The sequence below is a fragment of the Koromonas soli genome, from assembly GCF_059726265.1.
The window spans coordinates 2,299,426-2,357,096 of record NZ_AP040872.1; the positions used below are offsets into that span (position 1 = coordinate 2,299,426).

General features: G+C 56.5%; 47 protein-coding genes (2 of these 47 only partly in view). 20 read left to right on the plus strand and 27 right to left on the minus strand.

Going from position 1 to position 57,671, the window contains the following annotated elements; all coding sequences use genetic code 11:
• The 12 genes from AC6IY8_RS09980 to AC6IY8_RS10035 all read right to left on the minus strand — a co-directional run.
• Positions 1-1,435 carry the 5' portion of a c-type cytochrome gene (locus tag AC6IY8_RS09980; protein ID WP_497774291.1) on the minus strand. It extends 635 nt beyond the left edge of the window, so only the first 1,435 of its 2,070 coding nucleotides appear in the window; the start codon lies at positions 1,433-1,435; its stop codon lies off the left edge, out of view.
• 1 nt (position 1,436) lies between these two features.
• Positions 1,437-2,141 carry a hypothetical protein gene (locus AC6IY8_RS09985; protein ID WP_497774293.1) on the minus strand — a complete coding sequence of 235 codons (705 nt, stop codon included), beginning with the start codon at positions 2,139-2,141 and terminating at the stop codon, positions 1,437-1,439.
• Positions 2,138-2,896: a cytochrome b N-terminal domain-containing protein gene (locus AC6IY8_RS09990; protein WP_497774294.1), complete on the minus strand. Its 759-nt coding sequence runs from the start codon at positions 2,894-2,896 to the stop codon at positions 2,138-2,140. Before AC6IY8_RS09990 ends, AC6IY8_RS09985 begins: the two co-directional genes overlap by 4 nt.
• A 3-nt stretch (positions 2,897-2,899) precedes the next feature.
• Complete coding sequence (locus AC6IY8_RS09995) at positions 2,900-3,391, minus strand: QcrA and Rieske domain-containing protein (RefSeq protein WP_497774295.1); 492 nt, start codon at positions 3,389-3,391, stop codon at positions 2,900-2,902.
• A gap of 29 nt (positions 3,392-3,420) precedes the next feature.
• The gene (locus AC6IY8_RS10000; RefSeq protein WP_497774296.1) at positions 3,421-5,364 is read right to left on the minus strand and encodes an FAD-dependent oxidoreductase; all 1,944 of its coding nucleotides are present in this window, start codon (positions 5,362-5,364) and stop codon (positions 3,421-3,423) included.
• A 51-nt stretch (positions 5,365-5,415) separates the two neighbouring features.
• Entirely contained in the window at positions 5,416-6,000 is a 585-nt protein-coding gene (locus AC6IY8_RS10005) for a carboxypeptidase regulatory-like domain-containing protein (protein ID WP_497774297.1), read from the minus strand.
• A gap of 41 nt (positions 6,001-6,041) precedes the next feature.
• Positions 6,042-7,622 carry a hypothetical protein gene (locus AC6IY8_RS10010; protein ID WP_497774298.1) on the minus strand — a complete coding sequence of 527 codons (1,581 nt, stop codon included), beginning with the start codon at positions 7,620-7,622 and terminating at the stop codon, positions 6,042-6,044.
• A 286-nt stretch (positions 7,623-7,908) separates the two neighbouring features.
• Positions 7,909-8,325 (minus strand): hypothetical protein, encoded by a 417-nt coding sequence (locus AC6IY8_RS10015; protein WP_497774299.1) that lies wholly within the window; start codon positions 8,323-8,325, stop codon positions 7,909-7,911.
• Positions 8,326-8,334: 9 nt separating this feature from the next.
• Entirely contained in the window at positions 8,335-10,479 is a 2,145-nt protein-coding gene (locus AC6IY8_RS10020) for an amylo-alpha-1,6-glucosidase (protein WP_497774300.1), read from the minus strand.
• 75 nt (positions 10,480-10,554) lie between these two features.
• Positions 10,555-10,830 carry a GMC family oxidoreductase gene (locus AC6IY8_RS10025; protein ID WP_497774301.1) on the minus strand — a complete coding sequence of 92 codons (276 nt, stop codon included), beginning with the start codon at positions 10,828-10,830 and terminating at the stop codon, positions 10,555-10,557.
• Positions 10,743-11,099 carry a hypothetical protein gene (locus AC6IY8_RS10030; RefSeq protein WP_497778657.1) on the minus strand — a complete coding sequence of 119 codons (357 nt, stop codon included), beginning with the start codon at positions 11,097-11,099 and terminating at the stop codon, positions 10,743-10,745. Before AC6IY8_RS10030 ends, AC6IY8_RS10025 begins: the two co-directional genes overlap by 88 nt.
• Positions 11,068-11,397: a hypothetical protein gene (locus AC6IY8_RS10035; RefSeq protein ID WP_497774302.1), complete on the minus strand. Its 330-nt coding sequence runs from the start codon at positions 11,395-11,397 to the stop codon at positions 11,068-11,070. The genes AC6IY8_RS10030 and AC6IY8_RS10035 overlap by 32 nt, the downstream gene beginning before the upstream one ends.
• A gap of 349 nt (positions 11,398-11,746) precedes the next feature.
• Between AC6IY8_RS10035 and AC6IY8_RS10040 the strand changes: the two genes are divergently transcribed.
• The 4 genes from AC6IY8_RS10040 (at position 11,747) to AC6IY8_RS10055 (ending at position 15,616) form a co-directional block, all read left to right on the plus strand.
• On the plus strand, positions 11,747-12,781 hold the full coding sequence (locus AC6IY8_RS10040) for an SDR family oxidoreductase (protein ID WP_497774303.1): 1,035 nt from the start codon (positions 11,747-11,749) through the stop codon (positions 12,779-12,781).
• Entirely contained in the window at positions 12,778-13,245 is a 468-nt protein-coding gene (locus AC6IY8_RS10045) for a vitamin K epoxide reductase family protein (RefSeq protein ID WP_497774304.1), read from the plus strand. The genes AC6IY8_RS10040 and AC6IY8_RS10045 overlap by 4 nt, the downstream gene beginning before the upstream one ends.
• A gap of 152 nt (positions 13,246-13,397) precedes the next feature.
• Entirely contained in the window at positions 13,398-14,384 is a 987-nt protein-coding gene (locus tag AC6IY8_RS10050; RefSeq protein WP_497774305.1) for an ATP-binding protein, read from the plus strand.
• Between the two features lie 251 nt (positions 14,385-14,635).
• On the plus strand, positions 14,636-15,616 hold the full coding sequence (locus AC6IY8_RS10055) for a DUF362 domain-containing protein (protein ID WP_497774306.1): 981 nt from the start codon (positions 14,636-14,638) through the stop codon (positions 15,614-15,616).
• A 62-nt stretch (positions 15,617-15,678) separates the two neighbouring features.
• Here AC6IY8_RS10055 and AC6IY8_RS10060 read toward each other — a convergent pair whose 3' ends face one another.
• The 3 genes from AC6IY8_RS10060 to AC6IY8_RS10070 form a co-directional block, all read right to left on the minus strand.
• Positions 15,679-18,936: a DUF3857 domain-containing protein gene (locus tag AC6IY8_RS10060; protein ID WP_497774307.1), complete on the minus strand. Its 3,258-nt coding sequence runs from the start codon at positions 18,934-18,936 to the stop codon at positions 15,679-15,681.
• Positions 18,937-19,162: 226 nt separating this feature from the next.
• Positions 19,163-20,212, minus strand: coding sequence for a UV DNA damage repair endonuclease UvsE (uvsE, locus tag AC6IY8_RS10065; RefSeq protein WP_497774308.1), 1,050 nt, complete (start codon positions 20,210-20,212; stop codon positions 19,163-19,165).
• Positions 20,213-20,408: 196 nt separating this feature from the next.
• A complete protein-coding gene (locus AC6IY8_RS10070; protein WP_497774309.1) occupies positions 20,409-23,516 on the minus strand; it encodes an Ig-like domain-containing protein in 3,108 nt (1,035 codons plus the stop codon).
• A gap of 445 nt (positions 23,517-23,961) precedes the next feature.
• On the opposite strand from AC6IY8_RS10070, the gene AC6IY8_RS10075 reads away from it, so the two are divergent.
• The 5 genes from AC6IY8_RS10075 to AC6IY8_RS10095 are packed head-to-tail and all read left to right on the plus strand — an operon-like array spanning position 23,962 to position 28,309.
• On the plus strand, positions 23,962-25,662 hold the full coding sequence (locus tag AC6IY8_RS10075) for a nitrite/sulfite reductase (RefSeq protein ID WP_497774311.1): 1,701 nt from the start codon (positions 23,962-23,964) through the stop codon (positions 25,660-25,662).
• A complete protein-coding gene (locus tag AC6IY8_RS10080; protein ID WP_497774312.1) occupies positions 25,662-26,279 on the plus strand; it encodes a precorrin-2 dehydrogenase/sirohydrochlorin ferrochelatase family protein in 618 nt (205 codons plus the stop codon). The genes AC6IY8_RS10075 and AC6IY8_RS10080 overlap by 1 nt, the downstream gene beginning before the upstream one ends.
• The gene (gene cobA / locus AC6IY8_RS10085) at positions 26,272-27,045 is read left to right on the plus strand and encodes a uroporphyrinogen-III C-methyltransferase (RefSeq protein WP_497774313.1); all 774 of its coding nucleotides are present in this window, start codon (positions 26,272-26,274) and stop codon (positions 27,043-27,045) included. Before AC6IY8_RS10080 ends, cobA begins: the two co-directional genes overlap by 8 nt.
• 26 nt (positions 27,046-27,071) lie before the next feature.
• Positions 27,072-27,200 carry a hypothetical protein gene (locus tag AC6IY8_RS10090; protein WP_497774314.1) on the plus strand — a complete coding sequence of 43 codons (129 nt, stop codon included), beginning with the start codon at positions 27,072-27,074 and terminating at the stop codon, positions 27,198-27,200.
• A 23-nt stretch (positions 27,201-27,223) separates the two neighbouring features.
• Positions 27,224-28,309: a YeiH family protein gene (locus AC6IY8_RS10095; protein WP_497774315.1), complete on the plus strand. Its 1,086-nt coding sequence runs from the start codon at positions 27,224-27,226 to the stop codon at positions 28,307-28,309.
• 57 nt (positions 28,310-28,366) lie between these two features.
• Here the strand turns inward: AC6IY8_RS10095 and AC6IY8_RS10100 are convergent, their stop codons facing one another.
• Positions 28,367-29,353, minus strand: a complete 987-nt coding sequence (locus tag AC6IY8_RS10100) for a 3-hydroxyacyl-CoA dehydrogenase NAD-binding domain-containing protein (protein ID WP_497774316.1) — start codon at positions 29,351-29,353, stop codon at positions 28,367-28,369.
• Between the two features lie 236 nt (positions 29,354-29,589).
• Here AC6IY8_RS10100 and AC6IY8_RS10105 point away from each other — a divergent pair, with 236 nt between their 5' ends.
• Both AC6IY8_RS10105 and AC6IY8_RS10110 read left to right on the plus strand, forming a co-directional pair.
• The gene (locus AC6IY8_RS10105; protein ID WP_497774317.1) at positions 29,590-29,934 is read left to right on the plus strand and encodes a response regulator; all 345 of its coding nucleotides are present in this window, start codon (positions 29,590-29,592) and stop codon (positions 29,932-29,934) included.
• Positions 29,935-30,006: 72 nt separating this feature from the next.
• On the plus strand, positions 30,007-32,628 hold the full coding sequence (locus AC6IY8_RS10110; protein ID WP_497774318.1) for a PAS domain S-box protein: 2,622 nt from the start codon (positions 30,007-30,009) through the stop codon (positions 32,626-32,628).
• Between the two features lie 19 nt (positions 32,629-32,647).
• Here the strand turns inward: AC6IY8_RS10110 and AC6IY8_RS10115 are convergent, their stop codons facing one another.
• Positions 32,648-33,010, minus strand: coding sequence for a hypothetical protein (locus AC6IY8_RS10115; protein WP_497774320.1), 363 nt, complete (start codon positions 33,008-33,010; stop codon positions 32,648-32,650).
• A gap of 150 nt (positions 33,011-33,160) precedes the next feature.
• On the opposite strand from AC6IY8_RS10115, the gene AC6IY8_RS10120 reads away from it, so the two are divergent.
• The 3 genes from AC6IY8_RS10120 to AC6IY8_RS10130 all read left to right on the plus strand — a co-directional run bounded on the left by AC6IY8_RS10120 (position 33,161) and on the right by AC6IY8_RS10130 (position 37,012).
• Positions 33,161-34,384, plus strand: a complete 1,224-nt coding sequence (locus AC6IY8_RS10120) for a DUF763 domain-containing protein (RefSeq protein WP_497774321.1) — start codon at positions 33,161-33,163, stop codon at positions 34,382-34,384.
• A 61-nt stretch (positions 34,385-34,445) separates the two neighbouring features.
• Positions 34,446-35,831 (plus strand): nicotinate phosphoribosyltransferase, encoded by a 1,386-nt coding sequence (locus AC6IY8_RS10125; RefSeq protein ID WP_497774322.1) that lies wholly within the window; start codon positions 34,446-34,448, stop codon positions 35,829-35,831.
• 86 nt (positions 35,832-35,917) lie between these two features.
• Positions 35,918-37,012: an NAD(P)H-dependent flavin oxidoreductase gene (locus tag AC6IY8_RS10130; RefSeq protein ID WP_497774323.1), complete on the plus strand. Its 1,095-nt coding sequence runs from the start codon at positions 35,918-35,920 to the stop codon at positions 37,010-37,012.
• A gap of 60 nt (positions 37,013-37,072) precedes the next feature.
• Here the strand turns inward: AC6IY8_RS10130 and AC6IY8_RS10135 are convergent, their stop codons facing one another.
• Complete coding sequence (locus tag AC6IY8_RS10135; RefSeq protein WP_497778622.1) at positions 37,073-37,951, minus strand: aldo/keto reductase; 879 nt, start codon at positions 37,949-37,951, stop codon at positions 37,073-37,075.
• 176 nt (positions 37,952-38,127) lie between these two features.
• Entirely contained in the window at positions 38,128-39,438 is a 1,311-nt protein-coding gene (locus AC6IY8_RS10140; RefSeq protein WP_497774324.1) for a M23 family metallopeptidase, read from the minus strand.
• A gap of 277 nt (positions 39,439-39,715) precedes the next feature.
• On the opposite strand from AC6IY8_RS10140, the gene AC6IY8_RS10145 reads away from it, so the two are divergent.
• Positions 39,716-40,975 (plus strand): L-lactate MFS transporter, encoded by a 1,260-nt coding sequence (locus AC6IY8_RS10145; protein WP_497774325.1) that lies wholly within the window; start codon positions 39,716-39,718, stop codon positions 40,973-40,975.
• A gap of 52 nt (positions 40,976-41,027) precedes the next feature.
• Here AC6IY8_RS10145 and AC6IY8_RS10150 read toward each other — a convergent pair whose 3' ends face one another.
• Complete coding sequence (locus AC6IY8_RS10150; protein WP_497774326.1) at positions 41,028-42,245, minus strand: glycosyltransferase; 1,218 nt, start codon at positions 42,243-42,245, stop codon at positions 41,028-41,030.
• Between the two features lie 192 nt (positions 42,246-42,437).
• Here AC6IY8_RS10150 and AC6IY8_RS10155 point away from each other — a divergent pair, with 192 nt between their 5' ends.
• The 5 genes from AC6IY8_RS10155 to AC6IY8_RS10175 all read left to right on the plus strand — a co-directional run bounded on the left by AC6IY8_RS10155 (position 42,438) and on the right by AC6IY8_RS10175 (position 47,827).
• Positions 42,438-43,994 carry a lipopolysaccharide biosynthesis protein gene (locus AC6IY8_RS10155; protein ID WP_497774327.1) on the plus strand — a complete coding sequence of 519 codons (1,557 nt, stop codon included), beginning with the start codon at positions 42,438-42,440 and terminating at the stop codon, positions 43,992-43,994.
• A 26-nt stretch (positions 43,995-44,020) separates the two neighbouring features.
• On the plus strand, positions 44,021-44,623 hold the full coding sequence (locus AC6IY8_RS10160; RefSeq protein ID WP_497774328.1) for a class I SAM-dependent methyltransferase: 603 nt from the start codon (positions 44,021-44,023) through the stop codon (positions 44,621-44,623).
• Complete coding sequence (locus tag AC6IY8_RS10165; protein WP_497774329.1) at positions 44,620-45,540, plus strand: glycosyltransferase family 2 protein; 921 nt, start codon at positions 44,620-44,622, stop codon at positions 45,538-45,540. The genes AC6IY8_RS10160 and AC6IY8_RS10165 overlap by 4 nt, the downstream gene beginning before the upstream one ends.
• A gap of 71 nt (positions 45,541-45,611) precedes the next feature.
• On the plus strand, positions 45,612-46,478 hold the full coding sequence (locus AC6IY8_RS10170) for a glycosyltransferase family 2 protein (RefSeq protein ID WP_497774330.1): 867 nt from the start codon (positions 45,612-45,614) through the stop codon (positions 46,476-46,478).
• Positions 46,479-46,501: 23 nt separating this feature from the next.
• Positions 46,502-47,827, plus strand: a complete 1,326-nt coding sequence (locus AC6IY8_RS10175) for a hypothetical protein (protein ID WP_497774331.1) — start codon at positions 46,502-46,504, stop codon at positions 47,825-47,827.
• 13 nt (positions 47,828-47,840) lie between these two features.
• Here AC6IY8_RS10175 and AC6IY8_RS10180 read toward each other — a convergent pair whose 3' ends face one another.
• The 7 genes from AC6IY8_RS10180 to AC6IY8_RS10210 all read right to left on the minus strand — a co-directional run.
• The gene (locus AC6IY8_RS10180; RefSeq protein WP_497774332.1) at positions 47,841-48,851 is read right to left on the minus strand and encodes a glycosyltransferase family 4 protein; all 1,011 of its coding nucleotides are present in this window, start codon (positions 48,849-48,851) and stop codon (positions 47,841-47,843) included.
• Positions 48,852-48,855: 4 nt separating this feature from the next.
• Positions 48,856-50,079, minus strand: coding sequence for a Wzz/FepE/Etk N-terminal domain-containing protein (locus AC6IY8_RS10185; protein ID WP_497774333.1), 1,224 nt, complete (start codon positions 50,077-50,079; stop codon positions 48,856-48,858).
• Between the two features lie 11 nt (positions 50,080-50,090).
• Positions 50,091-52,403 (minus strand): SLBB domain-containing protein, encoded by a 2,313-nt coding sequence (locus tag AC6IY8_RS10190; RefSeq protein WP_497774334.1) that lies wholly within the window; start codon positions 52,401-52,403, stop codon positions 50,091-50,093.
• Positions 52,404-52,720: 317 nt separating this feature from the next.
• Positions 52,721-53,623 carry a dTDP-4-dehydrorhamnose reductase gene (gene rfbD / locus AC6IY8_RS10195; RefSeq protein ID WP_497774335.1) on the minus strand — a complete coding sequence of 301 codons (903 nt, stop codon included), beginning with the start codon at positions 53,621-53,623 and terminating at the stop codon, positions 52,721-52,723.
• Between the two features lie 9 nt (positions 53,624-53,632).
• Positions 53,633-54,175 (minus strand): dTDP-4-dehydrorhamnose 3,5-epimerase, encoded by a 543-nt coding sequence (gene rfbC, locus AC6IY8_RS10200; RefSeq protein ID WP_497774336.1) that lies wholly within the window; start codon positions 54,173-54,175, stop codon positions 53,633-53,635.
• 39 nt (positions 54,176-54,214) lie between these two features.
• Positions 54,215-56,632, minus strand: a complete 2,418-nt coding sequence (locus tag AC6IY8_RS10205; protein ID WP_497774337.1) for a capsule assembly Wzi family protein — start codon at positions 56,630-56,632, stop codon at positions 54,215-54,217.
• A 135-nt stretch (positions 56,633-56,767) separates the two neighbouring features.
• Positions 56,768-57,671, minus strand: the 3' portion of a protein-coding gene (locus tag AC6IY8_RS10210) for an exopolysaccharide biosynthesis polyprenyl glycosylphosphotransferase (RefSeq protein ID WP_497774338.1). Its footprint extends 470 nt past the window's final position; only the last 904 of its 1,374 coding nucleotides appear in the window; its start codon lies off the right edge, out of view — the gene reads right to left on this strand; the stop codon is at positions 56,768-56,770.

A 57,671-nucleotide genomic window follows, 5' to 3' on the forward strand; every position in this document is an offset into this window, starting at 1 on the left:
TGGACCGTTCGGTGAGCGCAAGCAGCGAGGTAGTCAGCGCATCGATTTGGGCTGGAGCAAGCGTGAACTTGGGCATCTTGAGCCCGGGCCCGAAGCCCCGAGGATTTGCGATCTTGGAGGTGATGTAGTCGGGCAGGGTGTGCTCGACGCCTTTAGGGAAGGCCAATTGGGCAAACGGTTTGCTGCCAATACGGCTGAGGTCGGGAGCAAAGTTCTCCGGCTTCTTCACCCCATTGATCTGATGACAGGAAGCACAACCAAATTCAACGACCAGCGATCGCCCATGATCGATCTGCTTTTGCGTTGCGGGTTCCAGATGGACATTCGATAGCAGGTCGCTGTCAGTCTTTGACTGCAGGAAGCCTACAAGCAGACCAATCTGCTGATCGTTGAAGCGATAGTGCGGCATCTTCGTGGAGGGGAAGTAGCCAGCAGGATCGTGAATCCACGTCACCAGCCACTCCGGGTTCACTTTGCTTCCTATCCTTGTCAGTTCAGGTCCAACATCGCCGCCGACGAGGTTGCCAGCCGCATTCTGCATAGCGTGGCAGGAGGCGCAGAACGATTCGCCATAGAGGCTGGCTCCGGCCTGGATTTCATTTGCGTCCGTCGATGCGGGCCGCGGTGCCTTGTTTGCGAGAGTGGAAGCGTAGCGGCTCGGAGTGCTCTGCGCGATCAGAAATGCCGAGATGTCGCGGGTGTCGTCATCGCTAAACCCGAAATTCGGCATGGTCGCCGAGGCCGCGTAAGCCTGCGGATTTTTAACCCAGGCGAAGATCCATTCACGGGAACTCTTCTCGGCAATATGACCCAGGTCGGGTGGATCGTCGGTGGGAGTCATTACGGTGCCATCGGCGAGTTTGACGTTGTGGCAATGGAGACAGCCTTCACGAGCCAGCAGGCTCCTGCCTTCGTTCAACTTGGGAGTGCCACGCAATGGAGAAAGATGGCATTGACCGCAGGAGGCGTCCAGGTAACGTGCGGGCAACAGCGGTTCTTCCCAGGCATCCGTACTGTGGTGGGCTTCGTGCGCTGTGGTGGCCGTCCCCTGCCCGCGATGGCAAATGACACAGCCGAACTCGGTGAGGTTGTGCGGCATGGGCGGATGGCGGCGGAACGGCTGCTGGCTGACGTCGGAGAGCGTGGTCTCTTTCAGCGCAAGATGACAAGTAGTGCAGCGGTCCACAACCGCTAGCTCGGGACGCCATATCTGCTGGATTCCGAACTCGGCGTGGCGCTGCAGCGTCACGGCATCGGCACGCGTGCGAATCAGCCCGCGATAGCTGTTCTGGTAATGCCGCCACTCGCTGAAATGGTTCTTGGCAGGGGCAACCGCCAGCGATAAGAGAAGAACCACGCTCATGGTGCCGAAGGCCCGAGCGCTGTTGCCAAACAAAGTGTTCCAGAGTCTGTCCGATCCCTTCCCGTTGGCCACCTTAGCTCCTCCAAGGCAACACCCACGCCCATCCCGGGCCGCGGAAGAATGTGCCGACGGCAGTAAGAATCACCAGTTCCATCAGAAACCACGTCATGATCCAAAAAGAAAGCGGCTTGGAAGCTAGCCAGCTACGAAAACCGGCCGGCGTATTCGGCGGCGTTTGCGACGCAACCAGCAGCAAAACCGCAATCAGCAGGGTCGCCGGGAGGGCGACATAAACTTCGAAAGCGATGAGGAAGATCAGCAGCGCGGCAACCACGGCGCTGCAGATCATCAATCTGCGGCGCCTGTCTTTGGTAAAAATCCCCTCGGCTTCGATATTGATGTTGAAGTAAGGAATCACAATGAGCGCCATCACCACGAGCCCAGGAACGAGTACGCCCGCAACCACCGGAGGAAAGTAGTGCAGCAGCTCTTGCAATCCTAGAAAATACCAAGGCGCTTTCGCCGGATTGGGCGTGTGCATCGGATCGGCCAATTGTTCAAGTGGTGCATTCCAGATCAGTGCCAGCCACACCATAAAGACCACTAGTACTTCGACTGCCACCGCCGCATGAAGCAACGTCTCCGGGAAAGTCATCACGTAATCTTCATCCCGGTATTTCACCGCTGGTGAAGTTCGCCGAGTAACAAACGCCACGCGCACCGGGGTCTTCCGGTAATCCGAGTCCATTCCCGCGTTGAAGTCTTTGGGGCCGTTCATGGCTTCGGCCTTCCTTCCGCCGACTTGTCAGGCGCGTAAAGACCGCCATCCTTACGGATGCGCCAGAAATGGATCGCGATGAGGAGGATCGTCGCCAACGGCAGGATCATGCAGTGCAAAACATAGAACCGCAGCAGCGCGTTGGCATTGACTGAGTGTCCGCCCAGCATCAGGAAACGAATCTCCTGTCCGATCACTGGCACCGACGAGGCGATGTTGCTCCCAACCGTTACCGCCCAATAGGAGAGCTGATCCCACGGCAGCAGGTATCCGGTGTAGCTGAGCAGCAGCGTCATCAGCAAGAGCACCACGCCAATGACCCAGTTAAATTCTCGCGGGGGGCGGTAGGCGCCGCGATAGAAGACCTTGAACATGTGCGCGAACACCAGTAACACCATCGCATGCGCCGACCAGCGATGCAGGTTACGCAGAAATACGCCGGAGGAAACAACAAACTGCAGATCCTTCATATCGGCGTACGCCTGGGGAACCGACGGATGATAGTACAGCATCAGCAGAATGCCGGTGATCACCAGAACCAGGAATGTGCCGAACGTCAGCGCGCCAAGGTACCAGGTGGCACTAAACTCCAGCATCCGGCGGCGCGATTTTACGGAGAACAGGTGTAGAAATACATTGCTCTGGACAGCCTGCGCGCGGTGCAGATTGCTGGCGCCTTCGCCGCTGCGAAAGATGGATCGCCACACCCGGTTCTGGTGAAGCTCTTCGAGGTAATGCTGAATATTGTTTGCCATGTCCTACACCCGCACGAGTTGTTTTGCTGCGGTCGGGACTGACCGGTCCACCATCAGCTCGCCATCATCGTTGAGCCACATACGCAGCCACGGAAGCGGCTTGGGTGCTGGCCCCGCGATCTTGACCCCATCCCGGTTGAATTTGCTGCCGTGGCACGGGCAGGCGATGATCCCCAGCTCGGACTTGAAGCCCGTCAGGCAGCCCAGGTGCGTACATGTGGCGGACAACGCAAAGTACCCATCGGGGTCGTGGACGACGTAGATCGCCGTTTCAGGATCGAGCGTCACCGAACCCGGCGGATAACGATCGGGCTTGCCAGCATTCACAATCGGCGAGGGCTCATAGAGCACATTTGGCGAAAGAAACTCGTAGGCAAATATGCCTGTACCAGCAGCCGCAATGAGAATAGAGGTCATCCCGACCCTCACAAAGAACCGCCGGCGATCCAGATCGGTTGCGCTCTGCTCTCCCGGCACTACGTTGTTGTCGGCCATTTCCGGCCTCCTGGTCAAACTCGTTGCGCTTACGCTTTTGGCGCCGGACCGATCGCACCCACCGGAATCAACCCAGACGATTCCACGGCTACCATGCTGTAGGCTTCCATCGTGATCGTTCCCACCGGACACCGCATCGCACATAGTCCGCAACGAATGCAGCGTGTCTCATCCTTGATCATTGCCGTGCCGGCAATGTTGCCAAGTTCCTCTGGAGAAACATCGGTCAGTTCCACATCGAACATCTCGGGATTTGCCCGAATCGATTGCAGCACGTCAGCCCCAAACGAGATCCGCTCCAGCGCGACCAACTCGAAACATTGCTCCGGACATACGTCCACGCAGCCGCCGCACAGAATGCACTCTGATCCATCTAGCGGATTGCCTTCCATAACGGTGTTGATCCAGCACTTCAGGCAGCGCTGGGCTTCCCGTATTGCCGATTCCTCGTCATACCCGATCTCGACCTCGGTAACGCCCGTGCGACGGTCCAGGGGCAACATCGGAATTGGCTCGCGCATGATGTCAACGAAGTTCTCAAACATGCGATGGCGGTCGAGCACTTCGACCTCGATCAGCGGGTCTTGATGCTTGTGTCCACGCAGGAACTCGTCAATGCCCACAGCCGCGCGCTTGCCGTCGGCCACGCTGTCGATGATGAGGCGCGGGCCGAAGACACAGTCACCACCGGCGAATATGCCCGGTACCGACGTCATCAGACTGTCCCGGTTGACCTGAATGAGTCCGCGCGCCGAAATTTGCACGCCATCTTCCGGCTTAAGAAAGTCCAGATTAGGTGCCTGTCCAATGGCGAGGATGATAGTGTCGCAATCAAACTGCGTTTCACTGCCGGCATGAAATGACGGATTGAAGCGCCTGTCGACGTCAAAGACGGACTTCGTCTTCAAACACTCAAGACCGACGACTTTCCCATTGCTTCCCACCACGCGTTTCGGTCCAAAGCCCGCATGCAGGATGATGCCCTCGGTCTCGGCCTCTTCAATTTCTTCCAGCGCTGCCGGCATCTCAAAACGCGGCTCGAGGCACACGATGTCAACCTCGCGCGCACCCATGCGCAGCGCCGAAAGCGAAATGTCCACCATCTCGTGAGTGGCAACCGCCTGAATGTTCGCGTCCGGGGGCGCTACGTCGGCCCCCTGCTGCTTGAGCACTTCGCGGGCCGCCGAACGCGCCACGTCCATTGCCACATTGCCGCCGCCAATCACGATTACCCGTTTGCCGATGGTGAACTTGTATCCAAGATTTACGTTGAGCAGGAAATCGATGCCCTTGTGAACGCCATCGAGGTCCACGCCGGGAATACTCAAGTCGCGACTGCGGTGGGCGCCCACAGCGATCAGCACCGCGTCAAAGCCCTGGTGCCGCAGCTCGCTCACCGTGAAGTCGCGACCGGCCGCACAGTTCAGCTTCAGTTCGATATCTCCGGTCTCCAGAATCTCGCGAACCTGGGCTTCAACGACGCCGCGCGGCAGGCGGTACTCGGGTATTCCAAGGTAGAGCATGCCGCCGGCTACCGGTGACGACTCAAACAGCGTGACTTTATAACCCATCAACGCAAGGTCGTGGGCCGCCGAGAGTCCAACGGGGCCAGCGCCGACGACGGCGACCTGGAACGGAAGTTTCTCGATGTAGGCCGGTTTCACGTCGATAGGATGACGTGATTCCGGCCCGTAGCGCTCGGTAAGAAACCGCTTTAGAGCTCGAATCGAGATCGGCTTATCGATCTCGCCGCGACGGCAGGCCGTCTCGCAAGGATGTGCGCAAACCCTGCCACATATGCTCGCCAGCGGATTGGGATCGCGCGCGAATCGGTAGGCTTCCTCAAACCGACCCTCGGCAATTAGACCCACATAGCGCCCTGCGTTAGTATGCGCAGGGCAAGCCATCATGCAGGGAAAGTTCGTATGCAGCCAATCCGGATCTACTCTTTTCTTTCGGAAGCGATTTAACATTGCTCCACTATTCAGTCGAGGAGACAGCGACGAACTCGCAGCCCCTCTGTTCTATTTCGAAAGGGTGAAATCGGCACTTGCTCCGCCGCCCGTCACCGAAACCGGTTTCGACTGAGGTTTGGCTCCCTCATGCCACGCCGTCGCCGTGTAGCTGCCATCCGGAACCCCAGTAATGGTGAAGTTGCCGGACGCATCGCTCTCGGCGTAATAGGGTGTCGGAGTCACGATGATGTAGCCCGCCATCTCTGGGTGGACATTGCACAGCAGCGTCACCACGCCGGGCTGGTCAAACTTGAATGGTCTCTTCTCGCCCTTGGGCCAGGTGCCCATGTTATGCCCCAGCTTTTTGTTTCCCGAGATCGAAGGCCAGAAGACGTTGTGCTGTACGTTATCGCTGTTCAGGAACTCCACTGTGGACCCGACTGGGACCACGAGAAGGTGTGGCTGAAACATCAAGCCCTTCTGATCCATCACGGCACTCTTGACCGCGGGAGGGAAGGTCTTGCCGGGAACTGCATCAATCCAGACGACCGACACGCCCGACGCGCCGCTCACTTTGCCCTTCACATCTCCGGCGTACATCGCCACCGATGCGGCCATCACGACAACCGCCAACCACGCGATATTTCGCTGCATAGTACTCCATCTCCCTTTCTTTCTTTCCGTGCATGGTGAAATTAATAAACGTATTCCAAAGCCGCTATTGCAGAGTTCGTCCTGAATGTCGTGGGTACCCCCGTGGCCGGATTGGCGAATACGAATTGCGGCTGGAACTGATACTCAAACGAAGCCTTGATGTTGGCGTGGATCAGGAACTGCACGCCCGGCGTAAACCGGTTACGCGTGGACCGGAACGGTCCTGCGTTGTTCCCGTTGATCCGGTCGGCGGTCGAATTGACCGCGTCCCAGCGCATGAGGGCCATCAGCCAGGGCATTGCCAAGTAGTCGGCCTGGACGAAGCCGCCGTCAAAGGTGGCCGGAGTGCCGCGTACAAAGCCGACTGCCGTCGTTGCAGGGACACCGCCAACAATGGCAACTGGAAGACCCGACGCATCAACCGGCACCACATTGTGGTCGTGGCCGTACATAAATAGCCCATACAGGTTGAATGCGTTGTGGTAATGGAAATCGAAGTCGCCGCCAACGCGATAGAAAGGCTCCCGGGCCGTAAACAAAGTGGGGCCGGCAGATGCTGCCAGAATGCGCTGTACCGAGCGGCCATAGAAGTAAAAGGTTCCAAACCGAATAGAAGTGTGATCACGCGGTCCCAAGGGACCGGCGGCCTGAATGGCATGGCGGCTCGCCGCATCGCGCTCCAGATTGAAGCGGTAGGAAAGTCTTCCATAGATGTCTTTGAAATTTGAGTCGGAGGTGAAGGCAACGCCATTGGCCGGAGATACATTTGACGCGGTTGTTGCGTTCGGCGCGGATGTATTCTGATTTATAACAGCCAGGGAGTAGTGATAACCGCCGTACTGGTGGCCGCCGCTGACCTCCACGCCTTGCGCAGCAGCGTCAATGGTGAAGGTGTTATTAACGAACTGCCTGGGACTCACGCCGACGTTGGCTTCCCCGTAGATGTCATAGCCGCTGATGTTGTAGGTGCGGGCCTGCGTAAACGGAAGGTCAAGCTCAAACTGACCGACCCTCAGGTTCAGAGAATCCTTCGGCAGTTTCACAAATCGCCCAAGGTTGACAAATTTCAGATAGCCGTCGCCGAGCCCGCCATTACTGTTTGCGCCGGCCACACTGATATCGTCATCCACCCAGAACGCGATATCGCTGCCGAAATCGCCGGCGGTGAAAATGCTGAACAACCCGCTCGCGAAATCGGTTCGCGGTATAAACGGCGCCGTCGTGACATCTGACGTGGTTGCCAGGTTGTTGCGGTTCTTTCCCATCACTTGGAAGAAGCTGTTCATGCGCAGACCGATCGGCGGCAACCCAGGTATAGTGCCCGGCCAGATGGCGGACTTCGGCCAGAGCTCTTTCTGCGCCGGAGAGCCGAGCATCACCGGCGGGCTCTTCAGAAAATCCGCATCATCTTTAGGAAATTTGAAACCCGCATCCTTGAAGGCCTTTCCGAAGTCGTTCAGCTTGGGGAAGTCACTGTGGCAGGTTGTGCAGGAGGTTCCATACTTACGCGAAAATGCCGGAATGGCATTTGCTTTCCGTGGCAGTAGGAGAATCAGGCCCGACACCAACATTGCACCTGCCACCAGCAGGAAAACCGCTTGTTTGCCGAATCCAGAATTCATCTCCACCTCCGTGCAATTCTGATGGCCGCGAACTATAGCAGAAATTGTGAATTTCAGAGCTGCACATGCTTCAGGAGTAAAGGCGATTGCCACCGGGCAGGGCGAATCCAGGGACTCCCACTTGGCATTATGTCCAGACCGGCAAACTGTGCGGCAACTTGGCCTCCGATTTGCGCCCACGCGGAGAGCAGTTCCGAAGTTGCGCTCGCCGTGGCACCCAGCGGCGGCGTACAAAAGCGCAGCATCACCGTTTACGACGAGACTGAGTATGCCGGTCGCCCATCTCCTAAATGGCGCGAACCCCCTCGATAGCCAGCGCGCCGTTGAATTGGCTGATTTCTGCCTCCATGGCGGAGATGGCCATGGCTGCAATGCCCTTACGTCCTAGATTGCGGACGGTGCCGAGCAAGGATAGCCAGAGTGAAGGAATGTCGAATGTGTTGCGGCCGACAACGACTTCATTGATCAGCGTCTTGGCGAAAGAACCTGTTGTAGTGTCCGCATAGCTGTATCCGAAGCCAGTCTTCTCTGCAGCCTGCAATTCAACAACAACCAGAGTGGTTTTGTTCCAGCTAAATGTGCCGTCAGCTTCCGGAGAATCTGTGGGAATCGTGTAGCAGGATACCTGGCCAGAGCGGACGGTTTCTTTGGCAGGCGTTACGGACGATTGAGTTGGGCCGGTATTCGTCTTCAGTAGTCGCATCGCTTGTCTCTAGTCTTCGTCCTGAATTTCAATATGGACCCGGCCAGATGCCTTGAGTACGCGCGCCTTGATCTGGTTTGGACTTTTGCGTTCAAACCGCAGATCAATGCTGTCACTCCCGAGCCGCAATTTTCGCAGTTCGAGTTTGTTGATGAAGCCAGGCAGAACGGGATGTTTGATGGTCAAGTGCCTGTCGAACGCACAGGCGTCGAGTCCAAGCAGTGTCGTCAGCATGAATGGCACCGCTCCTGACGCCCAGGCCTGTGGATGGCAAGCTACCGGATAGCTCACGGGCCTCCCGTACTGCCCTCGCGAGAAGCCACAGAACACTTCAGGTAATCGGTAATGAGCGAAACTATGAGCAGCTTGAACGATTCCGGTGAAAATGAGGCACGCAGCCTGGTCTTCATCGTATCGGCGGAGCCCGGCAACAATGATGGAATTGTCGTGCGGCCATATTGTGCCGAGATGGTAGCCGATTGGGTTGTAACGCTTTTCGTCGGCTGACAAGGTGCGCACACCCCATCCGCTGAACATGTCAGGCTTCATCAATCTCGCGGCGATCTTGTGTGCCTTCGCCTCGTCCACAATGCCCGACCACAATGCCTGTCCCGGGTTGGAGGAAATCACGGCTGCGGGGCGGCCATCTTTTTGTAATGCTAGTGCCAGGTAGCTTTTGTTCTTGATCCAGAAGTCGCGATTGAAGCGTGTGCGTAAATCTGCAGCTTCCGCTTCGAGGCGAGTAGCAGTGTCGTGGTCGCTCACTCGCCGGCACAATGACGCAATACCGAGTTTGGCGAGAAATGCATAGCCTTGCACCTCGACCAAAGAAATCGGCGGCTTGGCTAGAGAGCCGTCCGCGTTCATGATGGAAACACCGGAGTCTTTCCATCCCTGATTGCCAAGACCTTGTTTCGATTTCGACTGATATGCCAGATATCCATTTCCTGCGATGTCGGCGTACGTGTCCATCCACTGTAATGCGCGTTCGATATTGGCGCGGAGCTCGTGAAACAATTGTAATGAGCCCGACCATTTTGCAGATTCGGCGATGAGAATGAGAAACAACGGCGTGGAGTCGACAGCTCCGTAATATGGGGTCTGCGGAATTTCATTGAGATGGGCAAGCTCGCCGCGCCTCAGCTCGTGCATTATTTTTCCCGGCTGCTCGTCGCGCCATTCATCTTCATGCTGTCCCTGATACCGCGCCAGCAGACGCAACGTTTGCGTGGCAATCTGCGGTCGGTATGCCAACATCTGTAGTGCTGCGGTCATGCTGTCACGGCCAAACAAGGTGCCGTACCAGGGAAGGCCCGCACTGAAGAACTCTTGTTCGTGAAGGTTACTGCGTAAAACGCGGAGATCTCGGATTGAGCGGTTAACAACTTCATTGAGAAGATCGGAGTCACTTTCAATTTCGGTATGCTGCCCGAGCCACTCGTCGGCATTGCACTCGAGCGCTGACGACAGCGTTTGAGAATCTTTGTTGGCCGCAGGTTTCTTTGAACTTTGAGTGCCGTCGGACTCCTCCACAGAGATAGCGACCGATAACTGATGGCGCTCTCCGGATTTCAGTTCCAGCCGAAGCATCGCACTGGGGCCTTCCACGTGGCGCGGCCGTTCCGAAAACCCGAGCTGCACTGTTCTCCGGATGCCGTCAGCGCCGTTGTAGCTGAAATAGAGAACGCTGCCATGCCACTTCGGAGCCAAGCCTTTGCCTACCCGCTTCGGCTTCATGCCGCGAACTTCGAAAACATCATCGAACTGGGCGCTGAATGAAAATTCCAAGGGAACATCGATGCTCTCTGGAGAGTAGTTGGTGAAACAGAAAACATCCCTCAGAGAAAGTGTTTGAGCGTCGATGATGCGATCCCACGCTACCCCGAGCGACTGCTTCTGCAAGGTACTATTCTTGAGCTTGATGTCGGGATTGGTCATTTCGAAGTTCGCCATGTAACCGAGTTCAGATGAAGCGACAAGCGTATTCAATTTCTGTCCGCCCACTCGCAGTTGGTAACCGTCAAGAAAGCGGCAGTCGTGGTAGTAGAGGCCGAACCCGTCGCGATTATCGACTGGGAGCTCGCCGTCGGGATCGCTGACAAGAAACACGTCGTCATCTTTGATGATGATGGCCCGCGCGATGCTATGCGGCACTTCCGACATTTGGGTTGAAGACCGTTTTAACTTGATGCTTGACGTGTGCTGGCTCATGCGAGGGTGCCCGAACATTTACGTGATTCGGGGAACGCCTTTCCCCCATGTCTCGGGCGGAGCTAGATTGCGACGCAGAGGCGGGCGCTCCATGTTGCGTCGGTTTGATGTGAAAATTTCGTCTCGCTGTGAGATGAGATAGTCGGCCATTCTCGCTGCAAGCGCCTGAATAGTCAAACCGGGGTTAGCCGAACCCTGTGTCGGCATCACGCTTCCATCGCAGACGAAGAGGTTGGGAATGTCGTGCGTGCGTCCGTATTTATCCACGACCGAACTTCTGGGATCGTTGCCCATTGGCGCAGCACCCACCAGATGGGCGTAGCGGGATGCACGACATCCTGCGCACCTGCTGCCCACATAATCTCGATGACCTTATTTCTTCCGAACTCCGTTAACTTCTTATCGTTCTCGTGCAGACTGAAGGTCACCTTGGCAACGGGGATTCCGAAGCGGTCTTTTTCTTTCGCAAGCTGGACGCGATTGTCTGGCCAGGGAAGGATTTCTCCGAGCAAAGCGATTGCAGCCCAGTGGTTAGCTCTCAACTCGTTTTTGCGCAGTCTCAAGAAAGCTGCGTTCCTCTTTGTGCTTCAGCAAGGGCAATAGCTCTTGCAACACTGTCTTGCAGTCACCCACAAGCCCGACATCGGCAGGGTGTCGAAGACCAATCCGGGTGTTATCAATGTCGATCTGCACGCACTTTGCCTTACCCGGCTTGGGATAAAACTCCATATAGGGGAAGGAACTGCCCGCGATCAGGACCGTATCACACTCCTCCATTGCATCCTGCGATGGCGCGGTGCCCAACAGCCCAAGCCCGCCTGTGGTGTAAGGACTGCGATCCGGAATCACAGCTTTGCCCAATAGCGCCTTTGATTAAGCGCTCAACTATTAAGATCAGCGACCATTTTCGGCATCTATTTACTTCCGTAATCCTAAAGCCTCAACGCGGCCGGCGAACCTACTGATTAGTATTAGTCAACGCAAGCTTGATTTTGACGTCTGGAAATCAAGCAGCTCGACACTTACTCTTCCCTGTTCTTCGTTATGTTTTCGTTATGATGTAGCGGCACATCCGAAAGTCGCCTCATTAAACTTCCACTCATTTCTACCCATTTCTCTTCAGCATGGAAATTTGAACCAACATCCGAAGGGGCCTTCACATCCGACGTAAGCATTCCGTCTTTGGTCGGTGAGCTTTCTTGGAGGGGTTGTGAAGAGAGAAGTGGTGGCGATAACCGGGGCATCAGCCGGAGTGGGTCGAGCGACTGTTCAGGAATTTGCCCGGCATGGTGCAAGGATCGGTTTGATTGCACGCGGAAGAGCCGGTCTGGAAGGTGCGAAGCTCGATGTCGAACGGCTAGGCGGGAAAGCCATGGTTTTGCCCACTGACGTTGCTGATTCTGAGCAGGTGGAATCTGCTGCGGAACAAATTGAGAAGCAGTTCGGCCCGATCGACGTTTGGGTCAATAACGCGATGGCATCGGTGTTTTCGCCCGTTAAAGAAATGAAAGCCGAGGAGTATCGCCGTGTTACCGATGTGACATATCTCGGATTTGTCTACGGGACGCTGTCCGCTCTGAAGAGAATGCTACCGCGAGATCGCGGCACGATTGTGCAGGTCGGCTCGGCTCTTACCCATCGCAGCATTCCTTTGCAATCTGCATATTGTGCCGCGAAACACGCGATGGTAGGGTTCACCGATTCACTGCGATGTGAACTCATCCACGATAATAGCCGGGTGCGCGTAACGGTCGTGCAGATGGCCGCACTGAACACTCCCCAGTTTGGCTGGGTGGAGAGCAGGCTGAAACACAAAGCCCAGCCGGTGCCTCCTATCTATCAACCAGAGGTGGCCGCGCGGGCAATCTATTGGGCGGCACACCACGGCCGCCGGGAAGTGTGGGTGGGAGCTCCCACGCTGGAAGCCATGATTGGACAAAAGTTCTTTCCCGGCATGCTCGATCATTACTTGGGGCGTACGGGGTACAAAGCACAACAAACGTCCGAGCTCGAGGATCCGTCCAGAGCTGACAATCTCTGGGCGCCGGTGGATGACAGACGCGATTACGGAGCTCACGGAACATTTGATCATCTCGCACACACTTCCAGCGCTGAGCTCTGGTTCAGTCTGCACCGGAGCAAGCTGATCATGGGGAGCGTAGCCGCGGTAAGCATGTTGCTGGGCGCGATGCGGGGGGCTCGCAGTCGTGCAACCCAGCATGAACGCATGGAGCGTGTGGCTTGAGCCGGGCCGTGTACAGACGAAAACATTTTCAATGGATCGGCTATAGCAGCTTTGCGGCAATGGGTGTGTTGGCGATCATTGCTGCTTATCAGCTTGGGGCTCTGGCGCACCTGCCTGATCCGCCCGGCGAACTGTTTGATTCTGAGCGCGTTGTGTCCGCAAAACAGTCACGTGTTTTCGGCATCCCTGATGCTCTGGTCGGGATTGCCAGCTATGCCGTGACGTTCGCGCTCGCAAGGGCGACTGTCCGCAATTCTCACTCACGTGTTTTGCACGGAGCATTGAGATTTAAAGTTTGGATCGATGTTTCTGAAGCCGTTTTCAAAGCGGCGGGACAGTGGCCGCGCTACCACGCGCTGTGTTCCTGGTGCTTGGCCGTGACCGCAGCGAGTGTTTGTAATCTGATATCGTTCACTGGAAATAATGCCTATATTCACCAACACGCGGCAGAGTTGGAAGGTTGAGGCAGCGCAGGATACCCTGCGGGTCAGAGCCTCCCGACCTGAATGCTCTTCTCCAACGTAAGCAGTTACCGGTCTTCAGCGCTGAAAAGAGCTCGCATCAACTTCCTGAGCCATGTTGCATTCACCCACGCTCAAGCAGTACCGTGGAGCGCGTGGCCCCGATTCGATTTCCGCGTCTGTTCGGCACAGGAGGGCGCCGCGCGATCGAGTCCATCGTGCCGCGCCGAACGTTTGATGATGTAATCTTGTCGCCCGCAACCCGGCGGGCTCTTGACGCTGCACTCGCGCAAGTCACACAGCACGATCTCATCTTCAACCGCTGGGGCCTCGGTGAGCGACATCCAACCGGTCTTGCTCTCGCCTTTAACTTCGCTGGCCCTCCCGGAACAGGCAAGACAATCTGCGCGGAAGCCATAGCGCATTCGCTCAGTCGTCCGCTTCTGCTAGTTCGCTATGCCGAACTCGAATCGATGTGGATGGGCGAGACGCCGAAGAATGTCGCCGCAATATTCCGCAAGGCGCGCGATGAACAGGCTGTGCTGCTGTTCGATGAGGCTGATGCCATCGCCGCGCGTCGCTCAACATCGGCCGATCTCGGGATTCAGCGCGAATCCAATACCACCGTCAGCGCGCTCTTGCAGGAACTCGAGTGGTACAACGGCGTAGTGATCTTTGCGACCAACCTGGCCGCGAACTTCGATCCAGCATTTGAGCGGCGCATTCGCACCCACGTCCTGTTTGAGATGCCCGGGGAGGCCGAACGCACGCAAATCTGGCGCGTGCAGCTGCATCCTTCGCGGACGCCGCTTGCAGACGACGTCGACTTCGAGTCGTTGGGACGTCGATTCGCCGTAAGTGGTGGCGACATCCGAAATGCCGTGCTGAAAGCGGCGCTCGCCGCTGCGGCTGAACCCATTCCCGACACGTTGAAACGCATCCGTCAACACCATTTCGAGACGAGCATCGAGGAAGTAATCGCAGGCAAGCGAGTGATGCAACAATCCCTGTTTACCGACCCGGGAGAGAATTCCGCGAGCGGAACGACCGCGTTCTCCTCGTCGCGACTGCTTGCGCATGCCATCTCAATAATCGCGCTCACTATCGCGCTGATTGCACTCGCGGTTGCTCTCCTGAAGTAGCCTCGACACTCCCCTCGACCATCATCTGCTGTTTTCTTGCCTATTCGGAAATAACGCAGTTGGAGCACATCGTGACGCCATGCGCATACAAAATGGCGCGCTTTGCATATCACTTCTCATACACAGGCGAGTAGAGTTAAACAAGGTAAGTTCGCGAATCTCAGGCGTGCGTGGATAGACGAGCGATATTTAAGTCGCTCGCTACTGTCCTTGGGATTAGTTCGTCTTCATTCGATTCATAGGAGAAAGTGATGGGCAACAAAATAGAACGTCGCACTTTTCTGAAGGGAGGCGCGTTGACTCTGGGGTGTGCAGCCCTGGGTGATCTCGATCAACTGAGCGCCACCGTTTCCAACCCGAAGAGCAAGGCGCAAGTGTTCTTCACTCAAGACATCAGTAGCACTGGCTTGCTGAAGGCGTATTCGCGGGTTAACAAAACTGTCAGCGGCAAGGTCGCCATAAAGATACATACGGGTGAGCCGCACGGGCCAAATATCCTTCCTCGAGAGATGGTCAAGGCGCTCCAGCAGACGATTTCAAATAGCAGCCTCGTGGAGACCAACACTCTGTACAAAGGCAAGCGGTACACCACCGCTGACCATCGCGAAACCCTCAAGGCAAACGGTTGGGACTTCTGCCCAGTGGACATCATGGACGAGGACGGCGCTGTGATGATTCCCGTCAATGGCGGCAAGCACTTCAAGGAAATGTCTGTCGGCAAACACATGCTTAACTACGACTCAATGGTGGTGCTGACGCATTTCAAAGGTCATCTCATGGGCGGGTTCGGCGGGTCGCTGAAGAACATCGCGATTGGCTGCGCCGATGGACAAATAGGAAAGAAGATGGTCCACGCTGCTCCCGACAACGAGGACTTTGCAAAGTGGCTGAAAGGTGAAGCCTTCATGGAAAACATGGTGGAGTCAGCCAAAGCCACGATCGATCATTTTGGTGAAAAGATCGTCTATATCAACGTGCTAAGAAACATGTCAGTTGACTGTGATTGCGCAGGTGTCGCGGCTGCTCCGCCCAAGGCGCATGACCTCGGAATTCTGGCCTCTACCGATATTCTGGCGATTGACCAGGCTTCCATCGACATGGTGTACAAACTCCCCGAGGCGGAACTCCACGATCTCAAGGAACGAATCGAATCCCGCCGGGGTCTTCGTCAGTTGTCATATTTGAAAGAGATGAACATGGGGAATAACTCTTACGAACTGATCACGCTTTGATCTACTGTGCGAGCGCACTCCAGCCAGCCCTGAACAGGAATAGCAGGGATGCGCTCGCGTCATTACTCTGACCCCGAGAATGAGACGTTCCGAGTCCCAGTCATAATCCAACTGATGGGCATCATGACTGCGGAGCATGACGAGTATGCATCGCAATGCACCGTCAGCTTGCGTGCAAGTGAAGCCTTGCTTCCTGACGGAAACTCGACCTTGAACTTCGCGGCAGCCAGCCTTTCGCGCACCGATTCCATACCCGTACTTCCACTCAGGAATCGCACGACCTTCGTGCTTCCGGGCGTAAACGTGACCTCGAAGTCCGCGGAGCCATGCGGTCCCTGGCCGCCGAGCTTAGCCTCCCTCATACGACTCAGTTCCTCTGCGGGGGTCATCGGCCATTGGCCATTCGGCAGTCGCTTCAAAGAGTAGGTCGCCTCGCTTACCTTCTTCCCGGTCAGCTTGAAGTACCGATCCGAGATCTTCTTCTGTGTCGCGTTGTAGGCATTAGCCCCGGTTTGGGATGGCGGGCGCCCGAATGAAATTGAGGCTCCACTGGTTGCAAAAGCAAGCTCGTATGTATGCGCTGCCTCTTTCGACCTCCCCAGCTTCTCGTACAATTCTCCGAGATGCGCGCCGATCTCCTGGTCTTGCTCTAGAACCCAGGCTGCATGCAGGTATTCCTCTGCCCGTTTGTTATCCCCAAGCTTGAAGTAAACCCATCCCGCGGTGTCCCATAGCGCCGAATACTGGGCCGTGCGCGCAAAACTCTGTCCATCATCGGAATTGGCGTGTGCATCCAATTCTGCCAGTGCTCTTTCGATATATTGTTTCGCCAACTCCAGTTCGACATTCGCATCCGTCAATTCAAAGGCGACATCATTCAACATCATGTAATCGACACTTGTCGATTTAAGTGCGCAATCGGCAGCAAGCCGGAGTTGCTCGACTCCCTTTGACTTGTCTGCAGTCTTCAAGTAAGCGTTGGCGAGCGCAGAATGCAGACGTGCATTCTGCGGCGATGCCGTCAAAGCAGTTTCCAGCGTCGCAATCGCTTCAGCGGTTTTGTCCTGCTTCCTGAGCAATGCGCTCAGCTGAAGGGCGGCCTTCTCGTCCTTCGGGTTCACCTTGACTGCTTTCTTCAGTTCCTGGATTGCGTCGTCGGGCCGGTTCATTGCCATAGCCGCGCTCGCTATGGCCAGCATGGTTTTTGTGTCGTCTGGATCAAGCTCCTGTTCCTTGCGAAACTCCGCAATCGCGTCAGGCAGTCGCCCCTGGAACATCAGCAGTAAGGCGATGTTGAAATGAGCGCCGCGATATGTGGGGTCCTCGCGCAGAATTCCCTGGAAGATCTCTTTCGCGTGCTCCTTGTCACCCGCCATGGCCTCACGCCCTTCGTCGAATCTCTCATCCAGCGTTCCTGCCGAGCCGCTCGAATTCGCGATTTTCAATCCATTCAGCTTGAACATGCTCGATTCGTCATCTGAAATGGTCTTGGCCAATTTCTTGAAGCCATCCCAGTCGGTGACCTGTACTTCTTTCTTCTTCAACACAAAGCGCCGGGTGCTTGCGTACACTCCATTCGCACATGTGTTGTTGCTGTGATATTCGGCGTAGGGTTCAACGAGGTTCAAATCCTTTGCCGGAGTAAGCGAACCCCCAGCCGGCAACTGAATCTCTGAGTGATATACGATCTCGCCGACAGAGCCAAGAGGATAGGGCTCCTTGGGTTTCTGCTCGTCCTTCCCTACCGCGAGTCCTTCGAATCCGAATACAGGCATTGGTGCTCCGATTTTCCGGTGCTCCCAGTCTCCATAGTCTTTGCGCAGGTAGTCGTAGGAGATGCTTAGCGGCGTCGAGAGGTCCTCGATCGGACTGACAACGACGTTGCTGATATCACCACTAAACCCAAGCCGATATGAAAATACCTGCAGGAAGTCCTTCCAGTTTGCCTGGGGCGTTTGCCGCAGCAGAAATCTCAGAAGCACTTCCGAATCGCCATGATATTTCTGCTCGACATGACCTTTCAGTACACCGTCATCACCCAGCTGAGCCTTGATCGTGAACTGCTGAGTCTGCGAGAAGGGACTCTCCGCCGGTGTAGTCAGCAATGTCGGCTCTTTCCCGGTCGGCATCACCAAAGCTTGCGTGTCTCGCAATCCCTGCACCAACAATCCATAAGCCGCCACCTCTGGAGTCGTGTCAAGCCACACCAACTTATCTCCCTGAGGCAAGACCGTGATGACATGGTTGAACTGCGACATTGAGGGTACTTCCGGATCGAACTTCCTCGAATCATGAATCAGCGCGGGCCACGCATCGAAACCTGCCGCTTTCAGCAACGCCGCAAAGAGCGTGTGCTTATCCTTGCAATCCCCATATTCATTGCTCAGCACATCTTCTGCCGCATGCGGCTGGAAGCGTCCCGTTCCAAAGTCCAGCCCTACATAGTGGATTCGCAAAGAAACAAAGTTGTAAATCGCGTGGAGTTTTTCTTCGTCGGTGGAAAGGCCTTTTGTCAACTCTTTCGCCTTTGCCGCTAGTGTAGGAGTAACTGCGATCTGCTCTTGCTGCAGGTCAAGATACCAGCGCCCAATCTCAGCCCAGTTCGAAAACGTCGAAACCTCAATTGCTGGGACCGAAGCTTTCTGTTGTGGCACCGCGAGAACAGTCGGGTCGTTCTGCTTGCGTTTCAGGTTCGCAAATTTCCAAGTGTAGATCTTTCTCGCGCCGTCTTCCCTCACCTCTGGCTGTTTGTCTGGGCTCTTCACTTTGAGATGCTTCGAACGTGGCACGTTCAGCACAATGCGTCCGTCCAGCAAAATCTCATCCTCGCTGAATGCCTGTTCGTACCAGAATTGTCCGGGGATATCGGACCGCAGTACGCGAACGCGCATCTTGTACTCGAGCACATCGCCCACGCCAAGGCCCTTCACCGCGACATGCTTCTCGTGGATGTCGCTATACATGGGAGCTGTGCGAGTGACCTCGGCAGGCATGTCCTGAATGTTGTAGTCCGGTGTTTTTATGACCGTGCCATCGGGCTTCAGCACGCGCACATAATCCACATCCAGCACTTCATTAGCGCTGGTGTAGGTGAACTTGAGAACGGCGAATGTCTTCACACCTGCATCGCCCTGCATCCTTACCGCGGCATCCACCTCGCGCGTGCTGGTGCCATCGTCAGCAAGAGTGACCGCGGTATACACGTGCTGGATAACGTATGCCTCCTGCGAGTAATCGGGCGATGTGTCCTTCGCCGTTTGTGCCACACCTAAACCGACCATGCCCAGAAGAAACGAAAGGAGGATGTATTTTGCGTGCATAGAGTCTGTACCTACCCTGTGAGAAAGCCATCGTCGCCATTTCTCACCGTGATCTCAGGCCGCCCAGGAGAGGGCGAGGATCAATTCTGGATACGATAGCAGAGCAGGATAGTCCCGAGTACGAAATTTGTACCCTAGATTCGAGCAAATGTGCGGCAGAGGGCCTGTTTTTGCGCCCTTGAGGCGGCAGCCGGACAGAACTCTCTTCCACAAGTCGGCGCCCGCATCAGGCGTCCGATTGCTTTTCGAGTTCCATCGTCTCCTGCTGATCGCGTTCGAAGACTGCGGCCTCTTCCGGGTAAAGTCCGAAACGCGCAGCCACATCCGGAGCATATCGCAGCAGGTCTGTGCGTAGTCGAACCAATGCAAGGTCCTTCGACTTGCTCTCCAGCATCACGTCAAACTCCAGCGACCCGGCTTGCCGCATAAATGAAACGAATTCGAAAGGATTTGCGAAATCGGCATGTCCGGTCCAGATCGGAGCGACATAGACGATCTCTTTCTTCTCCGTCTGCTTGTTTCGCCGCTCCACCTCGCGCATCTCCGTACGCGGCGATGAAAAGTGGATCTTCGGGCGCACACCGCTCGGCCACGTGGCGAGCATCTTCCTGAGCGTGGGGATCAGCTCCAGCCCTTCGGGATTCAGACACCAGAAGTGCTGATAATCGAAGATAAGACGCACTCCTGTTTGTTCGTGTATCCAAAGCACGTCAGCAGCGCTGTAGCGCAGATCATCATTCTCCAGCACCAGGCGGCGACGAACGCGTTCGGACAAACGTTTGTTCCAGGTTTCAACCCAACGAATGCGTCCACTCTCGCGGTCGCCGTACATTCCACCGACATGAATGACGAGCACCGCCTCCGGACCAGCCTTCATCAGATCCAGCATTTCCGCCTGCGACTCCAGGTCCCAGATGCTTTTGCGAACGAGTTGTTCGTCAGGGCTGTTCAGAATGACATACTGCGATGGATGAAATGACAGGCGCGCATTCATAGATCGCGCAGCCGCACCGAACTGCTGCAGGATGTTCTTGCTGTCTTTCACCATGGAGTGAAACTGCGGCATCTCGGGATGAGTCGCGTATGGCGCGATATCCGAAGATATACGGTACATCGAGATGTGGTGCTTACCAAGGTACTTAAGCACGTCGTGCAGATAACCAAGAGAGAACCGGAGATGCGGATTGTTCTGCCATCTCCGGCTGTCGTGAGTCTTCATCCCAGGTTGGCCCATCACCTTCACAGGAAAGCCCAGACGAAGCGGTGTCGTGCTCATGCCGCCTCCCGGCGTCTTATGGAGGTAAAAGACTTACTGCGATGCTTCTGAACAATGGTCACCAGTGTGAGGATGCGATACATACAGCCGATGCCGCATGCGAAAACGAAAGCTATCCTGCGATGAAACTGTTGTGCACCTCACGCTATTTGCAGGCCGGGACGAGATCTACTCCGCCCCGACCTGGCCAGCGTTTTTACTTCAACCCATACACGTCCACCCGGCCACGCGGATTCGTGGTGCTCACCGTGTCTTGTCCTGTGCCGACGTACACCTTTCCGTTGGCCACAATCGGAGACGTGAACTTGATTCCCAATCCGGCTTGATCGGCCGAGTTCTGGTTGCTGTTATAGAGTTCCACTCCAAGGTTCGAAGCATCGTAGGCTCGCAACACTGCGTGTGTCGGCCCACCTGCGTCCGGGTCCTGCAGCGGTAGTCCATGGTCGATGATCCACACAATGCCATTCGCCGTACCATTAGCCGAGATGAACGGAGTTGTCCCATAGCTGTTCGGCGCGATGCTATCCGGAGTCACCGAACTCGGCGTCAACTTTCCTGAGGAGTAAGTGAAGCGCCGCACCGGGCCTTTTACAGTGGAAACCGAAGGCGTCACTCCCAGGTAAGCCGAGCCGTTGAAGAACGCGGCTGTTCCGTAGATCTGGTACCCGGTAACCTGCCCGCTTAGCACGTTGCCTTTGTTATCCGTGCAAGTGGTCGTGTAAGCAGCAGAGATATCCTGCTCAAACCAGAGCCACTGCGCTGCGCCTGCATCGTTCGCCTGCGAACCACCAAGAGCATCTGTGTTGACCAGGAAGAGTTTCCCCTGTTTGCCGCCCACCAGGGCTCGTGAAGCACCCGGAATCAGTAGCAGACCTCCGGCCGCAAGGTCCGAGTCCCTGCATTGCAGGAACGCCCAGTCGTATGGTGTGAAGTGGTCAAGCAGTTTCACTTGCGCATTGAACTTCAGCACCGAATCGCCGAACGACGTGCTGTTGTTGTACGGACCATTTCCCGTCGTGATGTAAACGTTTCCATTGCTGTCTGCCGCGGGACCGCCGCCGCCCATCCATATGCCGCCAGCGCCTCCGTAGGTTCCATAGCCGTCAATGTCCGGGCTGGTATTGAACACGCCGGTTTGTGCGAGCGACTGCGCATCGTACGAGAGCAGCCAGCCAGAGTGGCATCCGGAGAATCCGAAGATCACCGAGCCCTGCACCAGCAGCAACCCCGTGCGCTGGACGCATGCTGTCGTCAGCGTTATCACTCCATTTACCGAGTCCGAATTCGTTCCCGGCACACTAGCGTGAATCTGCACTGGCCCGCCAAATTTCTCCGCACCTGTCGTGATGTCGAGCGCATGCAGACGGAAGAACGATGCTGTCGAGTTCTTCTGCGCCGAAACTACGTACATGGTGTTCGACCCGCGATCGATCACCGGCGTTGAGGTGATGCCCTGGTACGGCTTTATCGTGCCCGTGCCTGGTGTTTCACCGGACTGAAGCAGCGATTTGCGCCACAGTGGCGCGCCGGTGCCGTAGGTGTCAGCATCGAACGCGTACACACTGTCATACTCCGTTGCCACGAAGACTACGTTATGCTGCGCACCATTCACCGTCAGGTTTGAAACATACAGCGGCTGCGCGTAAACGTAGCCATCCACTAGATACGAGAACAGCTTTCCGAACGTAGCGGCTCTTACGTTCGCCGTGGTCAGCGCTGTCTCCGTCGGATTCAACCCGGTACGCAGGTTGTCGTAGTGCCAAGTCGTCACGTTGGCAGTGCCGGTTCCTCCGCCGCTACCGCCTGAGACGGTGAAGGTCTCACTCTTCTTGATCCACGCGCCGTTGTAGAACTGCACTGTCAGGTTGTGTGTGCCTGCGGCTACGTTAACCGAAGTATTCACGCTTGATGCTGTGGTCTGGTATTGCAGGACGCTGTCGATGTACACCAATGTCTTGCTGATCGACGTAGTTGAGTTATCGGCCGCTGAAATCAGAACCGGGCTTGAGACCGTCGCCCCCGCTCCCGGCGAGCAGATAGTGACCGACGGTGCCGGAGAGGTCGGCGTGCATGAAACGGTGCCGCCCGTCACCGTCACCTGAGCCGTTGCCAAAGACGCAGAACTGGCCTGGCTTGTTGCTTTCACCGTGTGCGTGCCCGACGTCGATGGGGCAGTGTACAGGCCGGCGGAAGTGATCGTCCCAACCGTGCTGCTTCCACCTGGAATTCCATCCACGCTCCAGTTCACTGCCGTATTGGTAGTGCCGCTCACGGTTGCGGTGAACTGCTGCGTAGCACCTGCCGCCACTGATGCCGTAGTCGGCGAGATGCTGACAGTGATGGGCGATCCGGAACTCACGGTGAACGCTTCGCTCTTCTTGATCCAGGTTCCGTTGTAGAACTGCACGGTAAGATTGTGGCTTCCCGTCGCGACCGCGAGCGAAGTGTTGATCGTGCTGCTCGTAGTCTGGTACTGCAACACGCTGTCGATATAGACGAGGAACTTTTGAATCGGTGTAGAAGAAACACCTACTGCCGTGATCTGCACCGGACTCGTCACTGTAGATCCCGCGGCTGGGCTACAGATGGTGATCGAAGGAGATGTGCCTGAAGGCGAACAGCTGCCCCCACCACCAGTGCTAGTGACCGTGACAACTGCAGTATCGCTCTTTGAAGTGTCCGCGACGCTCGTGGCAACTACGTTGTGCGTGCCGTTAGTGGCCGGAGCGGTATAAAGCCCTGAAGAGGTGATCGTGCCCACCGTGCTGTTCCCTCCCGCGACTCCATCCACGGCCCAGGTCACAGCGGTGTTTGTCGTGTTGAGTACGGTCGCCGCGAATTGTTCCTGTGCACCCGGAGCGAGTGTCACGCTCGAGGGACTCACCGCAACCGATACTGGCGACGTGCCAGATCCCGAAACAGTGATGATGACGGTGCTCTTAAAAACCGCGCCGCTGCTGTCCCAGGCATTCACCGTTAGGTTGTGTTGCCCAGCGGCGAGCGAGATCGGCGGAGACGTGAGCTGGTTTGTCGTCACCTTATAAACCGCGAGATTGTCCACATACAGGATCATCGCCGTCACGGGATGTGAGTTGTCCGTCGTTCCTGCTATTACAGTCACGGGCGATGTGACCGTGGCCCCGTTCGCAGGCGAGCAGATGGTGACGGAGGGAGATGTGGGATTGAGAGTGCAGGGAGCCGCTGCCGACACGCCAGACGCGACTATAAGAAAGGTGAACAACTCGACGAGAACTGTGATCAGCGTCCGTCGTGGTGAACTGCAAAGAGCGGAATAGCGGCTCATAAAAGCTACCTCGGGCCCGTAATCTCCCACATGGATGCCACCTCAAGGGACAGAGGAGGCCAGCACTCTACGGCTGTTTCTAAACTTTCATAATTCTTCGCATTCCCAGCGCTATCCACGCACAAACGCCAGCAAAGCAGCGGCCCTGTGGTGATTTATTGAAACTTTCTTTCTCCGAAATGAGTCTCTTGTTTCATAAGCTTCTGCAGGTCGGATTGCCCTGAGCAGGTTGTGAGAGCTTGACGGGAGTTGGGCAATCCTGTAAGAAACAAATATGGCCTCGATGTTCCTCAGCCCCGCAATGTGTATGTGCTGCGCTTGTTGTTGCGGCATGACATCTGCTGGCGCAAAGGGGATCGAGGTAGTGCAGTAGCCTAACCAAGATCAAGTTTCCAAAACCACCCGCCAGCATTTAACGGCGGGTGGTTTTTTATTTGGGGTTCAAGTGAGCGAAGTAAAAGAGACGAAGGCTCAGCGGGTAGAGCGGCTGAAGCGCGAAAAGAACGCATGGGAGCGCATGGACGAGATTCGTCGTTTTGCGCGCGAGGGACACGAATCCATCACGCCCGAGTGGATGGGCACCTACTTTCGCTCATGGGGCGTGTACACGCAGGGAGACGGTGTTGGCGCTATTGGCGGAGCCGGTGGCGAAGGCAAGTCAGTTCCCTACTTCATGGTACGCATCCGCATTCCCAACGGAATTCTCACGAGCACGCAGCTTCGCACTCTGGCCAATCTGTCTCAGAGATATGCACGCGGACTTGCCGACATCACAGTTCGTCAGAACGTGCAGTTTCACTGGGTGCGCATCGAAGACGTGCCCGATCTTCTCCAGTCTCTCGATGCTGCGGGACTCTCCACCATGGGCGCCTGCGGAGACGTTACACGCAATATCACCGGATGCCCTCTGGCAGGCGTCGATGGACACGAAGTCTTCGACGCTTCCCCGCTCGCTCTGGAGTTGAATCGCTTCTTCGTCGGTAACGGCGATTACTACAATCTTCCACGCAAATTCAAAATCTCCATTACAGGCTGCCGCGAGTGGTGCACCTATCCTGAAATCAACGATGTCGGCTTGACCGCCGCGATTCGCAAACGCGCCTCCGGTGACGAGCGCGGATTTCATCTTCGCATCGGTGGAGGACTTTCCACTCAGCCTCACCTTGCATTGAAGCTCGATGCGTTCATCCCCGAAGCGAAGGTCACCGAAACGGTTCGCACCGTCGCCGAAATCTTCCGCGACGCTGACGTTCTCCGACAGAGCCGCGAACAAGCCCGCCTCAAGTTCCTCTTCCTCAAGCATGACTGGAACGAGACGACCTTTCTCGATGAACTCCACCGGCGATTGGGATACAAATTCGATCGCGCCGAGCAGGAAGAATTCCCGACCGGTGTCTTCCGCGATCATGTCGGCATTCATCCGCAGAAACAGTCGGGCCTCAGCTATGTGGGCGCATCGATTCTTCGCGGCCGCACCAGCGCCGATCAACTGCATGCGGCGGCCGACCTCGCAGACCGCCTCGGTGGCGGCGAGGTGCGAACGACGACGATGCAAAACCTCATCTTCGTCAACGTGCCAAACGCAAACGCCGCCGAACTCGCACGCGAATTGAACGCGCTCGGAATGCAGGTTGAGCCCTCTGTCTTCTGGCGCGGAGCCGTCGCCTGCACCGGCACTGAATTCTGCAAGCTAGCCATCACCGAAACAAAGTCGTTCGCCCGCTGGGTTGTCGAAGAGCTCGAGGGACGCGTCCCTGGCTTCGACGAGCAGTTGCGCCTGAACATCACCGGCTGCCCCAACAGTTGCGGACAGCACTGGATCTCCGACCTCGGACTCGAGGGCAAGAAACTCAAAGTCGATGGCAAGCTTCAGGACGCTTACTACTTCTGCGTCGGCGGAAGCGTTGGCCGCGAGCAGGCCATCGCGCGTCCTGTTGGATATCGCGCACTTGCCACCGAAGTTCCTGGTGCTATCGAGCGGCTGCTGAAGACCTATGTCGGACAGCGCACCGATGGTGAAAACCTTCGGCAGTTCTTTGGCCGCCACAGCAACGAAGAGATCCGCACATTCCTCGCCGGCGCGCCTTCCCAGAATATCGAGCGCGACCTGCCCAACGGAAAAGTCCCGCACGGAGTGGAGGGTTGATGGCTACCCTGTTCCCAATCTTCCTCAAGTTGCATGGGCGCAAGTGCCTCGTTGTCGGAGGAGGCCGCATCGCCGAGCAGAAACTGCACTCGCTCATCACCTCCGGCGCGTCGATCACACTCGTCGCTCCGCAGGTGAACGAGGCGATTCGCGAGCGTATTGTTCGCGGCGAAATCACGTGGAAAGCTCGCGCATTCGAACCCGCAGACCTGAGCGGAAACATGCTGGTGATTGCCGCCACCGGCGAGCCACACATTAACGAGCAGATATTTCGCGCCGCTGACATCCTGGGCATTCTCTGCAATGCCGTCGATGAGCCGGAGCGTTGCCATTTCTACTACGGTGCCATCGTGCAGCGCGGCGATCTGCAGATTGCAATCTCCACCAACGGCAAGAGTCCCGCGCTGGCACAACGCATCCGCCGAGAACTGGAAGATCGCTACGACGAGTCGTATGCGAGTTGGTTGCGCTGGCTCGGAGAAGTTCGCAATCTCTACATCCGCCTTCGCGTCGCCACCGAGCTTCGCGTGCGCGCCCTGCACCAGATTGCTTCGCGCCCGGTGTACGAGCGTTTCCGCGCATCACGCCAGCATTCGGGGGAGGTGCGCCATGGGTAAGGTTTTCCTGGTGGGCGCCGGACCCGGCGATCCCGATCTGCTCACCGTGAAGGCCCTGCGCCTCATTCAGACCGCCAGCGTGGTTCTGCACGATGGGCTCGTGTCCGAGGCAATCCTGAACCTGATCGGCCCTCAGGCCGAACGTATCGACATCGGAAAGCGCTTCGGACGCAAGCTGCTGTCGCAGGCGGAAATCAACTCTCTGCTCATCACACACGCAGAAAATTCAGCTCGTGTCGTCCGTCTCAAGGGTGGCGATCCCTCTGTCTTTGGCCGCGCCGGAGAAGAGATCGACGCCTTGGTTGAAGCTGGCATCGAGTTCGAAATCGTTCCCGGCATCACCACCGCGCTCGCTGCTGCTGCCGCTGCCCGAAGCTCTCTCACCGATCGTCGCTTTGCTTCGAGCCTCGTGCTTGTAACAGCACATCGTGGAGATGAAAACGGTGCCGCCGAATGGGATCGCCTCGTGAACTCCGGCTCCACACTCGCCATCTACATGCCGGGCTCAGACTATCGCACGCTCACCACTCAACTCACTTCAGCGGGACTCGACCCGCAAACGCCTTGTGCTGTTGTCTCGCGTGCTTCACTTCCAGATCAGCAAGTGTTGTTCACCACAGTCAACCGGTTGGCCCACTGCAATGCGTTGCCAGCTCCCGCACACGTTCTCGTGGGACGTTGCCTCAACGCGGTGGAACAGGTGGATCTCGCCACTGCAACTCTCGCAAGTTTGCAATCCGATTCTGCTCAAGGGTTCAGAGATTAGGTTTCAGAGATTAGAAGGAGTTTGAAATGTCAGAAGAAAATCAGGCAGTTCCCGTTCCCCGCTTCCAGCTGTCGCTCGATGTGTGGGCTGTGCTGTTCGCCTTTACCTTAGCCCTGCTCGTGCGCGTTGGCGCCATCAAGCAGATCCCCTGGTAAGCCATCGACGAGAGGAAATCACCATGTCCACCAACGTTGCTGTTCAGAACATCGAGATTCAAAATCCCTTTGCGCGTGTGCTGCGATACATCCCCGGAGTGCTTCTGCTCACGGCCATTGGCTACGCAGGCAAGATCATCGAACAGAGCATCACACGCTACGCCAAAGCGCACCACCTCGTCATACCCAACGTGGAGTATGTGCTCTGGGCAATTGCCATTGGACTGGTGATCTCCAACACGCTCACGATTCCGAAAATCTTCGAAGCCGGTGTTTCCACCTATGAGTTCTGGCTCAAGGCAGGCATCGTGCTCCTCGGGTCTCGCTTTGTCTTTGCCGATATCGCCAAGCTAGGAGGCATCAGCCTCGGACTCGTAGTTGTCGAGATCGCCGGTTCGCTCGCGCTCATGACTGCGCTCGGGCGCATCTTCAAGCTCCGCCCCAAGTTGACGACGCTTCTCGCCGTCGGCTCTTCTGTCTGCGGCGTTTCGGCCATCATCGCCACCAAGGGCGCCATCGACGCCGATGACGAAGACTCGTCCTTCGCCATCGCTGCTATTCTCGCGCTTGGAGCCATCGCACTCGTCGCCTTCCCGCTCATCGGACACGCGCTGCACATGAGCAACAACGCCTACGGCTTGTGGGCTGGGTTGGCCGTCGATAACACTGCGGAAGCAACCGCCGCAGGCGCGCTCTTTTCCGATGCTGCCGGCAAAGTTGCCGTGCTAACCAAGACCTGCCGCAACGCGATGATCGGCTTCGTGGTGCTCGCCTACGCCGTCTATTGGGCCAAGCGTGGACAGGCTGCCACGGTCACAAACAAAGGTCGTTTCCTGTGGGAGAAGTTTCCCAAGTTCGTTCTTGGATTCATCGCGATCTCGGTACTGGTGAGCCTTCACACCTTCAGCAAAGATCAGGTCTCCGTGCTCGCAAATCTCTCCCGCTGGGCCTTCCTGCTGACCTTCGCCGGGGTAGGATTGCGCACCAACTTCCACCAGATGTCGAAGCAGGGATTGCGCCCGTTCATCGTCGGAGCCGTCGGCGAAGTCTTCATCGCGCTGTTAACACTCGGTCTGGTCGTCGCCGCCAACGCCTTCTGGGGACTGTGATCAGGTAACGCTTGCAGTAGGCCGGACGTAGTATTCAGACGCGTCCGGCCCACATTTTTATTTCGCCGCTGCCATTGCCTTCATCACTCCAGCATGGCTTTGCAAAATCCCCAACTGCTTGCGATCGCGTTCGGCGGCCATAGCCGGATTTGGCATCGGTCCGTATGCGGCATCTGCCTGCCGTGCCAACTCCGCTGTGCTTTCAGGAGTAATGTGCGCATCGCCTAACTCTCGGAACAATCCCTCGAACATCGGTCCAAGATGGGTGAGGAAATGCGCGATGCCGCCGGGGCCGCCGCCAAGATGAATTCCCTTGAACGGTCCCACCGTGGCCCAGCGCAGTCCAAGCGAGTTGGTTACAAGCGTGTCGAGTTCTTCGACGGAAACCACACCCTCCTGCACGAGATACATGCTCTCTCTCAGCACCGCTGCCTGCAGTCGGTTGCCGACAAATCCATTGATCTCGCGATGCAGCACGACGGGCGCCTTCCCCAGCGCGCGATAGAAGGTAACGGCTTCCTGCACAGATTCAGAATCCGTATTCTCGCCGGGAACGATTTCCACCAATGGCATGATGTGCGGAGGATTGAACGGATGTCCCACCATCATGCGTGCAGGATTCTTCATCTCGCGCGCAATCTCAGTCGCACGCAAGCTCGACGTGGATGAGAACAGCAGAGCGTTCGGTTTCACCCACTGCTCAAGCTTGGCAAAGAACTCGCGCTTAAACTCAATCTTTTCCGGACCCGACTCCTGCACCAGATCGGCATCCCGGGTCGCTGCCTCGAGATCATGCTCGACACGCACACGCTTCTCATATCCTTCGGTCGAGTATCCCAACTGACGCAAAGCCGGAGCGGCATTCGCCAGAAAGTCGCGCACTGCCTGCTCAAGGTCTTCGCGCGGATCGTAAACGCGTACATTCAATCCATTCGCAAGAAATAGTGCTGTCCAGGAAAGTCCGATCAACCCAGCGCCGGTAACGGCCACCTGCTGATAACGTCTCAGAACTTCGGATGCATTGTTGAAGCTTGTTGTGTTCATGCTGCGCGCCCCCTCGCTGGTCTCAATTCGTGGTGCCAGCGTACCGGAATTGTTTGTTGCAAGCTTGGTATTTCTTTACCTAGAAGCGTTCGCCCCCAGCGCGGCGCAGTTCGCACTACCCAATAATTTTGTGATCTTCATCACTCGCCATTTGTTCACCAATCACTGTTCGCCTCAAAACGGCATGCCACCGTTATTGTGCTGTTCGAGTCAGTTCAGCTCAGCTACTATGGCCTATGATTCTTTGCATTGACGACGAGCGTCTTGGATTGCAGGTGCGCAAGATGTTACTGCAACGACAGGGCTACGAAGTGTTGACCGCTCAGAGCGGCCCCGAAGGGCTGGAGATTTTTCGCTCCAAGCCAATCAGAGCCGTTGTGCTCGACTATTCCATGCCCGGTATGAATGGAGACGAGGTCGCTGCGGAGATGAAACGGCTCAAGCCCTGGGTCCGAATCCTGCTGCTGTCCGCTTACGTTGATGTCCCCGAGCAGGCACTGCAGTGGATAGACAAACGCGCTGTTAAAGGTATTTCACCAACCGACTTTCTCGACGATCTCCAACAGCTTCTGGCTACATAAGTACCTTTGGGAGCCTGACACCAGAGGTAAGTCCTCAGCTTGCAAGTTTCTTTCTGCGTGGTGGTCTGCCGGATGTTAAAGCTGACGAATTTTTCCAGTAGGCGCAGTGTTCGATTTCTGACAGCCGTGATCGCCGTCGCTCTTGCATCCTTGCTGCGTCGAGCGGTGGTGCAGTATTTCCCTCTACCGGTCTTTATCATCTTTTATCCCGCCACGATGCTGGTGGCCTTACTGGCTGGTTTCTGGCCCGGAGTCACGGCAACACTTCTGTCTTGTGCAGTCGCCGAGCTCTTCATCTTCCAACCTGGACATTTTGGCAGTGCTCGCGTCGCCGATCTCGCGTCCATGTTTGTCTTCTGCTTCATGGGCTTGGTCGTCAGCGAGGTAGCACGGCGCTGCCGCCGATATGAGCACCAGCTCGCCGCAGCGAAACAGGCCGAGACCTTACAGGCAGCAGAAACTAAGCTCAAGCAAAGCGAATCGCAATTTGAGACCCTCGCCAACGCCATTCCACAACTGTGCTGGATGGCAAATGCCGATGGGTGGATCTTCTGGTACAACCAGCGCTGGTACGACTACACCGGCACTACTCCCGAGCAGATGTGCGGATGGGGCTGGCAAGAGGTCCATGACCCGCAAGTGCTGCCCGACGTGATGGAGAAGTGGAAGTCGTCCATCGCCACCGGCGAGCCGTTTGACATGACCTTTCCACTGCGTGGGGCCGATGGTATCTTCCGCCCCTTTCTGACCCGTGTCATGCCGCTGCAAGATAGCGAGGGGAAGGTCGCACGCTGGTTCGGCACCAACACAGATGTCAGCAGGCAGAGAGAAACCGAAAAGGAGCTGTGGACTAGCCGGGCCGGGCTGCGTGCGAGCGAGGCGAAGCTTCAGGGCATCATCGACTCCGCCATGGACGCCGTAATCTCTGTCGATGATCAGCAGCGTATCGTGCTGTTCAACCATGCGGCTGAAGTTGCATTCCGCTGTTCCGCCGCCGAAGCACTTGGCACCACGCTCGACCGTTTCATCCCCGCATCGTCACGCGCCGCGCATCGTGAGCACATCCAACGGTTCGGCACCGATGGACGCACGCAACGATCAATGCAGTCTCCTGCCAACCTCATGGCAGCGCGCGCGGATGGTTCGGAGTTCCCGATCGAAGCTACAATCTCTCAACTTGAGACCGATCACCAGAAAATCTACACGGTAATTCTTCGCGACATCACCTTGCGAAAACGGACTGAGGCGCGCCTGCGCCGGTTTTACGAAACCGACTTGTTCGCCATCCTTTACTGGCGCATTGACGGCGGCGTAATCGATGTCAACGACCGTTTCCTCAGCATGACGGGCTATACCCGCGAAGACCTGCATGCCGGACGCCTTAACTGGGCGAACATGACGCCGCCCGAATATTACGAAGCAGACGAAGATGCGCGACGCCAGGTTCGCGAGACCGGCATGCATCTGCCTTACGAGAAAGAGTTCATTCGCAAAGATGGAAAGCGAGTGTGGGGACTCTTCTCTGCCGTAGCCTGGGAAGACAATCGCGATGAAGGTGTCTCGTTCATTCTCGACATCACCGCACGCAAGCAGGCTCAGGAAGCTCTGCGCGCCAGCGAAGAACGCTGGTCCACCACGCTCGCCAGCATCGGCGACGCCGTAATCTCAACCGACGCACATGGCAACGTTCAGTTTATGAACGCAGCCGCTGAATCTCTAACCGGCTGGCCTCTGGACGAAGTGTTAGGCCAACCTCTGGAGAGCTGCTTCAGCATCATTCAGGAAGAAACAAGAGTCCAGCCAGAAAGCCCGGTCGCCCGAGTGATCCGATCTGGGCGCGTAGTAGGTCTGGCAAATCACACGATGCTGATTCAGCGAAACGGAAACGAAATTCCGATTGAGGACTCAGCTGCGCCTATTCGAAATCGCGAGGGTGCACTCGTCGGAGTGGTGCTCGTATTCCATGACGTAACCGAACAGCGCCGGGCGGAAAAAGCGGTGCGGGATAGTGATCGTCTTGCCACTACCGGACGCCTCGCCGCTACCATTGCTCATGAGATACATAATCCGCTGGATGCTATTAACGGATTGCTATACCTGATCAGGCAGGACACTCGCGAAGACTCTACCCGCGAATTGGTCGCCATGGCCAGCCAGGAACTGGCGCGAGTAACGCAGATGACTCAGCAGATGCTCGCCTTCCAGCGCGAGGCCGCCAAGCCCATCCCCGTCCGCATTGGCGACATTCTTGGCAGCGTCGTTGGACTCTATGAGCGAAAGATCAAGCACACAAAAATCCGGCTTGAACAGCAGGTCGAGTGCGAACAGAAAATCCTCGCTCTGCCGGGAGAACTGCGGCAGATGTTCGCGAATCTTGTGGGCAATGCAATCGAAGCCGTGGGCCCGCGCCGTGGCACAATCACACTCCGCGCCTACGAATCACGCGACCATCGCAGCGAAAAACTGGGAGTGCGCGTGGTGGTGGCTGACGATGGTCCCGGAATTCCGCCAGAGGTACGCAACAAGATCTTCGAGCCGTTCTTTACCACCAAGGGCGAAAGTGGAACGGGGCTCGGTCTTTGGATCACCGCAGATATTCTGCGCAAATACGAAGGAACGATGCACCTGCGCAGCAGAACCAATGGAGGCAAGTCAGGAACTTGCTTCTCTGTATTCATCCCCTTCGAGCGCTGATCAGCAAATAGCAGGGACGCTAAGCATCGCCATTATCAATGGCGATGATCAATTGAGTGAGCGGTGCGGTGTCCTTCAACATGCCCGGAATGCCTGCGGCCTCGTTGCATCCAGTGCAGCCCAAGCAGCGCATGATGAGGACCGTTCCCGGACGAAGTGCATCAACTTCTTGAACAATGTTTTCACGCTCGGGCTCCGACCAGGAATTCTTGCAGACGATGACACCCTTCACGTCCATGGACTTCAGAACGACCTTAACCATCGCTAGGCTGGTGGCCGCGACCAGTTCGATCCCATTCATATGCAGTTCTGATTGCGTCGCGCACAACTGCGCGGTTCGCCGGGTGATTGCGAGTACCTTCGTCTGTCCTGAGTCGATCATCTACTCACATTTTCTCCTGCTAAGTACGTTCTGCGCCACAGGGAAAATGCCCTATTGCCCTCGTTTTTTCTCTGAACCAGGCAGATCGGAAGTTGTGAACTAAGCCGCAAAGGTGTTTTCCTGGGCGGCGTTTGCCATCAAAATGGATATATGAAACGTTCCGGCACAGCCGATCTTCCCCTGCACGGAGGCCGCGTACCGGCCTGGCTCGGCGAAAGAATGACGAAGCTCGGAACCTTGATCGTTGAGCACATCGTGGCTTCTTACGGGCCCTCGGAAGTGCTCACGCGCATGAGCGATCCATTCTGGTTTCAAGCGCTCGGCTGTGTAATGGGAATGGACTGGCACTCCTCTGGCATCACGACCTCAGTGATGGGAGCACTCAAGCGCGGGCTCAATCCGCGAGTGGCAGACATAGGACTCTACGTTTGCGGAGGTCGCGGTCGCCACTCTCGGCGCACACCTGACGAGCTGCGGTCCTATTCCGAAAGCGTGGGATTGGATGGCGAAGCGTTGGCGCGTACCAGCCGTCTTACCGCACGCATCGACAACAACGCGATTGCTGATGGATTTCAGCTGTACCTGCACTCCTTCATCATCAGCAGTACAGGAGAGTGGGCCGTCGTGCAGCAGGGCATGAATGCCGACACGCATCTCGCGCGGCGTTACCACTGGCATTCTTCTGAGGTAAGGGACTTCACCTCGAACCCGCACGCCGCGATACTTGGCCAGCCGCAGGGCATCATCTTGAACCTAGTGGATTCCCGTGCTGCACAAGCACAGAACGCATTGCTGCAGATCGTGGAGGAACCGGTGGATGCTTCGCTCGCAGAGGTTCGCAAACTGACGATGCCTGCGCATCATGACGTTCGAGCCGAGGATGTAGATCTCAAGCGGCTCGGAGCGGTGCTGGCCGTAGCTCACGAGCAGGAGCTCCGCGATTTTGCATCACTTCTCCTGACGCCGGGATTGGGGCCGCGCACACTGCAGTCGCTGGCGCTGGTAGCCGAAATGGTGCATGGCGCGCCTAGCCGGTTTTCCGATCCTGCGAGGTTCTCATTTGCACACGGCGGCAAGGATGGGCATCCCTTCCCCGTGCCATTGAAGACCTATGACGAATCGATTTCAGTGTTGCGCAACGCGCTCGATAAAGCGCGGCTGGACCACTCCGAAAAGCGCGATGGATTCCGACGGCTCGATCGACTAACACGTGCGGTTGAAGAGCAGCGCGAACCGTTGGCGGACTTTGCGGCTGCCATCGCCCATGAACACGAAATATCCGCCTCGCTCGACGGCCGCACGGTCTTCGACCGAGACCCGAAACCCGGGAAACGGCCGCAACGCGCGTCTTTGCGGCAACTTTCTCTGTTTTGAAAACCGTCTCTTGCAAACGAACATTGTGCATGCGCCTGAACGGTTATAAAGTTGTCGAATCGTGATCATCAATCTCGCCCGGCGCGCACACAACCACAACTGGGAGCTGGACCCGATTACGCGGTCGCTCCTCGACACCGACTTTTACAAGCTGCTGATGCTGCAGTTCATCTGGAAGCACTTTCCGAAGACGCATGCGACGTTCGTCCTCAGCAGCCGCCCTGCAAGCGTGCAATTGCCTGAATTGATAGATGTCGATGAATTGCGTGAGCAACTGGAACATACGCGGCAACTGCGCTTCCATAAGTCCGAACTGATCTGGCTTGCGGGAAATACCTTCTACGGGAAGAGAGGGATTTTCGAACCTGATTTCCTGGAGTGGCTTGAGTACGACTTCCGGCTCTCGGACTACGAGCTATCGGTGGAAGATGGCAGGCTCACGCTGAGGTTCAGCGGACTGTGGACGGACACGTCCATGTGGGAGATATACGCGCTCGCTTCCGTAAGCGAGTTGCGGACTCGCGCCAGTCTCAAGCGCCTTAGCGAATTTGAACTCGACATCCTGTACGCGCGAGCAAAAACAAAGCTTTGGGAAAAGATGGCTCGGTTGCGTGGCGCGCCCGGGCTGCGTCTGAGCGATTTTGGGACACGACGTCGCCACAGCTTCTTGTGGCAGGAGTATGTTGTGAAAGCGATGAGCGATGTGCTTGGCAGCAGTTTCAGTGGCACATCCAATACTTATCTCGCATACAAGCACAACCTTGAAGCCATTGGCACGAACGCACACGAGTTGCCGATGGCTCTGGCGGCGCTCGCCAACAATGACGAAGAGCTGAAGGCTTCGCAGTACCATTTGCTTGACCTGTGGCAGCAGACTTACCAGGGAGAGTTGCTGATTATGCTGCCCGATACATTTGGTACGACGCAGTTCCTGCGCGACGCACCCGACTGGGTCGCAGACTGGACAGGCCAGCGCGCCGACAGCAAAGATCCGTTCCTAGCCGGAGACGAATACATTCAGTGGCTCGAATCGCGAGGTCGAGATCCACGCGAGAAGCTGTTTATCGCGTCCGACGCGCTCGATGTGCAGCAGATACTGAGCCTGCACGCCTACTTCGCGGGAACCATCCGCAATGGCTTCCTACCGGAGGACTTCACCAGCGCGGCCGATTTTGAGGACAGCAAAAAGTGGGATCCAGATCGCCGTATTCGTTTCAGCGCAGGATGGGGAACTCTGCTCACCAACGATTTCCGCGGCTGCAATCCTCGCGGTGATGACGGATTCAATCCCATCGGATTGGTCTGCAAGCTGAACGATGCCGATGGACGCCCTGCGGTAAAGCTCTCTGATAACTTCGAGAAAGCGCTGGGAGCGCCGAAGGAAGTTGAGCGTTATCAGCGTGTCTTCGGATTGGCTGGCGTCGCGCACGTTCCTATTATCGTGTAGCAAAATTCAGTTTCGTAGCTCTCGGCGATGCATCTGTTAACAGTGCGTGCACTGCGGTCATCGCAGGCGCGACACAAGGGGACAGAATGAGCTTACGAACCGAACTGACACAGCGACTCGGATTCCAACACCCAATCATTCAGGCACCACTAGCGGGAGGAGGAGACACTCCTGAGCTGGTGGCAGCCGTTTGCAACGCAGGCGGACTTGGGTTCATCGGCGCCGCCTACCTGACCCCGGAGCAGATTGCTAGCACCGCCGCCAAGGTGCGCGAGCGAACATCGCGCCCATTTGGCATCAATTTATTCGCTCCGCAGAGCACACCGCAAGCCACCATTCCTCAAACGATGCTCGACCGCCTTGCCCCATTCTTCGCTGAGGTGGGGCTTCCTGCTCCCGGGCAACCGAAGGCGCCGGAAGACGCATTCGAACAGCAGTTGGTCGCTGCGCTCGAGAGCGGCGCGTCGGCGTTCAGCTTTACACTCGGGCTTCTGCCATCGAAAGCTGTCGAGGCTATCAAGGCCCGCAAGATGTTTCTGATTGGAACTGCGACGACCGTGAATGAGGCAATCGCGATCGAGCGCTCAGGCGTGGATGCGATCGTGACTCAAGGACATGAAGCGGGCGGTCATCGCAGCACATTCTCCGGCGACTTCGCGCAAGGGATGATCGGCGGCATCTCTCTTGTGCCGCAAGTCGTGGACGCCGTGCGTGTGCCGGTAATCGCCTCAGGCGGCATCATGGATGGACGTGGAATTGTTGCTACGCTCGCGCTCGGAGCATCAGCTGTTCAAATGGGAACCGCGTTCCTCACGTGTAATGAGTCGGGAATTCCCAGCGCGTACAGGCAGGTGCTGTTGCATGCGACCGAAGACCGGACGAGGTTGACGCGAGCTTTTTCTGGGCGCCCGGCGCGGGGTGTGATTAACCGCTTCATGACGGATGTGGACGCGATGGGTGATGCGGCGATTCCGCCATTCCCGCTGCAAAATGCGCTCACGCGTCCGCTGCGCACAGCCGCAGCCAAGCAAGGACGAGCCGAATTCTTGTCCCTCTGGGCCGGGCAGGGATTACGGATGGCGCGTCAGCAATCAGCCGCGGAGTTGATTGAGAAACTGGTGCGCGAAGCCGAGGGCACTCTGGCAAGGTTGCAATCGAGTTCCAGCACGGTGCTCGCGTAGAAGAACCGACACAGGCCCGTCCATTGCGAATGGGCCTGTGTTTTCACGGCTTTTATGCGGCTATGCGGCCTGTACTTGCTTCACCTGCTGTTCAAGCGAATCCCACTCGGCATTGCTCAGCTTGATTTTGGCAGCGCCCATGTTCTCTTCCAGATGCTTGACGGAGGAAGTACCAGGAATCGGAAGCATGACTCGCGAACGATGGAGCAACCACGCCAGCGCCAGTTGAGCTACCGTGGCGTTGTGCTTCTTCGCTGCTTCATCGAGGACACCGCTGGGCTGCGCAAGTTTGCCCGCGGCAACCGGGAACCATGGGATGAAGGCAATGTTGTGCTTTTCGCAATATTGCAAAGTGTCTTCGTGCTGACGATCTCCAATATTGTAGAGATTCTGCACGCTGACGACGTTGATCATCTTGCGGGCGGCTTCGATTTCGGCGGGCTTCACCTCGCTGAGTCCGATGTGGCGAATCTTCCCTTCCTGCTGCATCTTTTTCAACTCGCCTAACTGCTCCGCGGCGGGCACCTTGGGATCGATCCGATGCAGCTGGTAAAGATCGATGCGATCGGTCCTCAACCGCCGCAGGCTCATCTCGAGACACTGGCGCAAATACTCCGGACGACCCACCGGATTCCACTTGTTCGGCCCAGAGCGGGTAAGTCCGCCCTTGGTCGCAATCACCAATCCCTTGTCGTAAGGAAAGAGCGTCTCGCCAATGAGGCGCTCGCTCACCTCGGGACCGTAAGAGTCCGCTGTATCAATGAAATTGACGCCTAATTCGACAGCACGCTTCAGAACGCGCTTGGCTTCGGCCGGGTCTTTGGGTTCGCCCCAGATGCCTTCGCCGGTTAAGCGCATTGCGCCATAGCCTAAGCGGTTCACAGTGAGGTCGCCGCCAATTGAAAACGTATCGCTCGCATTCACATTATTTGTAGCCATACTGATCAGATTGCGGGAGGTCGCGCCAGGACGGAAAAAGATGCGGAGCTCTGGATTATCGAGATTGCGGCACTTGGAGCAGAGCCGCTGAATACAGGACAACGCATCTCTTAGTTTTTCTTTACAAGAGAATAGCCCGCGACTCGCGCGGGCTTCTATGTGAGTTGCCTAGATTGCTAGCTTTGGAATCCAGGCAGGTTCATGCGCTTAGCGATGTGATCCTTGATCCAGTGTGCGTCCCACCACTCTTTCGGATCGATCTGCACGCCGTCCAACTGCATTGCGAAATGGATGTGATCGCCTCCGGCCATGCCGGTCATGCCGCTAAGTCCGAGCACCTGACCGCGCTTCACCTGGTCGCCTTCATGGACCGTGATCTGGCTCATATGGCCATAAATGGTCTGCAATCCGTAGCCGTGATCGACCACAACGCAGTTTCCGTAGATGCCGAGCGGAGCCGCATAAACCACCACGCCATCATTCGAAGCTTCGACACCGACATGCTGCGTCACCGCAAGATCGTAACCAAGATGCACCTGCTGATCGATCTGCTGACCCTTGTAGATGTAATGGCGAACATCGGCGAATGTCGCTTCGGAGGACGAGTGAGACTGGCGCGTGAAAGGCTGCGCGAAGAGGAAGTGATCGGCGGTTTTGAGGCGCAGGTCCGAAAGCGTCTTGTTGTTCGCACGACGCATCTCGTTGTTGATTTTTACAAAGCGCGCTACTGGATCTCCCGATCCGTTCGGGTCGAGTTCATTCACTACCTTCTGGATGAACTGATCGCTAATCTGGAGTTGGTGAACGGTGTACTTCGGTTGCTCCTTCTTAGGGAACTGAATCACCATGGGGCCGGTCGCGTCACTTCCTGTGCCGTTGGAGGCATAAACAACAGGAACGGTCGTCGCAGGCATATTCCAGGCAAAGGCAAACAGCGAGAACATTCCAGGCTTGCCGCCAGGCATGGGCCATGCCCGGAACGTCTGATCGCCGACGCGAACGCCAGCCTCGGTGTAGGTGCCAGAGACGTTCATTGTGACCATCTCCGCCATGCCCTGATAGAGGTAGTGCTGTTCTGAATCTGCCGAGACCATTGGCGGGCGCGTGATCACCATTACGTCACGCTCGGTGCGCGTCGTCTTGCGCATGAAGTCGTTGGACGTAGCCTCGAAAACCAGCTTTGCTTTGCCGTCCTTCAACTGCGGCGTAGTGTTGACGCCAGTAACGAAGCTCCACGTGCCGTCCTTCAGTTTCGAGGGCTGTGCAGCTTCCCACACGCGATACTGCGAGCCATTCTGCTCGACATAGGCGGCCAGTTTACGAATCCCGCGCTTATTGCGGACGTGCACTGAGATATTGGTAGACTGACCGATGGTGCTGACCGGAGTCTGAAGGTCCACAACAGGAGTTGCGGAGCGGCCAATCAGAATGGCGAGGGGCAGAATGACAATCAAAACGACGATGGCGAGAAGAATGACTTTTTTCACCCGATCATTGTAGCTCCCCAGAGAAGCTGCGTTCGATCAGGGGTTGAACCTAAATATGCTCCGCATGTGCCTGCGCCACACCTAAGCAAGCCGTTACATGCCTCGGATCACAAACCAACTGCACTGCTCCAGCATGTGCTCCGAAACATTGGCCCTGAGAAAACCATTTACAGGCAATCACATTCCTAAAGTTCCGGCGCGGAGGGAAGCAGATCAGAACCGCTGAACGGCAAGCAGAGCTGCCGTGTTGGGCACGTAATAAAGACTGGAGAACGATATGGCCACGGAACGTCTCGCAAACCGCTGGTTGATTGCTGTCGCAGCGGTCATCATGCAGCTATGCCTCGGAGCGGTTTACGGTTGGAGCGTTTTCGTAAAGCCGCTCGTCAACTCCGCACATTGGACGCTGACTCAGGTTTCGCTCACCTTTACGCTCGCGATTGTGTTCCTGGGGGTTGGTACTGTCATTGGAGGTCTGTGGCAAGACCGCGTGGGTCCGCGGATCGTCGCCAGTGTCGCCGGAGTGCTTTACGGTCTGGGATACATCATTGCCTCAATGGCGTCGGCAAGGAATTCGCTGTTGGGAATGTATCTTGGCTATGGGCTTGTGTCGGGCATTGGCATGGGAATGGGATACATCTGCCCTGTAGCTACGCTTGTCAAATGGTTTCCGGATAGACGAGGGTTGATGACCGGTGTGGCTGTATGCGGATATGGCGCGGGCGCACTGGTCATGAGCCCGATCGCGGCACGCATGATCCTGCAACGTGGCGTCCCTGCAACGTTCATGACGCTTGGTCTCGTGTACCTCGTTGTGGTCGTGCTAACGGCGCAGTTCTATCAGAACCCGCCGCAGGGTTGGCGTCCTGCCGGTTGGGAGCCACGCACCGCCGTTTCCAAGCAGGCATCGACTTACGATTTCACCGTAAAGGAAGCAATGTCCACACCGCAGTTCTGGCTGCTCTGGTTCATGCTCTTCCTCAATGTTTCCGCCGGAATCATGATTATCAGCCAGGCGTCTCCGATGGCGCAGCAGTTGGTGGGACTCACTCCTGTAACGGCCGCTGGAATTGTCGGCGTCATCTCGATCTTCAACGGTTTGGGGCGCGTGTTCTGGGCTGCGGTATCCGATTACCTTGGGCGTGCGCGAGTGTACTTCCTGCTCTACCTGATCCAGGTTGGTGTGTTCTTTGCGCTGCCGCACCTGCACACGGCTACACTCTTCACAATCGCTGTGGCCGTCGTGGGCCTGTGCTATGGAGGAGGCTTCGGCACGATGCCTTCATTCACTGCCGACTTCTTCGGCGCGAAATACATGGGTGGAATCTATGGCTGGATTCTGCTGGCATGGGGTGCGGGAGCTGTTCCTTCGCCGATCCTGATTGCCCGCGTGCGGCAGACCACGGGCAGCTACCAGACGGCAATCTATGTCATCGGCGTAGTAATGGTCTGCTCGCTGGTGCTGCCTTTAATAGCTAAGCGCCCGAAAGTGGAATCGGGCAAGACAGTGACCTTCCCGAAGCGCTCGGCGGCGTAGACGAAAAGGCCCGGCGGAACTTCTCTTCCGCCGGGCATGAGTAAGTTTCCGGCTATCTCGCAAAGTCGGATTCTCGAACCTTCCTCAACTCCTCCGCGCGATTGCGTTCACGGAAATCATTCAGCGCGAACTGCACAAACTCGGAAATCCTCGCCTTGAACACGTCAGAAGAGAACTGCAGAGAGTGTTCATGAATAACGGGCGGCGAAAAGCGGTGCTCGACTGATTCAAACTCGAGAATCGCATTCATCATGGCTTCGGTTGACTGCTCGTGAAAGAAGACGCCTGTAGGATTGTCCAGCGACAGGTCGCCAGACGAGATTCCTCGCACGGTCTCCAGTACACCGCCGGAGCCGTAAGCAATCACCGGCCGGCCAAAACTCTGCGCCTCCACCGGAACGATTCCGAAATCCTCTTCCCCGGGAAACAAGAGCGCGCGACACTGGGCAAGATTTTCGCGCAAGACGTCATCGCTCACCGTCCCAAGGAACTCGATTGTGGGACCGGCAATTTTGCGCACATCCTTGTAGCGAGGCCCTCCGCCGATGACACGCAAGCGCCGCCCGAGCCGGGTGCAGGCCTCGACCGCAAGATCGAAACGCTTGTAGTCCACCATGCGTCCTACGGCAAGGTAGTAGTCGCCTCGTCTGCCGCTAAGCTTTGCTTTGGCTGTATCGACCGGGGGATTTATCACGGTGCTCTCGCGCCCGTAGTATTTTCGAATCCGCGAAGCAATGAATTGTGAGTTCGCGACGAAATAGTCCACGCGCCCGGCACTCGCGACATCCCATATTCGCATGTAGTGCGCGGTTAGCGAAAAGATTGTTCCGACCAGCCCCCCCATGCCGCGACGGTACTCCGAATACATGTCCCAGATGTATCGCATAGGGGTGTGGCAATAGCAGATATGGCAGGTCTTCGAGGACGTGATGACACCCTTCGCGGGACCCGATTCCGAACTGATTACAAGGTCATAACCGCTCAGGTCAAATTGTTCGAGCGCCAGTGGCTGCAGAAATAGAAAATGCCGATGGAACCGAGTCGCCCCCGGAATCCATCGCAGAAACGAGGTGTGCAGCTTGTGTTTCCGCAGAACCGGCCCAAGCATCGCGCGATCGGCTACAAGCGTGAAGAGGTCGGCTTGAGGAAACACTTCGGCGAGCGCCTCCACGACCTTCTCGCCTCCACCACGCGATACAAACCAGTAATGAACGATGGCAACGCGGAGGTTGGAAAATGGAAATTCTTGCGAATTCAGAGGTTGCGACACGCCCGTATCCATCATCATAGAGATTGTGAATAGCTCATTTGCGGCTCAGGATGCCTTCAACCAGATTCACACCTTTGATCGTGCCCGGCAATTCGACGGTCAAAGATAGTAGAATTCCCGCTTGCCGTAAACGGAGACAACATTCTCTGCGTCCGGCCTGAATACCTGGGCAGTCACGCAGACTGAGACAACATGTCGCACAAGCTAAAAATCCTGCAGGGCTCGGCTTCCAACATGTTGAGAGTAGTGCTCTCGATGATGGTCGCCTTGGTGTTGCCTCCGCTGCTCGTTCATCGGCTATCGCCTCCTGAGTACAGCGCCTGGGTGCTGATTCTACAATGCAGCGCCTACATTGCGCTGCTCGACCTCGGATTACAGACCGCGATTGGAAAGTACGTCGCCGAATATGATGCACGTGGAGATCTCGGGGCAAGCGCTCGAACCCTTAGCAGCTCTTTTGCAATTCTGTGTGTGTCGGCGGCAATTGGAGCGGTGGTAATTGGCGTTATTACCTGGCGGGTGCCACAGCTCTTCCGGCAGATGCCCGTGTCACTGATTGCAGATCTGCGGGAAGGCGTCCTTGTGGTAGGACTTTCCGCCGCTATCGCACTGCCATTCAACTCATTTCTGGCGACGTTCACCGGACTTCAGCAGTACTGGTTTCCGACCGCAATTGCTCTTAGTAGCAAGCTGCTTTCCTCGGCTGTCTTGGTCGTTATGCTTCTGCTGCATGGCAAGCTTAACCAACTGATCTGGGCAGTCGGAATCTTCAACATACTGACCGCCTTGGGACAATATCTAGGCTGGAATAAGTACGTTCGTCATCGGGTGGATTTTTCCTTCAAGCTGATCGAGCCGAAGTCAGCGCTGCGTTTGGCGCGCTTCGGCGGCATACTCTCGCTATGGTCGGTGGCATATCTGTTTGTAAGCGGACTGGATATGGTGATCGTCGGCCACTACGACTACAAAAACACGGGCTACTACGGAATTGCCACCTCGGCTACGAATTTCATCCTCATGGTGATCGGAAGTGTGTTCAGCCCGCTTTTGCCGGCCATCGCCTCGCTGCAGACCTCGCGAACTCCGGCCGACATTGGGGCAGTAACCATAAAGATTACGAGGTATTGCATTCTGCTAATGTGTGCTCTTGGACTGCCGCTTCTGATCGGAGCGTACCCTGTCCTGAGGCTCTGGGTTGGACACGATTATGCGCTGAATAGTGCAGTTTTTCTCCAGGTCATGGTTCTGGGCAACGTGATCCGTACGGTTGGCTATCCATATTCCTTGGTGGTAGTTGCGACCGCAAAACAACATCTGGCCACAATTGCAGCGGTAGCGGAGGCCGCCGTAAATATCAGTTTGAGCATCTACTTAGTTCAGAGGGTCGGAGCGTTGGGCGTTGCCCTTGGAACCTTGGCAGGGGCATTCGTGAGTGTGGGTGTTCACATAGCGTTGAGTATGAAGCTCACGCGTTCCGCTATCCTCGTGTCGCGGCGCTCCTTCATTGTGAAAGGAATCCTGCGGCCGTTTCTATGCGTCATTCCGACGGTTCTCATTCTGCCGTTTTGGAGAAGATATGAACTGCTTCCGATGAATCCATCGGTTGTTGCCGTGTGGATGCTCGCAACTTTACTGATTGGGTGGTTCATAGGACTGACATCGAACGAACGATCCGAACTTAGAGCCAACCTGTTACGGATCGCGCGTATGCGCCCGGCTCGAGAAGATGTTCCGGCCGGGCCAGTGTAGCTCCATCCCTAGCGTGAGGTAATTGAGTGCAAGTCGAATATCTTAAATCGCTTGTCAGCAGCGCATTCAAGCCGAAGGTCCCAGTTCTTCGTTATGTTCCAGAAAAACGTCAGCAGCCACCGCGAATGTTGCAGGTGGACTCGGCATGGAAAGGCATTGAGAGCGTACTCGGCGACCTGATTACGAGGTTCCACATTGGGCGGCAACGCTGTCTTGAGTTCGGCGTTGAGTTCGGATACTCGACCGCAGCCCTCTCCTGCTTCTTCGAATCCGTGACCGGAGTGGACACCTTTGTTGGAGACATTCACACAACCAGCCGCCGCGACGTGTACGAGGAAACGAAACAACGCCTCTCGCCCTATCCCAATATCAAGCTGGTGCGCAGCGACTACCGCGACTGGATCGCCGAGGATGACACGCACTACGACCTGATTCACGTCGATATCGTCCACACCTACACGGATACCTTCGCCTGCGGCCTCTGGAGCGCCATGCACTCGAATTGCGTGTTATTCCACGACACCGAAAGTTATAACAGGGTGCGGAGAGCGGTTATAGACATCTCTCGGGCTTCAGGGAAAAAGTTCTACAACTTCAAGGAAAGTAATGGGCTGGGGATCCTGGTTTGATCAACTCCGGTATCGACGTCCGCAGCAAAAAGACGACTTCGTCTGGTGAGTTCAGCGTTTGCGCTGTGATCGTTACCTACCACCCGAGCGCCGCCATGATTACGAACATGGCGAAAGTACGCAGCCAGGCGCAAGGGTTGGTGGTGGTGGACAATGGCTCTACATCTGAGGAAGTCGGGATGCTGCGTACCGCAAGCCAGTCTCTTGGCTTTCATTTGATTGAAAACCGGGAGAACCTGGGCATCGCTGAAGCCCTCAACCAGGGAGTGCGATTTGCCCGCGGCGAGGCTTACCCGTGGGTTATTCTTTTCGATCAGGACAGTCGCATAACTGACGGCTTCATCGAGCGAATGTTTGCGACATGGCAAGTTCATCCCAATCGGGAGCGCGTTTGCTCGTTGCATCCCAGCTATGTGCAGCCTGAATCCGGAATCGAACCGGTGTTTGCCCGCACGAGCGATGGCAGCCCCGTCACTTCAATGACCTCTGGCGCGCTCATGCCCACATGGGTATTCGATAAGATCGGGTACTTCGCCTCCGAGTATTTCATCGACCTGGTGGACGCCGAGTACAGCTTGCGCATACGCGCTGCCGGATACCTTATTGCTGATTCCCGCGACGCCGTGCTCCTCCATTCCGCTGGGCATCCGGTCAGGTTCTCGGTACTCGGATTCAAGTTTCAGCCGAGCAATCACAATGCTATCCGGCGTTACTACATTTCTCGAAATCGGGTCGTCGTATATAGAAAGTACTTCTGGAAGTTTCCGAGATGGGTGCTGCATTCCTTCTCTCAGTCGGTACGGGAGACCATCAAGTGCTTCATCGCTGAGCCGGACCGCACACGAAAAATTCGTAATTTCTTACTCGGGACTTGGGACGGGCTTACTGGGAGAATGGGGAAACGCGAGGACCTATGAACCCTTCGGTCCACTCATCTAGCGCCACTGAATCCCGCATCAACTTACGCTCCTCCGCGCAAACAGCACCCATGCCGCGCGTTTCTTGCATTCTGCTCAACTGGAATGGATGGCAGGACACGATCAAGTGTCTGGATGCATTACGCGAATGCGACTATGCACAGCTCACCGTCATCGTGGTTGACAATGCCTCTACCAACGACTCGGTTGCCAGAATTCGCCAAGCCTACCCCGATGTTCTGCTGCTCGAAAGCAAGGCAAACCTAGGCTTCGCCGGAGGCAATAACATCGGCATTCGCCACGCGCTGGGTGGCGGTGCCGACTACATCTGGCTGCTGAACAACGATACTGAGCCCGCTCCTAATGCGCTTGCTGCGCTGATAGCCAAGGCGCAATCAGATCCGCGAATTGGAGCTGTGGGGTCCGTCTGCTATTACGCCGACCGTCCCTCATCGGTGCAGGCATGGGCAGGTGGACGCGTGAATCTCTGGATTGGCTACCTGTTCAACAGCACCAAGCCCCATCCGGATGACTGGTTCGAAACGCTGAATGGCGCGAGCATGCTCATTGCGCGCTCCGCGATTGAGGAAGCGGGGCTGCTCGATGAAAGCTTCTTTCTCTACTGGGAAGACGCAGAGTTCAGCCTGCGAGTTCGTAAGCGGGGATGGAAACTTGCCGCTGCCCCAGAGTCTCGCGTGTTGCACAAGGTGAATTCGAGTACCAGCGGCGACAATCAGGTACTCACCAGATATTCAACGGCTTCGGGCTTACGGCTATTGCAGCTTCACTCGTCAGCCCCTTGGATATCGAAGGTCCTGTTCGTCACAATTCGCTTTATGCGCCGTCTGCTGCGATTGGATTTTGCCGGTTGCCGAAGCGTTCTGGCCGGAGTGGTGGATTATTGTAAGGTGGCTCCTGTGTCTCATAACATGCGTTGATTCAGCGCAAGGAGAGAAAAAGGTTGCGAATACCGGGACGGCCAAAAACGTCGGAGTTGCAGATCGAAGATTTCTTCGACCTTCCCGCGTATCGAATGCTGGCATTTGCGGTGCTTGTCTTCTGCATTCTCGCTTTGGTGGATGGACTCTCGTCGCAGGTGCAAATGGCCTTGCTCGGTGGACGCGTGCCGGTAACGAGTTCCATCATCCGATTCGCATTTCTATTCATTCCTGTGCTCGGAGCGTTTGTCTTTCCCGCGATTCGGAAGACCGAGCTTCCGATGCGCATGTGGTTGCTATGTATCGCGTTTCTGCTGGCCGATGCTCCGCACCTGATTCTCGCCTGTGGCATGACGGTGAAAGAAGCGTTTATGTCCTACAGCGATTACTACCTCCTGTTGCTGATGGGACCCGCATTACTCGCCTTCAGCGGAGCAATTTCGGAACGCGTCATCATTCGGGTTATCGCGACACTTCTCATCATCTGCGCCGTCATTGGGTTGGCACAATTCGTCACAGGCCGACCTCTGCTGCCCACGGAAAGCATCGACGGCAGATTTGAAGTCAACAGCTCGAACTTCTTTGAAGAAATCCGAGGGTTCAGCCTTTTCACCTCAGGACTTGGCTTTGGACTGTTCTGCGCGATCAGTGGAGCTCTGGGCATTGCCATGATGCGCGATTCACGGCTGAAGGGCTCGCTGATCTTTCTGATTTCCGCCGCCGCTTGCTTCTCCACGCTCACCCGGTTGTGCTATCTCGTGTTCCTATGCGCTTGTCTGTATGCTGTAATCCTGACTTATGGAAGAAGCGCAAGACGCGGGCTGCTGCTCCCCTTCCTGTACTTCATCATGGGCATTGCCACAATCTTCATGGGCTCGGGATTGCCGATTTCAGGCGGCTCAAGCGGATCAGGCAGCCTGCAGGACTCAGGATCGCTGTTGATGCGACTGGAGGAGTGGGCATATTACTCGGGGCTCATACTCCGCTCCGATTGGAGCGAGAAGTTGCTGGGCTTGGGGACAGTGCTTACAAAGAAGAACACGCTTCCCATAGACAATGTGCCACTCGCTCTGGCGTTGCACGTGGGATTCATCGGACTGGTCTTGTTCGGTGTTCTTATGTTCCAGGTGTGGCTCTACCTTCGTCGTGAGGCAATTTCCACGAGACAACCCTTCATCATCGCCGCCGCCAGCCTCTGGTCCACGCTACTCTGCGCAGGAATCTTCAACATAGTACTGATCCCGTTTGGCGCTGTGTTTACGCTTGTGATCCTCTGTGACAGGAAGCCATCTGAGTCAGACGAATCATTCGTTGAGCCTTCGGCGGTGCAAGAGAACGTTTATATCTGAGGTAAGCCTGCACTCAGCACACTGGCCTCAGGCTCTGCTTTGCTTCAGCGGCAAGAATCTCGCTCACCTTGTTCACGGTTGCCGACCATGGAAATCGTGCAGCCTGCGCCAAGCCTTTGCTTCGCAGTTGCTCACGCAGGCTCACGTCACTTAATACTTGCTCCAACGCTGCGACGATCTCGTCTACATCAGTGGGATTCACGAGCAGAGCTGCATTGCCGGCTACCTCCGGTAATGCCGTGGTGTTCGACGTAATAGCCGGCGTTCCGCAGGCCATCGCCTCCAACACTGGAAGGCCGAAACCCTCGTACAACGACACGAATAACAGAGCCTCGGCACTGCGATAAAGACTCGGCATCTCGCGTTCAGTCACTACGCCGACGAAATGTATTCGCGAGGTCACGCCAAAGGACGCAGCGTGGGTCAAGAGCTCAGACGTCGGCTGGCCGGTGAACACCAGTTTCAATCCCGCAGGAATCTTCGCCTTGGCAAATACCTCGATGGTCCGAAGTTCATTCTTGTGCTTCTTGCGGTTTCCAACGCAAAGAACGTAGGGGAACGGCAGATGGTAGCGGGACACGCCGGGATGATATTGAGCATCGACCCCGCACCGGACATTGACGACCTTCTCCGCCGGCACGCCCGACCACTCCACGATACGCGCTCGCGAAAACTCCGAAACCGTGAGCACGCGGCGGGCGATGTGACACGCTCGCTTCAGAATGGTCACGTAGTATAAGCGCTTTGCAAAGCTGCTGTTTTCATTTCGATCGATGTGGTTCAGATCGTGGATAGTGAAAAGGAATGGCGCTTTGCACGCGAGCGGAGCGCTGTAGCCGGGAGAGAAAAACAGATCGTCGCAACTGAGCTGGCCCAGTGCTCGCGCAAGCCGCAAACTGTCCAGCGGCGATGCCGGATTCGAATGCAGTGTGAGGGGCTGGTGCTCGATAGACGAGAGAACGCGGCGCGCAAATCTGCCGATGCCGTGTTCACCTATCCACCTCTGATCGGCGTAAACCGTCATTGTGTTATCGCAACGTCGCGCGCAGTGTTTCCAGACGCTCTCGTTCTGCCGGATTGCTCTTCATGCGCTCGAAGCCATCGGCGAGTACACACCATCCATAGGATCCGAAGAATGCAAGCATTGTTACAAGAATGACGATGAGCGAGCGATGCGGTGACGATTTCCTGTCCGGAGGTGCGGCCACATCGGCCACCTGGATCACTGCACCCTGTCGCGCTTCATCCAGCTTCGCCATTTCAAACTGCTTCGCAATCAACTCGTACACCGCTTCGCGATACTTCAGGTCGCGATATTTGCGGAGATACTCCATTCCAGCTTCGGGAGCGCGTCCTTTGGAGACCAGGAACTCGTCTGATTCCTTTCCCGCGAGTCTGCTCAACTGTTTTTGAAGAGCGGAGAGCTGCTGCTTGGCCAAGATAAGCTCCGGGTTATCATCCGTGGCGAAGGAACGCATTGCCTGGATCTGAACCTGTTTGGCCACGATCTGCGCCCGCAGGTTAGATGCTGCCTCGATCAGCGCTCGCGCCTGGCTGTCGACTTGGAGCACGCCGGTGGACACCTCGGTGCTCTTCATCGCCTCTTCGGCATCAGTCAGGCTTCCTCTTGCCTGCTGCAGTTGTTGCTCGAAGAACAGACGGCGCTGAGATGCTTCCGTGATCGCCAATGTCGCCGAAAGTTTCCTGAACTCTTCCACATAGCCATTTGCGATTTCGGCAGCTACTTTTGGATCGCGATCCTCGATCTCGATTCGAATTAATCCATCCTTAGTGCCGAGTGTCACCTTTGAGTGCTTATCGAACGCCTCACGCGCGTCGTACATCGTCTTGCTACGATAGCGCGACTTCAACCCAAAGCGCTGGATGACAGCGTCTTCCACAGTGCGCTCGCGCAGAAACGAGACATACATCTCGCCAGAGTTCTTTATGCCGAGAGTTCCGCTGGCAAGCGATGCAAGCGCCCCGGCTCCAGCTGCACCGCCGCCAAGCTGGCTGAGCAGTGCCGAGCTCATGCTCGAGGACTGCGACGGTGGAATTACCAGGGTGGCAGCCGTGTACTTATTCGGAAGCAGCAGCGAGACGACTACCGATAGCAACGCGGTTGCAATGGTGACGCGCAGAATGAACTTACGCCGCTGCGCAAGGATGATGACAAAGTCGAGCATGGAACGGTCTCTCGACATCTTCACCTGGCGGCCACGAGCCTGATCGAGGGTATCAATGGGGACCATGGGTTCCGCTCCTAGTGAATGACCGCCAGCTCAGCACCTGTTATCGCCAATTGCGAAGAGATCTGGCTCCAGTCACGGAGTCCACGCACGAAAGCTCCCGTGGGGATCTTGGTCGGGACCACGATCTGATCTCCCGGATACATTCTTAATTTTTCGAATTTGTCTCCATTGAACACGCCGTTGACTGCTTTTCGAGCCACGACCGTCCCATCAGCCCGGAGAACGAATGCATGACGCATGTCCGCGTGGGGCTTGCCCTTCCCTGCCATCCTCAAGTAGTCACCGACCTTCCGGTGTTGGTCAAAGACAAACGATCCTGAGTTATAGACCATCCCAACCACAGACACCGTAGATGGGAGATGCGGAATCACGATACGATCGTTGTCCTCCACTGCAATTGCAGGGTAGGAGTCAATCGAGTTTGCCGTCGGCTTGAGCGAAAGTACCACCCGTCCGATAGCCTTGGCCGCGCGTACCTGGGCTACAAGATTTTGCTGCGGAGCCTGCGGCGCAGCAGCTCCGGCCGCGATCTGAGCCTGCAGGATTTCTCCTTCCAGGGTCTGTGCCAGTTCGTCGATGCTTTTCTGCTGTTCAATGCGAGCCGACTCGCGGGTAAATTGCGTGCCGTAGATGTAGGCGTTGGGCGTCAGACCTCCGGCGCGCCGCAGCACATCGCTGATCAACTCACCCGGCTCAACCTTGTACACACCACCTCGCACCACTTCGCCCTCAATGCGGATGTAACGCGCTCGCACGCTCTGCGGCACCGAAACGTCGGTCTGCGAAAACACCGTAAGGATGTCGTCAGATTGCAGTTCGAGATTGTTCGCTGGGTCGCCTTCGAGGACCGCCTTGGCCAGGTCAAATGAAAGCAGCTTCACGGATAAGTCAACCGGATTCACGCGCTGAATGATTGCGTAATTCCAGTTGATTTCCGGAGAAGCGCGATGCAAATCCCCGGTCAGCGTCTCACTTGTGGAGTTCTTGACCCCGAACTGCACCTGCGTGTCACGGGCCTGCGCCTCGGGAGCTGGAGTCGTGCCGCTGGTGGTCGCTGACGGGCGCGGCACTCGAACCGGATACTCCGTGCTGCGCCCGGTGGTCATGGCCGCCCTCCCCATCCAGTACGGACGAGTAAGCAAGGTCTGAGCGTCGGGAATTAGATCCCGCACGTGCATTCCGGGCTTCCAGGGGTAGCGCCCCGGATTGGCGACGTTGCCACGCAACGTGACTGTGTGGCTGAAGCGAGGAACGATCGACAGCACACGAATGATGTCTCCGTCGTTGAGCTTCAATACGCGTGATTGATCATCAAGCGGGAACTCCAGCACGGAACGGGCGGAGCGATCGCCGATGCGTTCTACGGTGATTCTGTTTGAGTCGGCCACCGTGCTCATGCCTCCGGCAATCTCGATGGCATCCGCCACGGTCGAGTCAGACTTGATCTCGTAGATGGCCGGCGTGTTCACCGATCCGGCGACGGCCACCAGGGGGCCTACCGGCGGGAAATACAGCACATCGCCCGATTGAAGGCGTACATCCCTCGACTTGTCGCCCTTAACGAGCAGTTCGTAAAAATCAAAGTGGGTCAGTGTCTTTCCGTCGCGTTGCACCTGAACATCACGCAGCGAGCCCTGTTCCGATGGTCCTCCGGAAGCGAAGATGGCATTCACCAGCGTTCCTAGCGAACTGATGGTGTAGGTGCCCGGATAGCGAGCCTGCCCCACGACGTACACCTGGATGGAACGGATACGGCCGATGCTCACGGAGAGATCGAATCCGTGAAAATACCTGCTGATCTCGGCTTTCAAATGTTTGTCTAGATCGCTGTAACGAACGCCGGAAACCCCGATGGGGCCCACGCGCGGTATGTAGATCTGTCCGGAGCGGTCAACTACGACGCGCAGGTCCGCGCTGAGTTGTCCCCAGATTCGGATCTGCAATTCGTCGTCGGGCCCCACGACATAATCGCCGGGAACCTGAGTGCGGTCTGTGGGAGCAAAAGTACTGGGAGGCTGCGCAAAAAGGGTCTGTCCGAAGCGAGGAAGAGTACGCCCAACCGTGTCAGCCACGATCTGCTCAAACTCTGTATGAGGACGCAAAGGAGTTTCAACCCTCCTGCGTTCGGTGGGATTTACCGGTGCGGTGGTAGGAGTCTCCGGAGTTTCGGGGCGTGCGCTTGTCAATTGTGGCGCGATAAGCGGCGCGATCTCTTGACTTCCCTGCTGTTGCTGCCGTGAGGTGGAACCAGTCGCACTGCTTCCCGGGATTTCATCTACAGCATTGCCACATCCGGGCACGGCGCGTCCCGCGCTGGCCGCCATCGCACAGTCCGCCTGGGAAGGACGCGCTGCCTGAGTGGGGTCTAGTTGTTGAGCCTGACAGAAGACCGCCGAAGCCGCGATTATCAGAACCAGCAAATAGGTCGGGCGCCTGGATACGTTTAAGATTTTGGTCGATAATTCGATTCCGCACCCATTACGATTTCCGAGCATTGTCTCCCCATACGTAACTGATTTCTGCAACGGAACTGCCGCTACATAACGCGCGTCACCGCACCAGCGCTTTCTCTACGAAACGGAAACAACTCTGCTTTCGCATTACCATCCAACAACTCAGGCAGCCATTCTACTTCGCCTTCTCACTTTACGGGGTTCGATTCACGAGAACGTATTTCGCTGATTACTTCCGCCAACCCGTTCTCCCAGCTTTCCAGTCGAAATCCGAATATGGCTTCAAACTGCTCGTTGCTGAGCACCGAATTCAGAGGCCTGAGCGCTGGCGTGGGATATTCGACGGAAGGGATGCCCGCAATGTTTTTCAGCTTGAAGTTCTTGGCATCACGGAGCGCCGCCACAATGGCGCGTGCGAAGCCGCACCATGACACGCTTCCTGCACCGGTGGCGTGATACACGCCGGAGGGGAATGCGCTCTCCGGCAGCGACTCGCATTGCCGCAAGATGCGCGCCGTCGCTCTCGCGAGTTGTATGGAACTGGTAGGCCCGCCCACCTGGTCATCAACGATCTTGAGTTCTTCGCGTTCGCGCGCAAGCCGTCGTATGGTCAGCAGAAAATTGTTTCCATTCGCGCCATAGACCCAACTGGTGCGCAACACGATCCACCGCCCCCCGGTGGCAGCAACGGCAAGCTCGCCTGCAAGTTTGCTTGCTCCGTACACGTTGAGCGGTGACGGCGCATCGGTCTCGACATACGGTCCATTCTTGGTGCCGTCAAAAACATAGTCGGTGGAGTAGTGGATGAACACCGCTCCAAGCTTTCGTGCTTCCTCGGCAAGAATTCCCGGTGCCGATGCGTTGATGGCATAGCAAAGGTCGCGATGCGTCTCGGCATCATTTACGGCCGTGTAAGCCGCGGGGTTAACGATCACCGACGGCCGTACCTCGGCCACCACTTTCCGGATCGCATCGGGCGAGGACAAATCGCATTCCTTGCGCCCGACTGGGACCACTTCCCCGAGCTGCTTCACTAATGGAATTAGATCCGTTCCGAGCTGCCCTGTAGCTCCTGTAATCAAAATTCGCAAGTTTCAGTCCTATTCGAATACTTCGGCCTTGCTAAGCGGGACACCGTTGCGATCTTTGCTTGAGAGCAACGGCTCGCCTGTCAGGGGCCACTGGATGTTCAGTTGTGGATCATTCCACAGAATGGAGCGCTCGCTGGAAGGCATGTAGAAGTTCGTGGCCTTGTACAGAACATCCGCCGAATCGGAAGTCACCACAAAGCCATGCGCGAAGCCTTCAGGCACCCAAAACATGTGTTTGTTCTCCGCCGACAGTTCCTCGGCAACCCACTGTCCAAAGGTCGGCGAATTGCGGCGAATATCCAATGCCACATCCCAGATCGAGCCGGATACCACGCGAAGCAGTTTCCCTTGTGTCTGTTGAAGCTGGTAATGCAATCCGCGCAGCACGTTGCGCGAGGAGCGCGAGTGATTGTCCTGAACGAAGTTGCGGCCTATTCCGGCCTCTTCGAACACCTTCTGGTTATAGCTCTCGAGAAAGAATCCGCGGTCGTCGCCGAACACATCGGGTTCGAGCACAAGGACCTCCGGAATCTTTGTTTTCCTAACTTTCACTGTTCCTCTATTGTTCCTGAAAGGATTCTATCCGCCGCTCTAGGGCTTGCCTCCGTCATGCGCCTTCGGGTAAACGCGAATCTGAACCGACGCTGCGACGTTTGATTGCGTACCTGTCGCAATGAGCGGGAACCTCCATTGTTCGTATTGAGCGTTTGCGGATAGTTCAATCCCCGGTTTGACCATCCATGTCAATGTCCCGGAGAGGTCGTGGGTGTTCCCGCCTTCGAGAAAGGTCTTATCGACAATCATGCGACGATAGCTTACCGAAGCCGTGTTGCGCGCCGAGAACCAGTATGTACTACTCGCCTCTCCTCCGCTACCCTGACGCCCAATCCAGCTTCCTATGAGCTGTCCGTAATTGCGGTATCCATCGGCGTAATGGGCGTTGAAATAAAAGAAGCCGGGATGGATCAACCCTGGGAGATTCGTGTAAACACCCTCGACCCGAAGATCGAGTTTGGGTATCCCTGGGACCCTTGAAAGATAGATTCCCGGATTCATGGCCGAACGACGCGGGTACAGCAGCGGTAGCGGTTCGTCCTCAGCGATTCCTTCCGCATAAAGCGTGAGCCAGTTGCGCAGACCCGGAAGGCGATAGCTGAAGTTGAATTCCGTCCTGCGGTCTCCAGGATCGACGGCCTGATTGTTTCCCTTGCCCGACAACGAATGGACCCAGGTTTTCAGATTCAGAGGACGCCCGAGGCCGGCAATCATGGACGTCAGTCCCAGGCCGAACTCGAGGTTATCGGTCGGCGCGAACGATACGTTGGCTCCCCACAGGTATGGCTGCTTTGCGAGTGAGCGGGAAGGATCTCCAGTCAGGATGAACGTAGGCCCTAACCGCACGAAATGCGCTCCTCCCACACGCGAGATGAAGGCGTCCGTGCGCATTGAACCCAGCAACGGAAGCTTGAGTCCGCTCACTCTAGTCAGTCGCACCATGGGCATAGCTTCGGCGTTATTGGACAATATCAGCCCCGTGCTCCTGCCGGGTCCCCACCACAGGCTCTGCTGCCCAAAGCTCAACTGCCAGTCCGCCATGTTCAAGGCTGCATACGCCTCAATGGGTCGAAACCGATTTGCGCTGCCGATCCCCGAGGTCCCATAACCGAGCGGCAGTCCATCGGTCACTGCGATTGCCTGTTGCGCCGCAGGATTGTAGGCCGAAATCGAAGACGCGTGTTGATACTCGCCGCGCACATAGAACGCCAGCGGACCGGTTTCCGCACGCACGCTTATCCCTGCGATCGCGTTTGAACCCTCGCCATAAGGACGTCCGTAATCGCTCGTGAGTGTCTGTCCGAAGTGATATGCGTCGCGCATCGGAGTGCCCGATATGCCGGTGAATCGCGTATAGACGCTCTCCACTCCAGCGGACATGTTCTTCTCGCCACCGATCAAATCCCCCTCATGGCTAAGTTCAGATTCGAGAGAGTGAATCAACTGCGCAGCCTCGGGGTCTTCATCGGAATCGCGGTCTTTGGCTTCGCGCAACCGCCTTGCGCATTCGAGGCGCGTCCAAGGACGCAGTGCCGCCGATCCCGCATTCACGTATCCCATGGCTATAAGACGATCGAACGCTGCATAGATCCAGCTATCGAGCGGTACATAGCTGGAGCCCATCTGACTGGTGGCGCGTTCCTCTTCCTCGCCGGGATACTTCACAAACTTGCCCCAGTGTCGCGGATCAATGTCTGCATCACTCGAGCGAGCACGATAAACCTGGCGGCCCAAATACCATCCGATTGCGCTGCCAATAACCGCATCGCTCAGGAAATGGTTGTGCCCCTCGATGCGGGCTGCGCTGACTGTACCGGCAAGACCGTAGCTGAGGATTTGCGTCAATGGCCCAGGGTACTCATGAGCAATCACACTGGCGATTGCCCAGCTGACAGCAGCGTGCTGGGAGGGGAATGAACTACCTCCATTGAAAAAATTGCCTCGTCCATTTCCCGTGAACGGACGATCACGCCCGGCGATGTACTTGATAACCGTAGTGTCTAGAAACGCATCAACCGCCGCTTCTCCCCCCAAAAAGCCAGTCTCGCGCATGCGCTCGTTCTTCGCGAACTTGCCCCAGACGTACATGCCGCCAGTCACGCCAGCCAGGGCTGCAACTCCGTAATTGGAAAGCGAGGTGAATTGCGAAACTGTGGAAGAAGTTGTCGTTACGTGCTGCTCGAACGCTGTGTCCGACGCCACCATTCCGACGGCAAACACAGTCATCGGAACCAGCAGCTTCCACTGCCGCTCGTTCATGCGCAACGGCGAGGTGAACAGTGCTTTTTGATCCTGGTAAAGGTTACGAGGAAAATACTTGACGCGAACACCGCGCGCGTTTTCATCATCCGTCCGAACCGGTGGATTTGTGTCTCCCTGGGCGGGAGCCTGTAACTGCGCTTCAGCATTGATCGCCAGACCTGCAATCAGTGCGACGGCTAACCATTTCCGCACTTCGCCCCCCGGCAAGTAGTCTGAACACAAACAACTCTGTCCGCTGAGTCTTGGACGTATCGCATCAGGAGCAACTCACACAATGCGCAACTCTCACCACCGCTTTATATCAGCAATTTGAGTTGAAACCTGAATCTAGTAGGCGTTTTGCGCAAAGATGCCCGAGATCACCGTCATCAGGATAATCCGGATATCGAACACCATGCTCCAGTTCTGAATGTAGTAGAGGTCCAGTTCGATCCTTTTGCTGATGTCCGTATTACCGCGAAGTCCATTCACCTGTGCCCACCCCGTGATACCAGACTTCAGGTGATGACGTGCGTTGTAGGCATCGATCTCGTCGTTGAACTTCTCAACAAAGTGCGGACGTTCCGGACGAGGGCCCACCACGCTCATGTCGCCCATCAGAACATTGAAGAACTGCGGCAGTTCATCGAGGCTGAACTTACGCAGGAAATCTCCGATGCGCGTCGCACGCGAGGTGTCAGCCCAGCAAACATCAGTCAGAGATGGTGGAGCGACCTTCATAGTACGGAACTTCAGCATTTTGAAGACCTGCCCGTTGATACCCACGCGCTCCTGAGTGAAGAACACCGGTCCCGGTGAGGATAGCTTCACCGCCACGGCAATCAGCAACATTGGGAGGGCCGTGATGATCAATGTGACGACGGAGAACACGATGTCAAAGCATCGCTTCAACACAACGTAGTTGATCGTCTCTGACGGCGCGATATGCACGTCGAGCATATGCGTGTCGCCGATCCTGAAGAACCTCTCGCGCACTTTAACATCGGACCCGAGATCAATGCAGAAACGTATGGGGATTGCAAGCTCGCGCAATTGTTCAATCAGGTTGGAGAGGATGGGAAGCATTTCGGCTGAAGCAGCAAGCACCATGTCATTCGCAAAGTGCTTCAGATTCTGCCGCATCAGTTGGTCTAACTCAAATACGGGAACGCCAGGGTCAACTTCGATGCTCTGTCCGGGGATGCGCACAAAGGCAACGGTTTCGCATGGTGCGAGCGAACTGTCGCGCAAA

Bases quoted from the DNA above. Each gene is read 5' to 3' on its own strand.
- AC6IY8_RS09985 (WP_497774293.1), bottom strand. From the start codon at position 2,141: ATGAACGGCCCCAAAGACTTCAACGCGGGAATGGACTCGGATTACCGG.
- AC6IY8_RS09990 (WP_497774294.1), bottom strand. From the start codon at position 2,896: ATGGCAAACAATATTCAGCATTACCTCGAAGAGCTTCACCAGAACCGG.
- AC6IY8_RS09995 (WP_497774295.1), bottom strand. From the start codon at position 3,391: ATGGCCGACAACAACGTAGTGCCGGGAGAGCAGAGCGCAACCGATCTG.
- AC6IY8_RS10000 (WP_497774296.1), bottom strand. From the start codon at position 5,364: ATGTTAAATCGCTTCCGAAAGAAAAGAGTAGATCCGGATTGGCTGCAT.
- AC6IY8_RS10005 (WP_497774297.1), bottom strand. From the start codon at position 6,000: ATGCAGCGAAATATCGCGTGGTTGGCGGTTGTCGTGATGGCCGCATCG.
- AC6IY8_RS10010 (WP_497774298.1), bottom strand. From the start codon at position 7,622: ATGAATTCTGGATTCGGCAAACAAGCGGTTTTCCTGCTGGTGGCAGGT.
- AC6IY8_RS10015 (WP_497774299.1), bottom strand. From the start codon at position 8,325: ATGCGACTACTGAAGACGAATACCGGCCCAACTCAATCGTCCGTAACG.
- AC6IY8_RS10025 (WP_497774301.1), bottom strand. From the start codon at position 10,830: ATGGGCAACGATCCCAGAAGTTCGGTCGTGGATAAATACGGACGCACG.
- AC6IY8_RS10055 (WP_497774306.1), top strand. From the start codon at position 14,636: ATGGGCAACAAAATAGAACGTCGCACTTTTCTGAAGGGAGGCGCGTTG.
- AC6IY8_RS10060 (WP_497774307.1), bottom strand. From the start codon at position 18,936: ATGCACGCAAAATACATCCTCCTTTCGTTTCTTCTGGGCATGGTCGGT.
- uvsE (WP_497774308.1), bottom strand. From the start codon at position 20,212: ATGAGCACGACACCGCTTCGTCTGGGCTTTCCTGTGAAGGTGATGGGC.
- AC6IY8_RS10070 (WP_497774309.1), bottom strand. From the start codon at position 23,516: ATGAGCCGCTATTCCGCTCTTTGCAGTTCACCACGACGGACGCTGATC.
- AC6IY8_RS10080 (WP_497774312.1), top strand. From the start codon at position 25,662: ATGGCTACCCTGTTCCCAATCTTCCTCAAGTTGCATGGGCGCAAGTGC.
- cobA (WP_497774313.1), top strand. From the start codon at position 26,272: ATGGGTAAGGTTTTCCTGGTGGGCGCCGGACCCGGCGATCCCGATCTG.
- AC6IY8_RS10090 (WP_497774314.1), top strand. From the start codon at position 27,072: ATGTCAGAAGAAAATCAGGCAGTTCCCGTTCCCCGCTTCCAGCTGTCG.
- AC6IY8_RS10095 (WP_497774315.1), top strand. From the start codon at position 27,224: ATGTCCACCAACGTTGCTGTTCAGAACATCGAGATTCAAAATCCCTTT.
- AC6IY8_RS10100 (WP_497774316.1), bottom strand. From the start codon at position 29,353: ATGAACACAACAAGCTTCAACAATGCATCCGAAGTTCTGAGACGTTAT.
- AC6IY8_RS10105 (WP_497774317.1), top strand. From the start codon at position 29,590: ATGATTCTTTGCATTGACGACGAGCGTCTTGGATTGCAGGTGCGCAAG.
- AC6IY8_RS10110 (WP_497774318.1), top strand. From the start codon at position 30,007: ATGTTAAAGCTGACGAATTTTTCCAGTAGGCGCAGTGTTCGATTTCTG.
- AC6IY8_RS10115 (WP_497774320.1), bottom strand. From the start codon at position 33,010: ATGATCGACTCAGGACAGACGAAGGTACTCGCAATCACCCGGCGAACC.
- AC6IY8_RS10120 (WP_497774321.1), top strand. From the start codon at position 33,161: ATGAAACGTTCCGGCACAGCCGATCTTCCCCTGCACGGAGGCCGCGTA.
- AC6IY8_RS10130 (WP_497774323.1), top strand. From the start codon at position 35,918: ATGAGCTTACGAACCGAACTGACACAGCGACTCGGATTCCAACACCCA.
- AC6IY8_RS10135 (WP_497778622.1), bottom strand. From the start codon at position 37,951: ATGGCTACAAATAATGTGAATGCGAGCGATACGTTTTCAATTGGCGGC.
- AC6IY8_RS10145 (WP_497774325.1), top strand. From the start codon at position 39,716: ATGGCCACGGAACGTCTCGCAAACCGCTGGTTGATTGCTGTCGCAGCG.
- AC6IY8_RS10155 (WP_497774327.1), top strand. From the start codon at position 42,438: ATGTCGCACAAGCTAAAAATCCTGCAGGGCTCGGCTTCCAACATGTTG.
- AC6IY8_RS10170 (WP_497774330.1), top strand. From the start codon at position 45,612: ATGCCGCGCGTTTCTTGCATTCTGCTCAACTGGAATGGATGGCAGGAC.
- AC6IY8_RS10180 (WP_497774332.1), bottom strand. From the start codon at position 48,851: ATGACGGTTTACGCCGATCAGAGGTGGATAGGTGAACACGGCATCGGC.
- AC6IY8_RS10185 (WP_497774333.1), bottom strand. From the start codon at position 50,079: ATGGTCCCCATTGATACCCTCGATCAGGCTCGTGGCCGCCAGGTGAAG.
- AC6IY8_RS10190 (WP_497774334.1), bottom strand. From the start codon at position 52,403: ATGGCGGCCAGCGCGGGACGCGCCGTGCCCGGATGTGGCAATGCTGTA.